This window comes from Cellulomonas sp. GbtcB1 (genome assembly GCF_019091725.1).
Taxonomy (GTDB): Bacteria; Actinomycetota; Actinomycetes; order Actinomycetales; family Cellulomonadaceae; genus Cellulomonas.
Genome location: NZ_JAGXJG010000027.1, coordinates 1 through 51,880, shown reverse-complemented (window position 1 = coordinate 51,880; position 51,880 = coordinate 1). Strand labels below are relative to the sequence as shown.

General features: G+C 74.8%; 43 protein-coding genes and 1 pseudogene. 10 read left to right on the top strand and 34 right to left on the bottom strand.

The genetic code is table 11. From position 1 onward, the window contains the following. Positions 1-1,267, bottom strand: a pseudogene (locus KVT14_RS11475) (hypothetical protein); the annotation flags it as partial. A 367-nt stretch (positions 1,268-1,634) separates the two neighbouring features. Between KVT14_RS11475 and KVT14_RS11470 the strand changes: the two are divergent. Further along, positions 1,635-2,069, top strand: a complete 435-nt coding sequence (locus tag KVT14_RS11470) for a DUF6325 family protein (protein ID WP_308161038.1) — start codon at positions 1,635-1,637, stop codon at positions 2,067-2,069. 60 nt (positions 2,070-2,129) lie between these two features. Further along, positions 2,130-2,465 (top strand): SHOCT domain-containing protein, encoded by a 336-nt coding sequence (locus KVT14_RS11465; protein ID WP_166938190.1) that lies wholly within the window; start codon positions 2,130-2,132, stop codon positions 2,463-2,465. Between the two features lie 83 nt (positions 2,466-2,548). Here the strand turns inward: KVT14_RS11465 and KVT14_RS11460 are convergent, their stop codons facing one another. Together KVT14_RS11460 and KVT14_RS11455 are read right to left on the bottom strand one after the other, a co-directional pair. Next, positions 2,549-4,048 carry an MFS transporter gene (locus KVT14_RS11460; RefSeq protein WP_217615786.1) on the bottom strand — a complete coding sequence of 500 codons (1,500 nt, stop codon included), beginning with the start codon at positions 4,046-4,048 and terminating at the stop codon, positions 2,549-2,551. 62 nt (positions 4,049-4,110) lie between these two features. Then, positions 4,111-6,864 carry a cation-translocating P-type ATPase gene (locus KVT14_RS11455; protein WP_217615779.1) on the bottom strand — a complete coding sequence of 918 codons (2,754 nt, stop codon included), beginning with the start codon at positions 6,862-6,864 and terminating at the stop codon, positions 4,111-4,113. Positions 6,865-7,069: 205 nt separating this feature from the next. Here KVT14_RS11455 and KVT14_RS11450 point away from each other — a divergent pair, with 205 nt between their 5' ends. Then, positions 7,070-7,450, top strand: a complete 381-nt coding sequence (locus KVT14_RS11450; RefSeq protein WP_308161037.1) for an SHOCT domain-containing protein — start codon at positions 7,070-7,072, stop codon at positions 7,448-7,450. Positions 7,451-7,472: 22 nt separating this feature from the next. On the opposite strand, the gene KVT14_RS11445 is transcribed toward KVT14_RS11450, so the two are convergent. Together KVT14_RS11445 and KVT14_RS11440 are read right to left on the bottom strand one after the other, a co-directional pair. After that, positions 7,473-7,601 carry a chromosome partitioning protein gene (locus KVT14_RS11445; protein WP_147793669.1) on the bottom strand — a complete coding sequence of 43 codons (129 nt, stop codon included), beginning with the start codon at positions 7,599-7,601 and terminating at the stop codon, positions 7,473-7,475. Positions 7,602-7,640: 39 nt separating this feature from the next. Then, positions 7,641-8,648, bottom strand: a complete 1,008-nt coding sequence (locus tag KVT14_RS11440; protein WP_217615778.1) for a hypothetical protein — start codon at positions 8,646-8,648, stop codon at positions 7,641-7,643. Positions 8,649-8,936: 288 nt separating this feature from the next. Here KVT14_RS11440 and KVT14_RS11435 point away from each other — a divergent pair, with 288 nt between their 5' ends. After that, positions 8,937-9,776, top strand: coding sequence for an alpha/beta hydrolase (locus tag KVT14_RS11435; RefSeq protein WP_217615777.1), 840 nt, complete (start codon positions 8,937-8,939; stop codon positions 9,774-9,776). 43 nt (positions 9,777-9,819) lie between these two features. Here KVT14_RS11435 and KVT14_RS11430 read toward each other — a convergent pair whose 3' ends face one another. From KVT14_RS11430 to KVT14_RS11325, 22 genes are all read right to left on the bottom strand, one after another. Further along, positions 9,820-10,473 carry a uridine kinase gene (locus KVT14_RS11430; protein WP_217615776.1) on the bottom strand — a complete coding sequence of 218 codons (654 nt, stop codon included), beginning with the start codon at positions 10,471-10,473 and terminating at the stop codon, positions 9,820-9,822. Between the two features lie 37 nt (positions 10,474-10,510). Further along, positions 10,511-11,020, bottom strand: a complete 510-nt coding sequence (locus KVT14_RS11425) for a DUF664 domain-containing protein (protein ID WP_210417337.1) — start codon at positions 11,018-11,020, stop codon at positions 10,511-10,513. 111 nt (positions 11,021-11,131) lie between these two features. Beyond that, positions 11,132-11,773 (bottom strand): SRPBCC family protein, encoded by a 642-nt coding sequence (locus tag KVT14_RS11420; RefSeq protein ID WP_217615775.1) that lies wholly within the window; start codon positions 11,771-11,773, stop codon positions 11,132-11,134. 220 nt (positions 11,774-11,993) lie between these two features. Then, positions 11,994-13,424 (bottom strand): pyruvate kinase, encoded by a 1,431-nt coding sequence (gene pyk / locus KVT14_RS11415; protein ID WP_217615774.1) that lies wholly within the window; start codon positions 13,422-13,424, stop codon positions 11,994-11,996. 86 nt (positions 13,425-13,510) lie between these two features. Further along, the gene (locus KVT14_RS11410) at positions 13,511-14,989 is read right to left on the bottom strand and encodes a glutamate synthase subunit beta (protein ID WP_217615773.1); all 1,479 of its coding nucleotides are present in this window, start codon (positions 14,987-14,989) and stop codon (positions 13,511-13,513) included. A gap of 121 nt (positions 14,990-15,110) precedes the next feature. Beyond that, on the bottom strand, positions 15,111-16,592 hold the full coding sequence (locus KVT14_RS11405) for a glutamate synthase subunit beta (RefSeq protein WP_217615772.1): 1,482 nt from the start codon (positions 16,590-16,592) through the stop codon (positions 15,111-15,113). Continuing rightward, the gene (gltB, locus tag KVT14_RS11400) at positions 16,585-21,153 is read right to left on the bottom strand and encodes a glutamate synthase large subunit (protein ID WP_217615771.1); all 4,569 of its coding nucleotides are present in this window, start codon (positions 21,151-21,153) and stop codon (positions 16,585-16,587) included. Before gltB ends, KVT14_RS11405 begins: the two co-directional genes overlap by 8 nt. Positions 21,154-21,315: 162 nt before the next feature. Continuing rightward, positions 21,316-22,188, bottom strand: a complete 873-nt coding sequence (gene lgt / locus KVT14_RS11395) for a prolipoprotein diacylglyceryl transferase (RefSeq protein ID WP_217615784.1) — start codon at positions 22,186-22,188, stop codon at positions 21,316-21,318. A 64-nt stretch (positions 22,189-22,252) separates the two neighbouring features. Next, positions 22,253-23,074 carry a tryptophan synthase subunit alpha gene (trpA, locus tag KVT14_RS11390; RefSeq protein ID WP_217615770.1) on the bottom strand — a complete coding sequence of 274 codons (822 nt, stop codon included), beginning with the start codon at positions 23,072-23,074 and terminating at the stop codon, positions 22,253-22,255. Next, positions 23,071-24,345 (bottom strand): tryptophan synthase subunit beta, encoded by a 1,275-nt coding sequence (gene trpB / locus KVT14_RS11385; RefSeq protein WP_217615783.1) that lies wholly within the window; start codon positions 24,343-24,345, stop codon positions 23,071-23,073. The genes trpA and trpB overlap by 4 nt, the downstream gene beginning before the upstream one ends. 114 nt (positions 24,346-24,459) lie before the next feature. Then, the gene (gene trpC, locus KVT14_RS11380; protein WP_147793678.1) at positions 24,460-25,275 is read right to left on the bottom strand and encodes an indole-3-glycerol phosphate synthase TrpC; all 816 of its coding nucleotides are present in this window, start codon (positions 25,273-25,275) and stop codon (positions 24,460-24,462) included. 302 nt (positions 25,276-25,577) lie between these two features. Continuing rightward, complete coding sequence (locus tag KVT14_RS11375) at positions 25,578-26,429, bottom strand: DUF4190 domain-containing protein (RefSeq protein WP_217615769.1); 852 nt, start codon at positions 26,427-26,429, stop codon at positions 25,578-25,580. Positions 26,430-26,547: 118 nt separating this feature from the next. Beyond that, positions 26,548-26,985 carry a DUF2752 domain-containing protein gene (locus tag KVT14_RS11370; RefSeq protein WP_308161036.1) on the bottom strand — a complete coding sequence of 146 codons (438 nt, stop codon included), beginning with the start codon at positions 26,983-26,985 and terminating at the stop codon, positions 26,548-26,550. Positions 26,986-26,993: 8 nt separating this feature from the next. Continuing rightward, entirely contained in the window at positions 26,994-27,560 is a 567-nt protein-coding gene (locus tag KVT14_RS11365) for a DUF4190 domain-containing protein (RefSeq protein WP_217615768.1), read from the bottom strand. Positions 27,561-27,688: 128 nt separating this feature from the next. Beyond that, on the bottom strand, positions 27,689-28,012 hold the full coding sequence (locus KVT14_RS11360) for an HGxxPAAW family protein (protein WP_246855121.1): 324 nt from the start codon (positions 28,010-28,012) through the stop codon (positions 27,689-27,691). Between the two features lie 97 nt (positions 28,013-28,109). Beyond that, positions 28,110-28,829, bottom strand: coding sequence for a Trp biosynthesis-associated membrane protein (locus KVT14_RS11355; RefSeq protein WP_217615767.1), 720 nt, complete (start codon positions 28,827-28,829; stop codon positions 28,110-28,112). Continuing rightward, the gene (locus KVT14_RS11350) at positions 28,826-30,409 is read right to left on the bottom strand and encodes an anthranilate synthase component I (RefSeq protein WP_217615766.1); all 1,584 of its coding nucleotides are present in this window, start codon (positions 30,407-30,409) and stop codon (positions 28,826-28,828) included. The genes KVT14_RS11355 and KVT14_RS11350 overlap by 4 nt, the downstream gene beginning before the upstream one ends. Next, positions 30,406-30,825, bottom strand: coding sequence for a phosphoribosyl-AMP cyclohydrolase (gene hisI, locus KVT14_RS11345; RefSeq protein ID WP_308161035.1), 420 nt, complete (start codon positions 30,823-30,825; stop codon positions 30,406-30,408). The genes KVT14_RS11350 and hisI overlap by 4 nt, the downstream gene beginning before the upstream one ends. A gap of 109 nt (positions 30,826-30,934) precedes the next feature. Beyond that, positions 30,935-32,764 (bottom strand): ABC transporter ATP-binding protein, encoded by a 1,830-nt coding sequence (locus KVT14_RS11340; RefSeq protein WP_217615765.1) that lies wholly within the window; start codon positions 32,762-32,764, stop codon positions 30,935-30,937. Beyond that, entirely contained in the window at positions 32,761-34,671 is a 1,911-nt protein-coding gene (locus KVT14_RS11335; RefSeq protein WP_217615780.1) for an ABC transporter ATP-binding protein, read from the bottom strand. The genes KVT14_RS11340 and KVT14_RS11335 overlap by 4 nt, the downstream gene beginning before the upstream one ends. 228 nt (positions 34,672-34,899) lie before the next feature. Beyond that, positions 34,900-36,396: a 30S ribosomal protein S1 gene (rpsA, locus tag KVT14_RS11330; RefSeq protein WP_217615764.1), complete on the bottom strand. Its 1,497-nt coding sequence runs from the start codon at positions 36,394-36,396 to the stop codon at positions 34,900-34,902. Positions 36,397-36,568: 172 nt separating this feature from the next. Next, positions 36,569-37,594: a 6-phosphofructokinase gene (locus KVT14_RS11325; protein ID WP_217615763.1), complete on the bottom strand. Its 1,026-nt coding sequence runs from the start codon at positions 37,592-37,594 to the stop codon at positions 36,569-36,571. Between the two features lie 128 nt (positions 37,595-37,722). On the opposite strand from KVT14_RS11325, the gene KVT14_RS11320 reads away from it, so the two are divergent. Beyond that, entirely contained in the window at positions 37,723-38,592 is an 870-nt protein-coding gene (locus tag KVT14_RS11320; RefSeq protein WP_147793686.1) for a class I SAM-dependent methyltransferase, read from the top strand. Between the two features lie 90 nt (positions 38,593-38,682). Here the strand turns inward: KVT14_RS11320 and polA are convergent, their stop codons facing one another. Beyond that, a complete protein-coding gene (polA, locus tag KVT14_RS11315; protein WP_217615762.1) occupies positions 38,683-41,385 on the bottom strand; it encodes a DNA polymerase I in 2,703 nt (900 codons plus the stop codon). A gap of 76 nt (positions 41,386-41,461) precedes the next feature. On the opposite strand from polA, the gene KVT14_RS11310 reads away from it, so the two are divergent. Then, positions 41,462-41,824, top strand: coding sequence for a PaaI family thioesterase (locus tag KVT14_RS11310; RefSeq protein WP_254630785.1), 363 nt, complete (start codon positions 41,462-41,464; stop codon positions 41,822-41,824). On the opposite strand, the gene KVT14_RS11305 is transcribed toward KVT14_RS11310, so the two are convergent. Further along, positions 41,737-42,420, bottom strand: a complete 684-nt coding sequence (locus KVT14_RS11305) for a GNAT family N-acetyltransferase (protein ID WP_308161034.1) — start codon at positions 42,418-42,420, stop codon at positions 41,737-41,739. The genes KVT14_RS11310 and KVT14_RS11305 overlap by 88 nt on opposite strands. 487 nt (positions 42,421-42,907) lie before the next feature. Here KVT14_RS11305 and KVT14_RS11300 point away from each other — a divergent pair, with 487 nt between their 5' ends. From KVT14_RS11300 to KVT14_RS11285, 4 genes are read left to right on the top strand one after another with little or no spacing between them, the layout of a single operon-like run. Next, positions 42,908-44,278, top strand: coding sequence for a branched-chain amino acid ABC transporter permease (locus tag KVT14_RS11300; RefSeq protein ID WP_308161033.1), 1,371 nt, complete (start codon positions 42,908-42,910; stop codon positions 44,276-44,278). A gap of 9 nt (positions 44,279-44,287) precedes the next feature. Then, positions 44,288-45,274, top strand: coding sequence for a branched-chain amino acid ABC transporter permease (locus KVT14_RS11295; protein ID WP_147793690.1), 987 nt, complete (start codon positions 44,288-44,290; stop codon positions 45,272-45,274). Then, the gene (locus KVT14_RS11290) at positions 45,264-46,268 is read left to right on the top strand and encodes an ABC transporter ATP-binding protein (protein ID WP_217615758.1); all 1,005 of its coding nucleotides are present in this window, start codon (positions 45,264-45,266) and stop codon (positions 46,266-46,268) included. The genes KVT14_RS11295 and KVT14_RS11290 overlap by 11 nt, the downstream gene beginning before the upstream one ends. After that, positions 46,265-47,131: an ABC transporter ATP-binding protein gene (locus KVT14_RS11285; protein WP_217615757.1), complete on the top strand. Its 867-nt coding sequence runs from the start codon at positions 46,265-46,267 to the stop codon at positions 47,129-47,131. Before KVT14_RS11290 ends, KVT14_RS11285 begins: the two co-directional genes overlap by 4 nt. A 150-nt stretch (positions 47,132-47,281) precedes the next feature. Here KVT14_RS11285 and KVT14_RS11280 read toward each other — a convergent pair whose 3' ends face one another. The 5 genes from KVT14_RS11280 to KVT14_RS11260 all read right to left on the bottom strand — a co-directional run. Beyond that, on the bottom strand, positions 47,282-47,674 hold the full coding sequence (locus KVT14_RS11280) for a DUF2277 domain-containing protein (RefSeq protein WP_217615756.1): 393 nt from the start codon (positions 47,672-47,674) through the stop codon (positions 47,282-47,284). 61 nt (positions 47,675-47,735) lie between these two features. Continuing rightward, positions 47,736-48,113, bottom strand: coding sequence for a VOC family protein (locus KVT14_RS11275; protein ID WP_217615755.1), 378 nt, complete (start codon positions 48,111-48,113; stop codon positions 47,736-47,738). 139 nt (positions 48,114-48,252) lie between these two features. Beyond that, a complete protein-coding gene (locus tag KVT14_RS11270; RefSeq protein WP_217615754.1) occupies positions 48,253-49,518 on the bottom strand; it encodes an ABC transporter substrate-binding protein in 1,266 nt (421 codons plus the stop codon). A gap of 302 nt (positions 49,519-49,820) precedes the next feature. Beyond that, the gene (locus KVT14_RS11265; RefSeq protein ID WP_246855308.1) at positions 49,821-50,447 is read right to left on the bottom strand and encodes an ANTAR domain-containing response regulator; all 627 of its coding nucleotides are present in this window, start codon (positions 50,445-50,447) and stop codon (positions 49,821-49,823) included. Between the two features lie 183 nt (positions 50,448-50,630). Beyond that, a partial coding sequence (locus KVT14_RS11260; protein WP_217615753.1) for a bifunctional diguanylate cyclase/phosphodiesterase occupies positions 50,631-51,880 on the bottom strand: 1,250 nt, incomplete at its 5' end.

Below are 51,880 nucleotides of genomic sequence, written 5' to 3'. Positions count from 1 at the left end.
GCCGGCCCGCGCGGGCGGCGTCGTGGGCGGCGAGCGTCCGCAGCCGGGCGACGTGCGCGCGGCACGCGGGGTACGCGCGGTCCACGTGCGCGAGCGCCGCGGCGCACAGCTCGGACCAGGCGGCGGGGGGCGCCTCGTCGTACGGCAGCCGGAGCAGCGCCTGGCGCACCGCCTCGCGGTTCGGGGTGACGAGCAGCGGGGCGGCGGCCTCGGCCAGCACGCGGCCGACGAGGTCGCCGTCCTCCGCCTCGGTGGCGTGGTCGAGCGCGGCCACCGGGTCGCCGTGCCGCAGCAGCCACCGGGCCGCGCAGGCGTGCGCGTCCTGGTGCCCCTCGGGGTCGCGGACCCGCAGCGTCGTGTGCAGGATCTCCCGGAGCAGCGGGTGGTAGCGCAGCGACGCCCCGGCGGGCGCGACCGGCCCGACGAAGTCGTGCGCCGCCGCGAGGGCGTCGTGCAGGCGGTCGGACGGTGCGCCCGGGCTCAGCGCGCGGGCGAGCTCCGGGCTGAACGTCGGGACGACGCTGGAGCGGAGCAGGAACGAGCGGACCGCGCCCGGCTGCCGGTCGACCACCTCGTCGACCAGGTAGTCGGCGACCGCCCGGTCGTCGGCGAGCGCCTCCTCGACGTCGTCCTCGGTGGGCGGCTCGCCGACCCCCTGCAGCCGGGCCAGCCGGCCCAGGGCGATCCGCACCCCCGTCGGCCAGCCCTCGGTGCGCTCCAGGACGAGCCGGGCCTGCTCGCGCGTCACGTCGACGCCCTCGACCTCGCCGAGGGCGCGCACGTCGGCGGCGGTGAACGCGAGGTCCTCCGCGGCGAGCAGGGTGGCACCGCGGCGTCCGACCGGCGGCTCCGAGCGGCTGAGGATCAGCAGCCGCAGCGGCACGTCCGCCGCGAGCAGGTCCCGGACGGTCTGCACCACCGTGTGGTGCCGCACGACGTCCAGGTCGTCGACGACCAGCGTCGACTCCTCCGGCAGCGACGCCAGGCCCCGCATCCACCGCGCCACGAACGCCGGCGTACTGGTGGGCGGCACCCGCAGCCGGGCGAGCGGGTGGTCGGCCGGAACGGCGCCGCTGGCCCGCAGGGCGTCCAGCACCCGGCTGGCGAGCGCCTGCGGCACCGTGTCGCGCGGCTCCAGCGACAGCCAGGCCACCGGGCCCGGCCGCGCCGCGGCCCAGGTCGCCACGGCGGTCGTCTTGCCCCAGCCCGCGCCGGCCGCGACGACGGTCAGCCGGCCGTCCCCGTCGGCGTCGAGCAGCTTGTCCACGGCGGGGCGCCGCACCGTGCGCGCGGCCGACGGCCGCAGGGTGCGCTGCTCCGGCGTCCGGACGTCGAGCCTCCGGGTCCCCCTGCCCGGCGGCTCGCGCAGTTCCCGTCCGGCGCCCCTCCCTGGGGAGCCCATGGCCGCAACGTATACCCGCCCGTCGCGGTGCCGGAAGGGGTGCCGGGGCGAGCCATCCCTGGCGGGTGAGGCCCGCCGGCGACCCCGTCCTGAGGCCGCCCGGGCGCCTCGCGGGGCGCTCCACCCGCGGCGGGTGATGCCCGCCCGACCAGCGCCGACGACCGTAGGACCCGGGCCCGCGGGGGCGGACCCGCCCGGGGCGACCGGGCGCCGCGGAGCGCAGGAGGCAGTCGTGGAGACCGCGATCGAGGACATGGGCCCGGTGGACTACCTGGTCGTCGAATTCCCGGAGAACCGCCTGGACGGAGAGGCGTTCCCGCTGCTGATGGACCTGGTCGACCGGGGCGTCGTCCGGGTGCTCGACCTGGCGTTCGTCGCCAAGGCCGACGACGGGACCGTGACGGGCATCGACCTGCGCGAGCTGGACGCGACCGGCGACTTCGACGTCACCGTGCTCGAGGGCGCGTCGTCGGGGCTGCTCGGGGACGACGACCTGGCCGAGGCGGCCGCGGCGCTCGCGCCGGGGGCGGCGGCCGGGGTGCTGGTGTACGAGAACGCGTGGGCGGCGCCGTTCGCCACGGCGCTGCGGCGCGGCGGCGGGCAGCTGGTCGCCAGCGGCCGGGTGCCGGTGCAGGCGCTGCTGGCGGCGCTCGACGCGACGGACTGACGCGGCGCCGTCGCGCCGCGGGACTGCTCGGGACGAGGACCAGGGACGAGGAGGGGGACCATGCCCGGACTGCTGCGAGGGGTGGCCAGGACGGCCGTGATCGCCGGGACCGCGAGCGCGGTGTCGGGCCGCGTGCAGCGGCGTCAGCAGGGGCGGTGGGCGGAGCAGGACGCGCGCGCCGCCCAGGCCCAGTACGCCACACCGGTGCCGGCCGGCTACGGCCCGCCGGGGTACAGCCAGGAGCCGCCGTACCCGGCGGTGCCGGCGGGGTCACCGGCGCAGGACGCCGCGGACGCGCGGATCGCGCAGCTGCGCGACCTGGCCCGGCTGCGGGACGAGGGCGTCCTGACGGCGGAGGAGTTCGCCGACCAGAAGGCGCGCATCCTCGCGACCTGACCGCACCTGCGACCGACCCACCCGCACCGCACCGGCGCGGGTGGGTCGCGTGCGTCCCGGGTGCCGGGTCGGACGGTCCGGCGTCAGGCGGTCCGGGCCGGCGTCGCGGCCGCGCGGCGCATGCGCAGCGCGTTGGCCGCGCCCAGGACGCCCGCGACCAGCGGCACCAGCAGCGCGGCCTGCAGGGCGCGCGGCCGCACCTCCTCGTTGATCCGCACGACCTCGGCGGCGGCGGCCGGCGGCTCGTCGGCGAGCAGGGCCGCCAGCTGGGTGGTGCTCATCAGCTCGGCGTCCTCCTCGAGCGCCGCGGCCACCCGCTCCTGGTCCGCCGGCGCGAGCACGTCGCTGGCGCGCGCCTGGGCGGTGAAGCCGGCCGACAGCGTGGCCAGCAGCACCGCGCCGGCGAGCGCGAGCCCGAACGACAGCCCGAACGACCCGCCGGCGGAGTTCACGCCGGCGGCCTCGCTGACCCGCTCCTCCGAGACCGGCGACAGCGTGTAGTCGTTCAGCTGCGAGACGAGCAGCCCCAGGCCGCACCCCGCGACGACCAGCGGCCCGGCGAGCGCCCACCCGGACGCGGCGCGCGGCACGACGGGGAGCAGCACCGCCACGCCGGCGACCAGCAGGCCGAACCCACCGAGCACGACCCGGTGCGCCGGCCACCGCCCGGCCCGCCGGCTCATCGTGAGCGCGACGACGAACATGCTGAGCGACAGCGGCGCCAGCGACAGGCCCGCGGCCATCGCGTCGTACTCCAGGACCATCTGCAGGAAGATCGGCAGCGCGATCATCGCCCCGCCGAGCGCGACCTGCTGCAGCAGCTGCTGCGAGACCCCGATCCGGAACCGCGGCGCCCGGAACAGCCCCGGGTCGATGAGCACCGCCCGCCCGCGGCGCGAGCGCCGCCGGAGCCACGCCGCCAGGCCGCCCAGCGCCAGCACGCCGACGGCGAGCAGCAGCCCGACGGACTCCGCACCCTCCTGCCAGGCGAGCACCCCGAGCACCAGCCCGCCCATGCCGGCGGCGGACAGCAGCGCCCCGACGACGTCGACCTCGCGCGACCCCGTGTACGGCACGTCCCGCACCAGCCGGATGCCGGACAGCACGACGACGATGACGACCAGCTCGAGCCCGAACGCGACCCGCCAGGACAGGTAGGTCGTGATGAACCCGCCGAGCAGCGGGCCCACCGCCGCGGCGATCGACGCCGCGGCGCCGACGAGCGCGTACACCTTCTTCTGCGCGGTGCCGGTGAAGTTGCCGTGCACCAGCGACTGCATCGCGGGCAGCAGCAGCGACGCGCCCAGCCCGCCGACGACCGCCCACAGCACGACCACCGCGGTCAGGCCCTGCGCGAAGGTCATCGCGGCCGCGCCGACCGCGTAGCCCAGCAGGCCGAGCACGTACGCCCGCCGCCGGCCGACGAGGTCGCCGACCTTGCTCCCCACCAGGATGAACGCCGCCGACACCAGCGCCTCGAGGGCGATCGCCGACTGCACCCCGCTCACCGTGGTCCCCAGGTCCCGCACGACCGCGGAGATGGACACGTTCATCAGCGAGGTGTCGACGACGAGCACGAACATCGCCAGCGCGAGCAGCACCGCCAGCCGGCGCTCCGTGCGGCCGAGCGCCTCGGCCGGCGCGGTCACCGGACCGGGGTGCGCGCCGGCGCGGCGACCGCGGCCCCGGCGGGGACCTCGGCCCCGCCGCGCCGCGCCGCCAGCCGCGCGACCCACCGCGCGACCTCGGCGACGACCAGGTACCCCAGCACCGCGAGCAGGCACACGCCCCACTGCTGCAGGCTCAGGTCCGTGGTGCCGAACAGCCGCTGCAGCAGCGGGATCGACGTCACCAGGACGGTGAGCCCGACCACCACCAGCACCAGCGTCACGAACCGGGCGTTCGCCACGGTCTCCGCGCGCAGCACGCTGCGGTACCGGTCGCGCCACTGGGCGGCGACGACGACGTGCACCAGCGAGGTCGCGGTGAGCCCCATCGTGGTCGCGACGAGCAGCCCGTACCGGGGCTCGGCCCAGGCGACCACGAGCAGCGCCGCGACCGCGACGAGCACCCCGTCGACGGCGAGCCGGGCGCCCAGCGCGCGGCCGAGCACGGGGGCGTCCGCGGCGCGCGGCAGCCGGCGCATGAGGTCGGAGGCGGGCGCGTCGAAGCCCAGGCCGATCGCGAGGACGACGTCGATCGCGAAGTTGACCCAGAGGATCTGCAGCGGGGACAGCGGCACGCCCCCGGCGATCGTGAACACCCCCGCACCCACGAACGTGAGGATGAACCCGATCAGCACGACCATCTGGAACCGGATGTACCGCATGAGGTTGTCGTAGAGCCCGCGCCCGCGCTCCACGGCCGTGACGATCGTGGCGAAGTTGTCGTCGGTCAGGATCATCTCGGCGGCGTCCTTGGTGACCTCCGTGCCGGTGATCCCCATCGCCACGCCGATGTCGGCCCGGGTCAGCGCGGGCGCGTCGTTCACGCCGTCGCCGGTCATCGCCACCACCTGGCCCCGGCGCTTGAGCACGTCGACCAGCCGGACCTTGTCCTGCGGGGCGACCCGCGCGACGACGCCGATGCTGTCGACCTCGGCCTCCAGCCGCTCGTCGGGCATCGCGGCGAACTCGGCCCCGGTCAGCGCGCGGCCCTCGATGCCGAGCTGCCCGGCGATGGCGGCGGCCGTGGTCACGTGGTCGCCGGTGATCATCCGGACCCGGATGCCGGCGTCCTTGCACGCGGCGATCGCGTCCCGGGCCTCCTTGCGTGGCGGGTCGACGATCCCGACCAGCGCGAGCAGCTCCAGGCCGTCGACCAGGTCGAGCAGCTCCCCCGCGAGGTCCGCCTGCCCCACGTCCTTCTGGGCCAGCGCGAGCACCCGCATCCCCTCGCCGGCCAGCGCGTCGTTCTCCACCTCGACCCGCTCCCGCAGGTCGCCGATCGGCCGGGTGCTGCCGTCGGCGTCGCGGTAGTGCGTCGCCCGCGCCAGCAGGACGTCCGGGGCGCCCTTGACGTAGCAGCGCACCGCCGCCACCCCGTCCACCTCGACGTCGTGGAACGTCGCCATCAGCTTGTACGCCGCGTCGAACGGCACCTCGGCGACCCGCGGGTAGGCCCGCCGGGTCTCCTCGACGTCCAGCCCGCCCTTGGCGGCGAGCACGACGAGCGCGCCCTCCGTCGGGTCGCCGACCAGGTCGCCGTCGCGGACGGTCGCGTCGCTCGCGAGCGCCATCGGCAGCAGGAACGGCTCCAGCCGGACCTCGGGGCCGCCGCCCGTGGCGAGGATCCGCCCGGTGGTCGCGTAGCCCTCGCCGTCGACCCCGTAGCGCCGGCCCGCGAGCACCAGGCGCCGCGCCGTCATCTGGTTGAGCGTGAGCGTGCCGGTCTTGTCCGAGCAGATCGCCGAGGTCGCCCCCAGGGTCTCGACCGAGCGCAGCCGCTTCACGATCGCGCCGGCGCCCGCGAGCTCCCGGGTGCCGAGCGACAGCAGCATGGTGACGACCGCGGGCAGGCCGGTGGGGATCGCCGCGACCGCCAGGCTGATGCCGACGAGGAACAGGGTGTCGAAGTCCTCGCCGCGGGCCAGGCCGAGCACGATCACGAGCACCAGGGCGACCGCGGCCATCAGCGTGATGATCACCGTCAGCCGGTTCAGCTGGCGGGTCAGCGGGGTCTCGTCGGTCTCGACCGCGCCGAGCATCCCGGAGATCCGGCCGACCTCGGTGGCCATGCCGGTCGCCGTCACGACCATCTCGCCGCGGCCGCGGGTGACCTGGGCGTTCATGTAGGCCATGTCGACGCGGTCGCCCAGGGGGACGGCGTCGCCGGTGACCGGGTCGACCGACTTCGGCACCGGGGTGCTCTCGCCGGTCAGACCGGCCTCCTCGATCTCGAGCGACGCGGCGACGACGAGCCGGCCGTCCGCGGGCACCTTGTCCCCCGCCTCGAACCGGACCACGTCGCCCGGCACCAGCTGCTCGGCCGGCACCTGCAGCACCTGGCCGTCCCGCAGCACCCGGGCCGTCATCACCAGCATGGTGCGCAGCGCCGCCACGCTCTCGGCCGCCTTGCCCTCCTGGTGCAGCCCCATGAGCGCGTTGACCACCGTGAGGCCCAGGATCACCAGCCCGGTGCCGAGGTCGCGCAGGGCGACCATGCTCACCACCGCGGCGCCGACCAGGACCAGCTGCATGAGGTCGGCGTACTGCCGGGCGAAGGCGCGCCACGTCGGCTCGGGCTTCTCCTCCGCCAGGGCGTTCGGCCCGTGCTCCCGCAGCCGGTCGGCGGCGTCGGCCGCCGTCAGCCCGCGCGCCGGGTCGACCCCGAACGCCGCGCACGTCTCCGCCACGGTCGCGGCGTGCCACTCCCGCGCCGGCACCTGGGTCGTCGTCATGTCCCCGCCCGTCGCCGCGTGGGCGCCCGGCGGCGCCCCCTCGACCACGGTCGTCGGGGCGACGACGGGTGGGCCTCACCCGAGGCGGGTAGTCGGGGTCCGGCTCACCCCTGACGGGTGTGACGCCGCAGGTCGCGGCCCGGCACCGTGGTCGTCGGGCCGGTCACGGACGCGGTCGGCCGCGGCTCGAGCGAGAGGTGGGACCGTGAACGACTTCTGGGACTGGTTCTGGCTGATGATCTGGTGGTTCCTGTTCGTCGCCTACCTCGTGCTGCTGTGGCAGATCTGCGGCGACCTGTTCCGCGACCGCGACCTGAGCGGCTGGTGGAAGGCGCTCTGGATCGTCGCGCTGGTCGTGGTGCCGTGGCTGTCCATGCTCGTCTACGTCATCGCACGCGGGCGGGGCATGGCGGAGCGGCACGCGGCGGCGATCGCGAGCGCGCGCCGGGAGACGGACGCGTACATCCGCCAGACGGCCGGCAGGTCGCCGGCCGACGAGATCGCGGACGCCAAGGCCCTGCTGGACCAGGGCGTCATCGACACCGAGGAGTTCGGCCGCCTGAAGGCGCGTGCCCTCGCGGTGTGACCGACCGACCCGCGGCGTGCCCTCAGTGCTCGGGCTCGTCGCGGGTCGGTGCCTCGCCGTCGTGGTCGTCGGGCAGCGGGTCCGGGTCGACGTCGAGCGTCGGCACGTCGGGCTGCTGCGGGTCGAAGCTGTCGGGGATGTCCTCGCTCATGCGACCACGCTGCCACCGCACCGCACGGAGCGCACGGCGTCAGCGCAGCAGGCCCGCCAGGACGCGCTCGGCGTCCGAGCCCGCCGGGACCGGCAGGTCCAGGGCCGCGTCGCCGGACCGCAGCGTCACGACCACGACGCCCGCGTAGACGGGGTGCGGCACGGCGCGCACGTCCGTGAGCCGCTCGAGCGGCAGCACCACCCGGGACTCGGAGTGCACCGGCGTGCGGCCGCGCGCGAGCCAGGTGCGCCGGCCGAAGACCTGCAGCTCGCGGCCGTCCGACGCGACGACGGCCGCCTGCACCGTCATCGGGTGCAGCAGGTGCACGACCCGGGACACCCCGCCGCGCAGCGGCACCACGGTCCGCCGGGGGTGCGCCGCGAGCGCGCGCAGCCCCGGCTCACGGTCCGCCACCTCGCGGTACGCCGACACCAGGCCGATCTCCTTCTCCCCGAGTGCCCGCCGGTCGAGCCGACCGAGCCCCGGAGCCCCGGCCGTGGGGTCGCGCGGGGCCGGGTCGCCGGACGTCGGCACGGGCCAGGCGAGCGTGCGCAGCGTGTCGACGAACCCCTCGACCACGTCGGCCGACGAGCCGCTGAACCGCACCGCGACCGACGGGCCGGCGAGCGCGTGCACCGTCAGCCGCCCGTCCAGCAGGTCGACGCTCGTCCCGACGGCGGCGACCTGGTCGTACGGCACCTCGACCACGTCGTACCCGCGGCCGCCCGCGGTCCGGGCGGCCGCGCGCCCCCGCGCTGCCGTGTCCCCACCGGTCCGCCGGCTCAGCGCGGTGAACCGGTCCGGGCCGAGTACCAGCAGGTGGTCGTAGAGGTCCATGTCGGGGGTGGCGTCCCGGCGGGCGATGTCGCGGGGCACTTTGAGCACCAGCCGGCTCCCCGCCAGGTCCACCGGGTGGTCCCGGTAGAGCGGCGGGACCTCCTCCGCCGTGCGCACCGGGTCCACCCACGGCCCGAACGCGTCGTACTCCGGGGTGCTCGGGGCGTCGCCCCCGCCCTGGCCCTGCCGCCGCACCGTCGCCGCGTTCATCGTCCGCCTCCTCGCGATCCCGGGCTGCTCGCCCTGCCACCAGCATCCTCCTCCGCGGCCCCGGACGCCGCCGAGACGGCACCTCTCGGCTGTGCGCAGCGCCCTTCTCGCAGCCGAGAGGTGCCGTCTCGGCAGACGCGGGGGCTTCCGCGGCGCACCCGGGACACGCCATGATGCCGCCGGGGAGCCCCGCTCCCCGGGTGCCACCGTGCGAGACCCCCGCGTCGGGCACGCCCAGCCGGGCTGCTCACCGTCAGTCCCACCACCCCACCACCCTGGGAGCACCTCATGACCGCACCGCTGCCCGCCGGCGCCCCGGACACGATCGTCCTGGTGCACGGCCTCTGGATGACCCCGCGCTCGTGGGAGCACTGGGTCCCGTACTACGAGGCGAAGGGCTACCGGGTGCTCGCGCCCGCGTACCCGGGCTTCGAGGTCGAGGTCGAGGCCCTGCGCGCGGACCCGTCCGTGATCGCCGCGCTCACCGTGCCCGACACCGTCGACCACCTCGCCGGGATCATCGAGGGCCTCGACGCGCCGCCCATCATCATCGGGCACTCGTTCGGCGGGACCCTGACCCAGCTGCTGCTCGCCCGCGGGCTCGGCGCCGCCGGGGTCGTCATCGACTCGGCGCCCACCGAGAACGTGTACGTGACGCCGCCGTCCCAGCTGCGGGCGCTGCTGCCGACGTTCACGCACCCGTCGACCCGGCACGAGGCCGTGTCGTTCACGCCCGAGCAGTTCCACTACGCGTTCGCCAACACGCTGAGCCGCGAGGACTCCGACGCCGCCTGGGAGCGGTACGCCATCGGGGCGCCGGGGTCCTGGCTGTGGGCGTACGGGCTGATCGCCAACTTCAAGCCGGGCCACCAGGAGACCTGGGTCGACTACGACGCGGACCGCGCGCCGCTGCTGTTCCTCGCCGGCGGGGAGGACCACATCATGCCGCCGTCGGTGAACCGCGGGAACGCGAAGAAGTACGGCAGGTCCCCCGCGGTCACCGAGTACGTCGAGATCCCGGGCCGGTCGCACTGGACCTGCGCCGAGCCGGGCTGGGAGTCCGTCGCGGACCGGGCGCTGGAGTGGGCCGTCGCCCACGCGGTCCGGCCGGCGGTCGAGGCGGGCTGACGACGCCGACCCGCGGCGCGCCCGGCGCCCGTGCCCGGCCGCCTCAGCGCTCGAGCACCCAGCCGGGTCGCCGCGGGTCGTCCACCCGGACGACCACGTCCGCGGTGTGCTCCGGCTCGGCCTCCGCGCGGTACCGCTCCTCGGCGGGCAGCCGCCACGCGTCGGCGGGCGGCGTGCGCCGCGCGAGGGTGTCGGGCCGAACCGCGAGGTGCACGGTCAGGTCCGCGGGCAGCCACCGTCCGAGCAGCAGGCCGCCGTCCAGCAGCAGCACCGTGCCGGGCGCGGTCGGCTCCCGGGTCGCGCGGGCCGAGCGTTCGCGCGCCGCGTCCCACAGCGCGGGCAGGTAGGTGCCGTCCCCGCCCGGCCCGAGCGGGTCCAGCACCTCGCGGATCAGCGCGCCGGAGTCCAGGGCGTCGTCGAGCAGGGCGTCCGGGTCGTGCCGCCCGTGCTCGAACCGCACGCCCGCCGGGCGCAGGAAGTCCCCCGCGCTCACCCGGACCGCGGCGTGCCCGCGGGCGCGCAGCGGCTCGACCAGCGCGTCCGCCAGCGCGCCCGGGGCCGTCGGCGGCGCCCCGTCGAGCAGCACCCGCCAGCGCCGGTCCGGGCCGTCCGCCGCGCGCGCCGCGGCCAGCCCGTCGACCACCCGCTCCACGAGCCGCTCGACCAGGACCTCGGGGCTGACGGGCTCGACGCGCACCGGGACAGTCTGCCGCGCGCGCCGAGCCGGGGCCCGGTCAGCTGCCGGAGCGCACCACGCCCTTGATGAACGCCGCCTGCCCCGCGTGCTCCAGCACGTCGCCGAGGACGCTCACCAGCCGCACGCCGACCGTGACCGGCGGGTCCCAGCGCTCGTCGACCACACGGCCCAGGTCCTCCTCGGACAGCCGGCCGAGGTAGGCGTCGGTCGCGGCGCGGGTCGCGTCCGCGTAGGCGCGCAGCAGGCCGCCCTCGACGCGCACCTGCGCCACCTCGTCCGGGCCCTGGCCGTAGCCGGTCGCGTCCGTGTCGAACGGCAGGCCGAACTGCTCGGCGAAGCCGTCGGCCGTCCACACCTGCTCCGTGCCGGCGACGTCGGCCACCTGCGCGTCCTCGACCCGGGCCAGGTGCCACACCAGCCAGGCGATCGTGTTCGCCTCGGGCCCGAGCCGGGCCGTGAGCTCGTCCTCCCCCAGCCCGTCGAGCACCCCGTGCACCAGGTCGCCGATCCGGCCGAACCCGTCCTGCAGCACCGCCACGCCGTCCACACGCACTCCCCTCGCCGGCCGCCGCGCGGGCGGCCCTCGTCGCCGGTCCTCACGACCGTATGCCGAGGTGGTGACACGTGCGCGCGGGGCGGCGCCCGGCCCGCGCCGGGCTCAGTCCCCGGCGGCCTCCGCGCGGTCCCGCACGCCGCGCAGCATCCGCTCGGTCATGAGCAGGCTGACCCAGGACACGCCCTCGACCATCCAGCGCGCCCACGGCTCCCGGTACCCGTACCGCTCGCGCACGACCAGGCGGCAGCTGCCCGGCATCGGCCCCGGCCGCAGCACGAACGCCCACGCGAAGTCGAACGGCGGCACGTCCTCGTCCGGCAGCGACGGGCCCGCCCCGTGCAGCACGAGCGCGTGCGGCGCGTCGAGCACCGCGACCGCCAGGCCGACCTGGGGGGCGAGCCGCACCTCGTCGCCGACCGCGAGCTCCTGCCAGCGCGGCTCGATCCGGTCGGCGCTCGTGATGCCGAGGCCGACCAGGCCCTCCAGCGCGTCGTAGCTGTAGAAGCCGCCGCGCCCCTGGCCCAGTTGCACCAGCCAGGGCCACACCCGCTCGGCCGGGGCGCGCACGGTGATCGCCCGGGTCGCGACCAGATCCGCGTCCGGGACCAGGTCGTCACCGGGCAGCCCCACCGAGCGCTCCACCTGGGACGCGCCCCAGTGCAGCGCCTTCCCGCGGGCGAGGGAGTAGCCGACGGCCGCCGTGGCCGCGATCGCGAGCGCGCGCACCGCGCGGTGGGAGGTCATGCGCTCCACGCAACACCGTCCCGGACCTGAACACCAGGGCCGTCGGTCCCACCCCGGCACGCGCCCGCCGCAGCGTCGAGTCTCCACATCACGCCTGCGACCGCGCCCTCGGGCAGAGGCCTGGAACGGAGACTCGGCGGCGCGGCGCGGCGCAGCACGCGCGAGGGGCCCCGCGGCGCGCGTGCGCTGCGGGGCCCCTCGACGTGCGGGACGCGGTACGTCAGGCCACGCGGCCCGAGGCGTCGTCGCCGATCTTGTGCACGATGATCGAGTTGGTCGACCCGACGACGCCGACCGGCGTGCCGGCCACGACGACGACGTAGTCGCCCACCTCGGCGAGGCCCTGCGCGCGCAGGGTGGACTCGACCTGCTGGACCATCGCGTCGGTGTGCTCGACCTGCGGCACCTCGTACGTCTGCGTGCCCCAGCTGAGCGACAGGGTGTTGCGGACCGAGGTCTGCGGGGTGAACGCCAGCAGCGGGATGGACGAGCGCAGGCGGGACATGCGGCGCGCGGAGTCGCCGGACTGCGTGAAGGTCACGAGGTACTTCACGCCGAGGGTCTCGCCGATCTCGGCCGCCGCGCGGGTGATCGCGCCACCGCGGGTGTGCGGGGTCGAGCCGAGCGGGGCGATGCGCTCCCGGCCGAGCTCCTCGGTCGCCTCGATGATCCGCGCCATGGTGCGCACGGTCTCGATCGGGTACTCGCCCACGGACGTCTCGCCGGACAGCATGACCGCGTCGGCGCCGTCGAGCACCGCGTTGGCGCAGTCGGAGGTCTCGGCGCGGGTCGGGCGCGGGTTGTTGGTCATCGACTCGAGCACCTGGGTGGCGACGATGACCGGCTTGGCGTTGCGCCGGGCCAGCTCGACCGCGCGCTTCTGCACCAGCGGCACCTGCTCCAGCGGGAGCTCGACGCCGAGGTCGCCGCGGGCGACCATGATGCCGTCGAACGCGTCGACGATCTCGGCCAGGGCCTCGACGGCCTGCGGCTTCTCGACCTTGGCGATGACCGGGACGACCCGGCCCTCCTCCTCCATGATCCGGCGGACGTCGTCGTAGTCGGCGGCGTTGCGGACGAAGGACAGGGCGATGATGTCGGCGCCGACGCGGAGGGCCCAGCGCAGGTCCTCCTCGTCCTTGTCGCTCATGGCGGGCACGGACACGGCCACGCCGGGCAGGTTGATGCCCTTGTTGTTGGAGACCGGGCCGGCCACCTCGACGCGGGTGACGACGCGCGGGCCCTCGACGGCGGTGACGCGCACGAGGACGCGGCCGTCGTCGATCAGCAGCGGGTCGCCCACGCGGGCGTCGCCGGCCAGGCCCTTGTGGGTGGTGGAGACGAGCTCCTTGGTGCCCGGCACGTCCTCGGTGGTGATGGTGAAGGTGTCACCCTCGTTGAGGTAGTGCTTGCCCTCGACGAACCGGCCGAGGCGGATCTTCGGGCCCTGGAGGTCGACCAGGACGGCCACGGAGCGGCCGGAGGCCTTCGCGGCGGCGCGCACGTTGTTGTACACGCGCTCGTGCACCTCGGTGTCGCCGTGGCTGCGGTTCAGCCGCGCCACGTCCATCCCGGCGTCGACAAGGGCCTGGATCTGCTCGGCGGACTCCGTGGCGGGGCCGATGGTGCAGACGATCTTCGCTCTACGCATGGGGGAAAGCCTAGGCCTTTCGTGACAGACGGTTCGGACCGAACGTCCTGGTGGGCCGGGCCCGCCGGACGTGCGCGGTTGATGGTCTACGGACGCATCGCCACGGTGCTCGCGGTGACCGGAGCAGGCAGGGCGGTGCTGCCAGACAGGTCAGAGTCTACGGCCGCCGCGGCGGCCCGACCCTCCGCCACGGCCCAGACCACGAGCGACTGGCCCCGGCCGGCGTCCCCCGCCACGTAGACACCCGGGACCTCGGTCCCGAAGTTCGCGTGACGTTCGACCGTTCGTCGCCCGCCGATCACCAGTCCGAGCTGCGTCAGGAGGGGCGAGGGCTCCGGCCCCGTGAACCCCAGGGCGAGCAGCACGAGCTGCGCCGGCAGCTCGCGGTCGGTGCCCGGCACCGGCTCGGGCCGGCCGTCCACCACCCGGACGTCGCGCACCCGCAGCGCCCGGACCCGGCCGTCGGCGTCGCCCAGCACCTCCTCGGTGGTGACCGCGTACGCGCGCTCGCCGCCCTCCTCGTGGGCCGAGGAGACGCGCAGCAGCAGCGGCCACACCGGCCACGGGTCCGCGTCCCGGCGGGCGGACGGCGGCTCGGGCATGATCTCCAGCTGCGTGACCGACCGCGCGCCCTGCCGCAGGGCCGTCCCGAGGCAGTCGGCCCCGGTGTCCCCGCCGCCGATCACGACGACGTCCAGCCCGGTCGCGAGCGGCTGGCCGGGCACCGGCTCCCCGCCCGCCGCGGCGGCGCGGTTGGCCGGGACCAGGTAGTCCATCGCCGGCAGCACGCCCGCGAGGTCCCGGCCCGGGACGGGCAGGTCGCGGGGCACGGTCGAGCCGACGCACACGAGCACGGCGTCGAACCGCGCCCGCAGCTCCTCCCCCGTGACGTCCACCCCGACGTCGACCCCGCACCGGAACCGCGTGCCCTCCGCGCGCAGCTGGTCCAGCCGGCGGTCCAGGACGCGCTTCTCCAGCTTGTACTCCGGGATGCCGTACCGCAGCAGCCCGCCCGGCGCGTCGGCGCGCTCGTGGACGACGACGGTGTGCCCGGCCCGGGTCAGCTGCTGCGCGGCCGCGAGCCCCGCCGGGCCGGACCCGATCACGGCGACGGTCTGCCCGGTGAGCCGCTGCGGCACCTGCGGCGCGACCAGCCCGCGGTCGAACGCCTCCTCCGCCACCGCGAGCTCCACTTCGCGGATCGTCACCGCCTCGTCGTGCAGGCCGAGGACGCAGGACGCCTCGCACAGCGCCGGGCAGACCCGGCCGGTGATCTCCGGGAACGCGTGCGTCGCGTGCAGCCGCTCGGCGGCGTCGGCCCACTGCCCGCGCCAGGCGAGGTCGTTCCACTCGGGCGCGAGCGCCCCGAGCGGGCAGGCGTGGTGGCAGAACGGCACCCCGCAGTCCATGCACCGGGACGCCTGGCGCTGGACGCGCGCCACGTCCTCGGGGTGCCCGGCGCGGTGGCCGTGCACCTCCCGCCAGTCCAGGAGCCGCACCGGCACGGGGCGGTTCGGCGGGGTCTCGCGCGCGCGGTGGGTGAGGAAGCCCTTGGGGTCGGCCATGCCCGGTGACGCTAGGCGCCGCGCCCGGCGACCGGGTGGGCCGGACGTCCCGCACGCACGACGCCCGCCGGCCCCGGGTGCGGGGCGGGCGGGCGTCGTGGCGGACCGGCGTGGCGCGGACTCAGGCCCGGAGCGCCACCGTCCCCGCCGTGACCGGCGCGGGCAGCTCGGTGCTGCCGCCCAGGTAGGTGTCCACCGCGGCGGCCGCGGCGCGGCCCTCGGCGATGGCCCACACGATGAGCGACTGGCCGCGGCCCGCGTCGCCGGCGACGAACACACCGGGGACGTTGGTGGCGAAGTCGTCCGACCGCGCCACGGTGCCGCGGGCCGTCAGGTCCACGCCGGCCTGGCCGACGAGCTCCTCGGTCTCCGGGCCGGTGAAGCCCATCGCGATGAGGATCAGGTCCGCCGGGATGTCCCGCTCGGTGCCGGCCGTCGGGACGCGGCGGCCGTCGGGCAGGTACTCGGTGGTCGCCAGCCGCAAGTGCGTGACCCGGCCGGACTCGTCGCCCAGGAACGCGACGGTCGACGCGAGGTAGTCGCGCCGGCCGCCCTCCTCGTGCGAGGACGAGACCTCGAACAGCACCGGGTCGGTCGGCCACGGCGCGTTCGCCGGCCGCTCGGTCGGCGGCTGCTTGCCGATGGCGAGCGTCGTGACGGACGCGGCGCCCTGGCGCAGCGCGGTGCCGACGCAGTCCGAGCCGGTGTCGCCGCCGCCGATGACGACGACGTGCTTGCCCGCCGCGTCGATGGCGTCCGGGACGTCCTGGCCCGCGACGAGCTTGTTCGACCGGGACAGGTACTCCATCGCCGGGTGGATGCCGGCCAGGTCGCGGCCGGGCAGCGGCAGCTCGCGCGGCACGGTCGAGCCGGTCGCGACCACGACGGCGTCGTACCGGGACCGGAGCTGCGCCCAGGTGATGTCCCGGCCGATCGCGACGTTCGGGCGGAACCGGGTGCCCTCGGCGGCCATCTGCTCGAGCCGGCGGTCGATGTGCCGCTTCTCGAGCTTGAAGTCCGGCACGCCGTACCGGAGCAGGCCGCCGATCGCGTCGTCCCGCTCGTACACCGCGACGGTGTGCCCGGCGCGGGTCAGCTGCTGGGCGGCCGCGAGCCCGGCGGGGCCCGAGCCGACCACGGCGACGGTGTGCCCGGACAGGCGCTGCGGCACCTGCGGGTGCACCAGGCCTCGGTCGAAGGCCTCGTCGATGATCGAGACCTCGATGTTCTTGATCGTCACCGCGGGCTGGTTGATCCCCAGCACGCAGGCCGACTCGCACGGGGCCGGGCAGATCCGGCCCGTGAACTCCGGGAAGTTGTTCGTGGCGTGCAGGCGCTCGATCGCGTCCGCCCACTGGCCCCGCCACACCAGGTCGTTCCACTCGGGGATGAGGTTCCCCAGCGGGCAGCCGTTGTGGCAGAACGGGACGCCGCAGTCCATGCAGCGGCCCGACTGCTGGTGCAGCAGGGTCGCCGACTGCGGGTCGTCGGCGGCGCTGCGGTGCTCGTGCACCTCACGCCAATCCATGAGCCGCAGCGGCACCGGACGGTTGGCGGGCAGCTCGCGCTCCCGCACCTTCATGAAGCCGCGGGGGTCAGCCACGAGCCACCTCCAGGATGCCCTCCCACACGCCGGGCGCGCTCGGGTCGAGGCCGTCGGCCTCCGCCTTCGCCAGCGCCGCGCGGACGCGGGAGTACTCGGTCGGCCGCACCCGGGTGAACCGGGCGCGGGTCGCCGCGGGGTCGGCGAGGAGCTCGGCCGCGACGCGCGACCCGGTCTCCTCCGCCTGCCGCCGCAGCAGGTCGGTCACCAGCGCCGCGTCCTCGTCGTCGAGCGGGTCGAGCCCCAGCTCGCCCGCCGCGACGGCCTGGACGTTGACGCGCTCGGGCTTGAGGTCGAGCACGTAGGCCGTGCCGCCCGACATGCCCGCCGCGAAGTTGCGGCCGGTCCGGCCGAGCACCAGGACGGTGCCGCCGGTCATGTACTCGCAGCCGTGGTCGCCCACGCCCTCGACGACCAGCGTCGCGCCGGAGTTCCGGACGCCGAACCGCTCGCCCACGACGCCGCGCAGGAACATCTCGCCCGACGTGGCGCCGTAGCCGATGACGTTGCCGGCGATGACGTTGTGCTCGCCGCTCAGCACCGCGTTGCGGTCGGGCCGCACGACGATCCGGCCGCCGGACAGGCCCTTGCCGACGTAGTCGTTCGCGTCGCCCTCGAGACGCAGCGTGATGCCGCGCGGTACGAACGCGCCGAACGACTGCCCGGCCGACCCGGTGAGCGCGACCTCGATCGTGCCGTCCGGCAGGCCCGCGCCGCCGTACCGGCGGGTGACCTCGTGGCCGAGCATCGTGCCGACGGTGCGGTTGACGTTGCGCACCGGCAGCTCGATGCGGACCGGGCGCGCGTCCTCCAGGGCGTCCGACGCCATCGCGATGAACTGGTTGTCCAGCGCGCGGTCGAGGCCGTGGTCCTGGTCCTGCACGTGGTGCAGGGCGGAGCCGGGCAGCGGCTCGGGGACGGCGAGCACCGGCGTCAGGTCGAGGCCCTGCGCCTTCCAGTGCTCGACGGCCTTGCGGGAGTCGAGCAGCTCGACGTGGCCGACGGCCTCCTCGATGCTGCGGAACCCGAGCTCCGCGAGCAGCTCGCGGACCTCCTGCGCGATGAACTCGAAGAACGTCACCACGAACTCCGGCTTCCCGGTGAACCGGGACCGCAGGTCGGGGTTCTGCGTCGCGACGCCCACGGGGCAGGTGTCGAGGTGGCAGACGCGCATCATGATGCAGCCCGACACGACCAGCGGCGCCGTCGCGAAGCCGAACTCCTCGGCGCCGAGCAGCGCGCCGATGATGACGTCGCGGCCGGTCTTGAGCTGGCCGTCGACCTGGACCACGACGCGGTCGCGCAGGTCGTTGAGCACGAGGGTCTGCTGGGTCTCGGCCAGGCCGATCTCCCACGGGGTGCCCGCGTGCTTGAGGCTGGTCAGCGGCGAGGCGCCGGTGCCGCCGTCGTGGCCCGAGATGAGCACGACGTCGGAGTGCGCCTTGGCCACGCCCGCCGCCACGGTGCCCACGCCGAACTCGCTGACGAGCTTGGTGTGGATCCGCGCCCGCGGGTTCGCGTTCTTGGCGTCGTGGATCAGCTGCGCCAGGTCCTCGATCGAGTAGATGTCGTGGTGCGGCGGCGGCGAGATCAGGCCGACGCCCGGCGTCGAGTGCCGGGTCTTCGCGACCCACGGGTACACCTTCGGGCCGGGCAGCTGGCCGCCCTCGCCCGGCTTGGCGCCCTGAGCCAGCTTGATCTGGATGTCGTCCGCGAACGTCAGGTACTCCGACGTCACGCCGAACCGGCCGGACGCGATCTGCTTGATCGCCGAGCGCCGCTCGGGATCGTGCAGGCGGTCCGGGTCCTCGCCGCCCTCGCCGGTGTTCGACTTGGCGCCGAGCCGGTTCATGGCGATCGCGAGCGTCTCGTGCGCCTCGGCCGAGATCGACCCGTAGGACATCGCGCCGGTGCTGAACCGCTTGACGATCTCGCTGACCGGCTCGACCTCGTCGACCGGCACGGGGGTCCGCTCGCCGGTCCTCAGCTCCAGCAGCCCGCGCAGCGTCATCAGGCGGGACGACTGCTCGTTCACCCGGTGCGTGTAGTCGCGGAACACGTCCATCTGCCGCGTGCGGGTGGAGTGCTGCAGCCGGAACACGGTCTCCGGGTCGAACAGGTGCTCCTCGCCGTCCCGGCGCCACTGGTACTCGCCGCCGGTCGCGAGGCGGCGGTGCGCCAGGCGGTTGCCGTTGGCCGGGTACGCGTCGTTGTGCCGCGCCGCGACCTCGGCCGCGATGACGTCCAGGCCGATGCCGCCGAGCCGGCTGGTGGTGCCGGTGAAGTACCGGTCCACGAGCGGCTGGGACAGGCCGATCGCCTCGAACACCTGGGCGCCGCGGTACGACGCGATGGTCGAGATGCCCATCTTGGACATGACCTTCAGGACGCCCTTGCCGAGCGCCTTGATGAGGTTCTTGACGGCCTGCTCCGGCGCGACGCCCGCGAGGTAGCCGTTGGCGGCCAGGTCCTCGACGGTCTCCATCGCGAGGTACGGGTTGACGGCTGCCGCGCCGTAGCCGATGAGCAGCGCGACGTGGTGCACCTCGCGCACGTCGCCGGCCTCGACGACCAGAGACACCTGCGTCCGGGTGTGCCGGCGCAGCAGGTGGTGGTGCACGGCCGAGAGCAGCAGCAGCGACGGGATCGGCGCGCGGTCCGCGTCGGAGTCGCGGTCGGACAGCACGAGGAAGCTCACGCCGTCGGCGATCGCCTGGTCGCACTCGGCGAAGATCTCCTCGAGCCGCTGCTCGAGGGCCTCGCCGCCGCCCGCCGCGCGGTACAGGCCGCGGACGATCGTCGACCGGAACACGCCCGCCATCGCGGGGTCCTTGTCGATCTTGACGATCTTCGCCAGGCCGTCGTTGTCGAGCACCGGGAACGGCAGCACGAGCTTGCGCGCGTGCAGCGGGGTGTCGTCCAGCAGGTTCGGCTCGGGGCCGATCGCGCCGCCGATGGACGTGACCAGCTCCTCGCGGATCGCGTCCAGCGGCGGATTGGTCACCTGCGCGAACATCTGCGTGAAGTAGTCGAACAGCAGTCGCGGCCGCTGGGACAGCACGGCGACGGGGGTGTCCGAGCCCATCGCGCCCAGCGGCTCCGCGCCGGAGGCGCCCATGGGCGTCAGGAGGATCTTCAGCTCCTCCTCGGTGTACCCGAAGGTCCGCTGCCGGCGGCGCACCGAGGCCGAGGAGTGCGCGATGTGCTCGCGCTCGGGCAGCTGCTCCAGGTAGACCGAGTTCTCCCGGACCCACTCGGCGTACGGCCGCTGCGCGGCGAGCTGCGCCTTGATCTCGTCGTCCTCGACGATCCGGCCCTGGTTCGTGTCGACCAGGAACATCTTGCCGGGCTCGAGGCGGCCCTTGCGGACGATCGTCGCCGGGTCGAGGTCGAGCACGCCCGCCTCGGAGCCCATGACGACGAGGCCGTCCTCCGTGACCCAGAACCGGCCGGGGCGCAGGCCGTTGCGGTCCTGCACCGAGCCGATGAGCGTGCCGTCGGTGAACGTCATCGCCGCCGGGCCGTCCCACGGCTCCATCAGCGACGCGTGGTACTCGTAGAACGCCCGCCGCGCCGGGTCCATCTGCGCGTGGTTCTCCCAGGCCTCCGGGATCATCATCATGATCGCGTGCGGCAGGGAGCGCCCCGCCAGGTGCAGCAGCTCGAGGACCTCGTCGAACGAGCCCGAGTCCGAGCCGCCCGGCGTGCACACCGGCAGCAGCGGGGCCAGGTCGCCCAGCAGGTCCGACTGCAGCGTGCCCTCGCGCGCCGCCACCCAGTTCCGGTTGCCGCGCACCGTGTTGATCTCGCCGTTGTGGGCGATCATCCGGAACGGCTGCGCGAGCGGCCACGACGGGAACGTGTTGGTGGAGAACCGCGAGTGCACCAGCGCGATCTCGGAGGCGTACCGCGGGTCCGACAGGTCCGCGAAGAACGGCTCCAGCTGACCCGTGGTGAGCATGCCCTTGTAGGACAGCGTGCGGGCCGACAGCGAGGCGAAGTAGACACCCAGCTCGCGCTCGGCGCGCTTGCGCAGCCGGAAGGCCAGGCGGTCCAACTCGATGCCGGCGAGCTCGCGCGACGGGTCCGCCACCACGAGCTGGCGGAACACCGGCATGGACGAGCGCGCGGTCGGGCCGACCAGGTCGGCCGTCACCTGCACGTCGCGCCACGCCAGCACGTCGAGCTTCTCCTCGGCCGCGATCGCCTCGACGGCGCGCACCGCGACGGCGCGCTCCTCGTCGTCCTGCGGCAGGAACGCCATGCCGATCGCGTACCGGCCGGCCGGGGGCAGCTCGGCGTCGACGACGTCCCGCAGGAACGCGTCCGGGATCTGCGTCAGGATGCCGGCCCCGTCGCCGCTGTTCTCCTCCGCACCGACCGCGCCGCGGTGGTCGAGGTTGAGCAGGGCGGTCAGACCGGCGTCGACGATGTCGCGGCCGGGGGTACCCCGCAGCGTCGCGACGAACGCGAAACCGCAGGCGTCGTGCTCGGCAGCCGGGTCGTACAGACCCTGCTGCTGCACGGGAGAAGCACCGGGACGCACAGGCGACGCGGGCATCAGCACCGTCCTCACGGACCCGGGGAGCGGGCCCAGGTAGAGCAATGGGGGGAGGCTGGGACGTCATCGGCCCGGGCTACAAGTGTGGCGACGATACCTGCCGGAAACACAGGCGCTCACATCGCGAGAAAGTGAGGTGGGTCACACGGGCGTTCGCCGCGGTCAGCGGGCCGTGCCGTGCTCCGCCACCTCGTCGTCCTGCGCCTCGGTCTCGCGCAGGAGAGGTGTGGTCTCGCGTCCAGGATGACGACGTCCGACGACCACGAACGCTACCAGCGCCCCGAGGAGCACGATGATCGACGTCCAGACGTTGAGCCGGAACGGGCCGATCATCTCCGCGGGGTCGATCCGGACCAGCTCGATCCACAGCCGGCCCGTCGTGTAGACGATCACGTACAGCCAGAACGCGCGGCCGTGGCCGAGCCGCAGCCGGCGGTCGAGGTAGACGATCAGCGCGGCACCGGCGAGGTTCCACACCAGCTCGTACAGGAACGTCGGGTGGAACAGCGTGCCCGACTCGTAGCCGGCCGGGAGGTGCGCGTCGTCGATCCGCAGGCCCCAGGGCAGGGTCGTCGGACCGCCGAACAGCTCCTGGTTGAACCAGTTGCCGAGCCGGCCGATCGCCTGGGCCACGAGCAGCCCGGGCGCCAGGGCGTCCGCGAACACCGGGAACGACACCCCGGCCCGGCGGCAGCCGATGTACGCCCCCACCGCCCCGAGCGCCACGGCGCCCCAGATGCCCAGGCCGCCCTCCCAGACGTACAGCGCGCGCACGGGGTCGCCGCCCGCGCCGAAGTACGCGTCCGGGCTGGTGATCACGTGGTAGAGCCGGCCGCCGACGATGCCGAACGGCACGGCCCAGAACACGATGTCGAGGACCTGCTCGGGGTCGCCCCCGCGCTCCTTCCAGCGGCGCTGGGTCATGATCACCGCGACCACGATCCCCGCGAGGATCGCGAGGGCGTAGGCGCGCAGCGGCACGGGGCCGAGGTACCAGACGGCCTGCGGCGGGCTCGGGATCGCGGCGGGGATCATCACACCGGCACTGTATGCGACCAGGGCGCGGGCCCGGGACGGGGGTCCCGGGCCCGGACGGGGCTCAGCGGGCGGTGCGGACGCCCTCGGCCAGCCCGGCGGCGACGGCCGCGACCGCCTCGAGCCCCGCCTCGCGCGTCTCCGCGCCGGCGAGCGCGCGCACGAACGCCGAGCCCACGATGACGCCGTCCGCGTACCGGCCGATGTCGCGCGCCTGCTCGGGCTTCGACACGCCCAGCCCGACGCACACGTGCTCCGCGCCGGCCGCGCGGGTGTCGGCGACCAGCTGCTCGGCGCGCGCGCCGACCGTGGTCCGCTCCCCCGTGACGCCCATCGTCGACGCCGCGTACACGAACCCGCGGGACGCCGCGGCGGTCATCGCCAGGCGCTCCGGGGTGGACGACGGCGCGACCAGGAACACCCGGTCCAGGTCGTGGGCCTCGGACGCGTCGAGCCAGTCCTGCCCCTCGTCGGGGATGAGGTCCGGCGTGATGAGGCCCGCGCCGCCCGCGGCGGCGAGGTCCCGCGCGAACGCGTCGACGCCGTACCGCAGCACCGGGTTCCAGTACGTCATGACCAGCACCGGCGCGCCGGTGGCGGCGATCCGCTCGACCGCGCCGAACGCGTCCCGCACCCGGGTGCCGCCGGACAGCGCGACGTCGACCGCGTGCTGGATGACCGGGCCGTCCATGACGGGGTCGGAGTACGGCAGGCCGAGCTCGATCACGTCGACGCCGGCCTCGACCATCGCGACGGCCGCGCGCACGGACCCCTCGACGTCGGGGAAGCCGAGCGGCAGGTAGCCCACCAGGGCGCCACGGCCCTCCGCCTTGAGGCGGTCGAGGGTGGCGCCGGTGCGGGACGTGGTCGCCTGGACGTCGCTCACAGCTGCTCCCCCTCGTCGGCCTGCACGACCGGCTTGTCCTCGATCAGGTCGAACCACGCCGCCGCGGTCGCCACGTCCTTGTCCCCGCGCCCGGAGAGGTTCACCAGGATCACCGGCTCGCGGCCGTCCGGGGTCTCCCAGGTCGCGACCTCGCGGCCGAGCTGGATCGCGCCGGCCAGGGCGTGCGCCGACTCGATGGCCGGGATGATGCCCTCGGTCTGGCACAGGACGCGGAACGCCTCCATGGCCTCGGCATCGGTGACCGGGCGGTACTCGGCGCGGCCGATGTCGTGCAGCCAGGCGTGCTCGGGGCCGACGCTCGGGTAGTCGAGGCCCGCGGACACCGAGTGGCTGGGCAGCGTCTGGCCGTCGTCGTCCTGCAGCAGGTACGACTTGGTGCCCTGCAGCACGCCCGGCGAGCCGCCGCTGAACCGCGACGCGTGCCGGCCGGACGCGATGCCCTCACCGCCGGCCTCGAAGCCGAACAGCCGCACCGACGGGTCGTCGAGGAACGCGTTGAAGATGCCCATCGCGTTCGAGCCGCCGCCCACGCACGCCGCGACGGCGTCGGGCAGCCGGCCGATCTCCTCCGCGAGCTGGGCCTTCGCCTCCTCGCCGATGATCTTGTGGAAGTCGCGCACCATCTCGGGGAACGGGTGCGGGCCCGTCACCGTGCCGAGCAGGTAGTGCGTGGTGTCGACGTTCGCGACCCAGTCGCGCAGCGCCTCGTTGATCGCGTCCTTCAGCGTGCGGGAGCCGATCGTCACCGGGACGACCGTCGCGCCGAGCAGCCGCATCCGGGCGACGTTGAGCGCCTGGCGCTGCGTGTCCTCCTCGCCCATGTAGACGACGCACTCGAGGTCCAGCAGCGCCGCCGCGGTCGCGGTGGCCACGCCGTGCTGGCCGGCGCCGGTCTCGGCGATGACGCGGGTCTTGCCCATCCGCTTCACCAGCAGGGCCTGCCCCAGCACGTTGTTGATCTTGTGCGAGCCCGTGTGGTTGAGGTCCTCGCGCTTGAGGAACACCCGGACACCGGGCGCGACGTGCTCCGCGAACCGCTTGACCTCGGTGAGCGGGCTCGGGCGGCCGGTGTAGGTGCGGTGCAGCCGCGCCAGCTCCGCCGCGAACGCGGGGTCGGCCGAGGCCTTGTGGAACTCGGTGTCGAGCTCGTCGAGGGCGGCGATCAGCGCCTCCGGGACGAACCGGCCGCCGAAGTCGCCGAAGTACGGCCCGGCGTGCGTGGCCAGCGGCCCGCCCGGGCTGCTCGTCACCTGCGGACCCGTGCGTCCCGTCGTCACCGTGGTGCTCCTCGTGGTTGGTGCTGCGGCGCCGCGCTGCTGAGCGGCCGCCCTCGGGTCGGTCCGGCCGCCGGGCCGGACCGGTGGCTACTGCCGGACCGCGCGCAGCGACGGGTGCGCGCCCGCCGCCACCAGGTCCGCGACCGACTGGCGCGGCGCGTCGTCCGTCACCAGCGCCTCGCCGACGAGCACGGCGTCCGCGCCGGCCCGGGCGTAGTCCATGACGTCGTGCGGCCCGCGCACGCCCGACTCGGCGACCTTGACGACGTCCGCCGGGATCGCCGGGGCCACCCGCGCGAACGTGCCGCGGTCGACCTCGAGCGTCTTGAGGTTGCGCGCGTTGACGCCGATCACCCGCGCGCCGGCGTCGACCGCCCGCACGACCTCCTCGGCGTCGTGCACCTCGACGAGGGCCGTCATGCCCAGGGAGTGCACCCGCTCGACGAGCGACGTCAGCACCGTCTGCTCCAGGGCGGCGACGATGAGCAGCACCAGGTCCGCCCCGTGCGCCCGCGCCTCCCACACCTGGTACGGCGTGACGACGAAGTCCTTGCGCAGGACCGGGATGTCCACGGCGGCGCGGACGCTGTCGAGGTCCGCGAGGCTGCCGTTGAACTTCCGCTGCTCGGTGAGCACCGAGATGACGGTCGCGCCGCCCTTCTCGTACTCCGCGGCGAGCGCGGCCGGGTCGGTGATGGTCGCGAGCGCGCCCTTGGAGGGGCTCGACCGCTTGACCTCGGCGATCACGGTCACCGCGTCCTCGACGCGCAGCCGCGACACGCAGTCGATGGCACCGGGGACGCGCGCCGCGCGCTCCTTGAGCTCGGCGAGGGGCGTGGCCGCCTCGCGCACCGCGAGGTCCTCGCGCACGCCAGCCACGATGTCGTCCAGCACGGTGCCCATCGGCGTCTCTTCTCCCCCGAGATCGGCGGCGGCGCGCCCCAGGGCACGGGAGCCGGCGGGGCTCCTCGGCGGGACCGGTCGCGGCTGACCACCGTGACGCGGGTCTCGTCCGACCACCTCGGCCATCGTACGGGCGCGGCGCACCACTCCCGACCACAGGCCAGCGGGTGGGACACGGGGGCGGGTGGGGGCCCCGCGCGGGCGCGCCGGGCGCGGCACCCGACGTCGGGTTCGGTGGCTGCGGCCGGGTTCGGTGGCTGCACGCACCGAACCCGGCGAGGAGCACCGAACTCGGCGAGAGGTCAGTAGCCGTAGTACGTGGTCGACGGGCTGCTGAACGAGCTCGCCAGACCGATCAGGAAGAAGACGATCCAGCCCGCGGAGATGATCGAGCCCAGGATGATGCCCGCGAGCGACAGGCCGGCGTTGTTCGCCTCGCCGCGCTGCGCCGCCCTGCGGCCGAGCACGCCGGTGATGATCGCCGGGATGCCCGCGAGCGGCCCGAAGCAGACGAAGCTCGCGATGCCGAGCGCGAGCGACCAGACGCCGAGGCTGTTCTTGGGGTAGCCGTACACCGGCACGTACGAGCCACCGGGGTACCCGCCGTACGGCGCCGCGGGGTAGCCGCCGGGGTAGCCCGGGCCGGCCGGGGGCTGGGCGGCGTAGGGGTCCTGGCCGTAGAGCTGCTGGCCGTAGCCGGGCTGCTCGCCGTAGCCGGGCGCCTGGCCGTAGGGCTGCTGGGCGGCGTACGGATCGGGTGCGCCGTACGGCTGCTGCTGGCCGTACGGCTGTTGCGCGGCGTACGTGTCCGGCGCACCGTACGGCTGCTGCTGGCCGTAGGTTTGCTGCTGCCCGTACGGGTCCTGCGCCGCGTACGGGTCGGGTGCGCCGTAGGGCTGCTGCGCCGCGTACGGGTCGGGAGCGCCGTAGGGCTGCTGCTGGCCGTGCGGCTGCTGCGCCGCGTACGGGTCCGCCGCGCCGTAGGACTGCTGCTGACCGTAGGGCTGCTGCGCGGGGTACGGGTCGACCCCGCCGTACCCGGCCGAGCCCGAGCCGCCGCCCGGCTGGTCCCAGGCGGGCCGGTCGCCGTCGCCCGAGCCGCCCGCGCCCGGCTGCTCGCGGTTCGGGTCCGTGGGCTGGTCGGGCGTGGTCACGGGCGGCCTCCTGGTTCGCGGGTCGGCGCACGGCGCGCCGGTCGGCATCCTAGGGACGACCCGGGACCGCGCCGGCAGCCGACCCGCCGGTTCACCCGCCCGCGGGGCATCCCCCGCGTCACGGCGCGAGGACGCCCGCCCAGGCCGGGACGTTGCGGGCGAGGCTGTAGACCACGACCACCGCCGCGGCACCCAGCGCCACCCAGGCCGACGGCGCCGCTGCACGGCGTCCGGTCCGCAGCGCCCGCGCGGTCCAGCGCGCCCACAGCCCGACGAGCACCGGCACGAGCAGCACCCACAGCGGGTTCATCGCCCACGCGCCGGCGAGGTCGCCGACGAGCAGGTCGTGCGTCGCCCGGAGGCCGCCGCAGCCGGCGCAGTACAGGCCGGTGAGCGCGTAGAGCGGGCACGCGCCCCACGAGCCGGGCTCGTGCGGGTCGACCAGCACGAGCCCGAGCGCGACGACGGCCACCCCGCCCGCGACCAGCAGCGGCGTCCGGGCGGCACGCAGCCGCGCGCGGGGCGCGAGGGTCTCGGGAGGGGCGGCCGTGGCCACGGGACGCGTCAGTACGTCGAGTTGTTGATGGTGTCGAGGTACGCCGCGAACCCGCCGGTCGCGACCGCGATGATCAGGAAGATGATCGCGATCACCTGCAGGCCCGTCACCACCCAGGACACGATGTAGCCGGCGTTCGCGAGGGAGCCGTTGTTGGCCTCGCCGCGGGCCACGGCCTGCTTCGCCTTCGAGCCGACGATGATGCCGGGGATGCTCGTGAGGATCGAGCAGACGAAGAACCCGACGAGGCCGAGCACCAGCGACCACACGGCGAGGTTGTTCTTCGGGTAGAAACCCGCGCCGTAGCCCTGGGCGCCGCCCGGGTACGCGGGCTGGCCGTAGCCGCCCTGGCCGTAGCCGCCGGACTGCGGGTAGCCGCCCTGACCCTGGTCGCCGCCCGCGTACGAGCCGTACTGCGGCACGCCGCCGGCCTGACCGCCCTGACCGGACTGCCCGTAGGGGTCACCCGCACCCGGGGTGCTGCCCGGGTACTGCGGCGTGGCGCCCGACTGGTCGCCGGAGCCCTGCCCGTCGGGGGCGGAGTACGGGTCCTGGGGCTGGTTCGGGGTCGACATGATCGGCTCCTCCATCGGGGGTTCTGGCGCGGCGTCCGCCCTGGTGGGCGGCCGTCCGACATGCCCACAGGTGTACCGGAGCGGACGCGCGGCGTCCACCGCGTCCCGGCCCGCGGCCGGGACGGACCTCAGTGTCCGCCGGTGCGGCGTGCCTTCTCGATGGTGTGCTTGCCGCCCTGGCCGTAGCCGAGCACCTGCATGACCTTGCCGACGACGACGCCGAGCAGGGCGACCGCCAGGCCGGCCCAGAACAGCCACATGAGCGCGAAGATGAGGCCGAGCGCGCCGGCCGTCGAGCCGACGAGGACGACGACGGTGGTCGTCCAGGCGGCGCTGGTGTGCCCGTGGTTGGTCGGCGGCGCCTTCGGCGGCAGCCGCAGCGTCTCCGTCCCCGGGACCTGCTGGGCACGCCCGGTCACGACGCCGGAAGAACTGAGCGACTGCTCGACCATCGTGGAACACCTTTCATGACTGTGTGTCGCAAACCCTAGCGGACCGCGGTGGCCTGCTCAGGTCGGGCGCGCGGCCACCGGGGCGGGCGCGCGGGGTTCAGGTCGGGTCGTCGCCGCGGGTCAGCGCGTCCCAGGTGCTGCGCTCGTCGGGCTCGGCGCCGCCGTCCGCGGGGGCGGCCCCCGGGCCTGACGCCGCGCCGCCCGCGGCCCCCGCCGACGCCGCGGACGCGGTGGTCCCGGCCGTCCCGGTGCCGGCACGCTCGTAGCGGTCGGTCGGCGCGACCCAGCGCGCGGACGCCCGGGCGAGCCCGACGGCCGCGGCCACGACGACCACGCCCAGCGCGGCGGCGAGCCACGGCCAGACGGCCACCTCGACCGCTCCGGTGAGGTTCGACACGCCCGTGGCGTCCGCCGCGGCGCGCTCGGCCGTGGCAGTGGCCCCCGGGCGGGCACCGAGCGCCGACGCCACCACCAGCGCGCCGGCGGCGGCCACCACGACCACCACGACCCAGCGCCCGACCCGGCCGACGAGCCCGAGCGCGCCCGCGGCGGCGAGCAGCACCAGCGCGGCGGCGACCAGGCCCGGCGCGGCGACCGTGCCGCGGACGGTGATCGCCACCGCGTCGCCGAGCGCGTTGGCGCCGGACGCGGTGATCCACACCGGCAGCGCGGTCAGCGCCACCAACCCGGAGAGCAGGAGCAGGACGAGCACCCAGCGACCCCGTCGGCCGCGCGCCCGCGGCTCCGCGGGTCCCGCGCCGCCGGTCGCCGCGCCGCCGGTCGCCGCCCCGCCGACCGGCCCCGATCCCCCGGTCACGGCGCCCCGACCGCCCGGAGCCGGGACGCGACCTGCACCGCGCGCACCGCGGCCGCGGCCTTGTCCCGGGACTCCTGGTACTCGGTCGCCGGCACGGAGTCGGCGACGATCCCGGCACCCGCCTGCACGCTCGCCCGGCCGTCCCGGATCAGCGCGGTGCGGATGGCGATGGCCATGTCCATGTCCCCCGCGAGGTCGAAGTAGCCGACCGTGCCGCCGTAGATGCCGCGGCGCGCGGGCTCGATCTCGTCGATCAGGGCGATGGCGCGCGGCTTCGGGGCACCGGAGAGCGTGCCGGCCGGGAACGTCGCGGTGAACGCCCCGAGCGCGGTCGCCCCGGCGCGCAGCCGGCCGACGACGGTCGAGCAGATGTGCATGATGTGGCTGAACCGCCGCACGGCCATGAACTCGACGACCTCGACGGTCGCGGGCTCGCAGACCTTGACCAGGTCGTTGCGGCTCAGGTCGACCAGCATGAGGTGCTCGGCCCGCTCCTTGGGGTCCGCGAGCAGCTCGTCGTGCAGCGCGCGGTCCTCCTCCGGGGTCGCGCCGCGCGGCCGGGAGCCCGCGATCGGGAACGTCGTGACGTGCCCCTCCGTGACCTTGACCAGCGTCTCCGGGCTCGACCCGACCACGGCGAAGTCCCGCCCGTCGGCGTCCTGCAGCTGCAGGTAGTACATGTACGGGCTCGGGTTGATCGTCCGGAGCACGCGGTAGACGTCGAGCGGTGCGGCCGGGCAGTCCAGGTCGAGGCGCTGCGACAGCACCACCTGGAACACCTCGCCGTCGACGATGGCCTCCTGGCCGCGCGCGACCGCGGCCTCGTACTCCGCCGCGGTCGACCGAAACTCCAGCTCCGGCGCGGGCGCGTCCACCAGGTGCGCGGCGGCGGGCGCGGCCGGGCGGAGCAGCGCCTCCTGCATCGCGTCGAGCCGCGCGACGGCGTCGGCGTGCGCCTCGTCCACGCGCGCGTCGGTGCCGTCGAAGTTGATCGCGTTCGCCACCAGCCACACGGAGCCGTCCCGGTGGTCGGTGACCGCGAGGTCGCTCGCCAGCAGCAGCGTCATCTCGGGCACGCCGAGCTCGTCGGGGGCCGCGGCGGGCAGGGTCGGCTCCCAGTGCCGCACGACGTCCCAGCCGAGCGCGCCGACCAGGCCGCCGGTGAGCGGCGGCAGCCCGGGGACCGCGGGCGTGCGCAGCACCTCGAGCGTCTCGCCGAGCACCGACAGCGGGTCGCCCTCCGTCGGGACCCCGGCGGGGACGTCGCCCGTCCACACCGCGCGGCCGTCGCGCACCGTCAGCGTCGCCCGGGACCGCACGCCGACGAACGACCACCGGGACCAGGACCCGTCCTGCTCGGCCGACTCGAGGACGAAGGTGCCCGGGCGGCCGGCCGCGAGCGTGCGGTACAGGCCGACGGGCGTGGTGTCGTCGGCGAGCAGCCGGCGCACGACCGGGATCACCCGGCGCGTGGCCGCGAGCTCGCGGAACTCGCCGAGCGCGGGCCAGGTGGCACCCCAGGGCACGTCGACCGGGGTCGTCGCGGGGGCGGCGGGCGCGCCCGGCGTCGCGGCGGTCATCCGTGCTGCTCCGTCGCGGCCGGGCGCTCGCCGACGACGGCGCCCAGCGAGCCGCCCGCCTCGAAGCAGGTGCGCGTCCCGGTGTGGCAGGCCGCGCCGACCTGGTCGACGCGGACGAGCAGCGCGTCGCCGTCGCAGTCGAGCGCGACGGACTTCACGTACTGCGCGTGCCCGGACGTGTCGCCCTTGCGCCAGTACTCCTGCCGCGACCGGCTCCAGAACACGACGCGACCGCCGGTGAGCGTGCGGTGCAGCGCCTCGTCGTCCATCCAGCCGAGCATGAGCACCTCGCCCGTGTCGTGCTGCTGCACGACCGCTGCGACCAGGCCGGACGCGTCGCGGCGCAGGCGCGCGGCGAGCTCCGGGTCGAGAGGGCTGGGAGTGCCCACGGGGGCGGGGGTCTGCGTCTCGCTCACGCCCCCGATCCTCCCACGCCGCGCGTCCCGACCCGCGATCCCGCACGACCCGCGCGAGCCCGCCGGCCGTCACGTGCGGGCCCGCGCCCGGAGCCGGCGCGGCGCGCGGTCAGCGGGTCTGGGCCACCCAGGCGCGGTGCATCGCCGCGTACACGCCGTCGTCCGCCACCAGGTCCTCGTGCGGGCCGAACTCGACCACGTGCCCGGCGTCGACCACCACGACCAGGTCCGCCGCCTCGGCCGTCGACAGCCGGTGCGCGATCGTCACGGTGCCGCGGCCGGTGGTGAGCGAGTCGAGCGCCCGCGCGATCCGCACCTCGGTGGCCGGGTCGACCGCGGAGGTCGCCTCGTCCAGCACCAGCAGGTCGGCGTCGGCGAGGTAGGCGCGGGTGAGCGCGACGAGCTGCCGCTCCCCCGCCGACAGCGCCTCGCCGCGCTGACCGACCGGCGTGTGCAGGCCGGACGGCAGCTCGGCGACCCAGTCGGTGAGCCCGAGCTCGGCGAGCGCGGCGCGCAGCCGGGGCTCCGCCTCTGCGGGCGTCGGCGCGGCGTGGTCGTCGCCGTCGCGCAGGCCGTAGACCAGGTTCTCCGCGAGCGTGGCGTCGAACAGGAAGCCCTCCTGCGGCACCATGACCACCCGGCGGCGCAGGTCCTCGGTGCGGACGCGGCGCAGGTCGGTGCCGTCGAGCAGCACGGCGCCCCGCGTCGGGTCCATCAGGCGCGTGACGAGCTTCGCGATCGTCGTCTTGCCCGAGCCGGTGGCGCCCACGACCGCGACGGAGCGGCCCGCGGGCAGGTGCAGGTCGACCTCGTGCAGCACCGGCGGGCCGTCCGGGTACGCGAAGCCGACGCCCTGCAGCTCGACCGCCGCCGGGCCGCGCGGGGACGGCACGCCGCGGGCGCCCGGGTCGGCGACCTGCACGGGCGTGTCGATGATGCCGAGCACCCGCCGCCAGCCGGCGACAGCGTTCTGCAGCTCGTTGAGCACCTCGGTGGCCTGCTGCACCGGCCCGGTGAACAGCTGCACGAGGAAGAGGAACGCGAGCAGCTTGCCCACGCTGAGGTCGCCGGCGACGCCGAGCGCGGTGCCGGCGACGACCACGACCGCCAGCACGAGGTTCGCGACCAGCACGCCGGAGGAGAACACCAGCGACACCGTGTTCTGCGCGCGGACCATCGCGTTCCGCGTCGCGCCGATCCGCTCGTCCACGTTCTTCTGCACGCGGCGCTGCACGCCGTACGCGCGGATGGTCTCGGCGCCGACGACGGCCTCGGACACCGCGCCCAGCATGGCGCCGACCCGCTCGCGGACGGTCGTGTAGGCCACGTTGACCCGCCGCTGGAGCGGGCGCAGCGCGAGCACCAGCGGCCCGAAGCACAGCCAGACCAGGATGGTCAGCTGCCAGGAGTAGACCGCCATCAGCACGGTCGCGACGAGCACCTGCAGCGTCGAGACGAGCAGCATGATGCCGCCCCACTGCACGAACATCGAGATGGTGTCGACGTCGGAGGTCACCCGGGACACCAGGGAGCCGCGCCGCTCGGTGTTCTGGGTCAGCACCGACAGGTCGTGCACGTGCCGGAACGCGCGCACCCGCAGCTGGGCCAGGCCCGCCTCGCTGGCGCGGAACAGCCGGACGTTGACCAGCGCGGAGCACAGCCCGCCCGCGACGAGCGCGAGGGTCGCGGCCAGCACCAGGGTCACGACCCGGCGCACGTCGGGGCCGCCGTCCGCGAGGATGCCGGTGTCCATCACCTGCTGCACCGCGATCGGCACGACGACCTTGCCCGCGGCGGCGAGCGTCGCGAGCAGGAACGTCACCCCGATGCCCTGCACCAGCTGCGGGGACACCTCGATGCCGCGGCGCAGCGTGCCCATGACCCCGCGGTGCGTGCCGCCGAGGCCGGCCTGGGCCTCGGCCTGCTGCTCGGCGCTCATCGGGCCCCCTCCGCGTCCAGCTCGTCCTCGTCCTCGTGCTCGAGGTCCGCGCGCTCCTCGGCGGCGGCCGCCTCGGCGTCCAGCGCCTCGGCCCGGCGCGCCGCGCGGCGCTCGGACTCCTGCTCGTAGGCCGTCGCCAGCTCGGCGTACCCGGGGTCCCGGGCGAGCAGCTCGGCGTGCGTGCCGTGGTCGACGACCCGGCCACCGGCCAGGTGCACCACCTCGTCCGCCAGCAGCACCGACGACATCCGGTACGCCACCAGCAGGACGGTGGGCCCGCTCGCGTCGCCGCCGGCGTGCGCCCGCAGGCCGGTCAGGATGTCCTGCTCCACCCGCGGGTCGACCGCGGAGGTCGCGTCGTCCAGCACCAGCAGCCGGGGCCGGCGCACCAGGGCGCGCGCGATCGCGAGCCGCTGGCGCTGCCCGCCGGACAGGTTGGAGCCGCGCTCGCCCAGCCGCGCGTCGAGGCCGCCGGGCAGGTCGCGCACCACGCCGTCGACCCGGGCGAGCCGCAGCGCGGCCCACACCTCGTCGTCCGAGGGCGCGCCGGGGTCGTCGGGGTCGCGCAGCGTGACGTTGCCCCGCACGGTGTCCTCGAACACGAAGGTCTGCTGGCCGACCAGCACGACCTGGTCGGTGAGGTCGCCGGGGACGAGGTCCCGCACGTCGGTGCCGTCGACCTCGACGGTCCCGGTGCTGGGGTCCGTGAGCCGGGGCACGAGCGACACGAGCGTGGTCTTGCCGGCACCGGTCGGGCCGACGACCGCGACGACGCGGCCGGGCGCGACGTCCAGGTCGACCCCGCCGAGCAGCTCCACCGGGCCCGCGGGCCCGGGGACCTGCACGCCGACGCCGGACAGCCGCAGCGCGGCACCCCCGCCCCCGCCGCGAGCCAACGGCCGTGCGCCGGCGACGAGCTCGCCCTCCGCGTCGACCACCCGGGCGACCCGCTCGTGCCCGACCAGGCCGCGCGGCAGCTCGCCGAGCACCCAGCCGAACGCGCGCACCGGCACGGCCATCAGCGTGAGCAGGTAGGCGGCCGAGACGATGTCGCCCGTGCCGACCGCGCCGGCCTGCACCCGCCAGACGCCGACCAGCAGCACGAGCAGCGTGCCGAGGTTGGGCAGCATGTCGATGACCGGGTCGAAGTACGCCCGGACCACGCCCACCCGCACGTTCGCGTCCCGGAGCTGCCCGGCGCGCTCGGCGAACCGGCGCTCCTCGCGCTCCTCGGTGCCGAGCGACTTGACCAGCAGCGCGGCCTCGAAGCTCTCGTGGGCGATGTCGGCGACCTCGGCGCGCAGCTGCTGCGCGCGGGTCGCGGCCGGGGACATCCGGCGCTGGAACACCAGGTTGGCCACCACGGCGGCGGGCAGCACGGCCATCGCGGCCACGGCCAGCCACACGTCGGTGCTGAACAGCGCGACGGCGGCGACGCCGATCATCACGACGACGCCCAGCGCGAACGGCAGCGGGTTGAACACGCCGGTGGCGGCCTCGACGTCGGCGGAGGCGTTGGACAGCAGCTGGCCCGTGGGGTGCGCGCGGTGCCACGTCATCGGGAGCCGCAGGTACTGCCGGGTGACCGCGCGGCGGTGCATCGCCTGCTGGTCGGCCACGCCCATGCCGGCGAAGATGCGGCGGCCCGCGACGGCCGCGGCCAGCGAGACCGCGACCAGGGCGAGCACGCCGCCCGCCACCCAGATCCGGCCGCGCGCCTCGGGGTCCCCGCCGAGCGCCGGGACCACCACGCTGTCGGTCGCCCAGCCCAGCACCCGGCTGATCGCCACGGTCAGCGCGCCGTACGCGGCCGAGGTGCCGATGGCCAGCACGTACGTCCGCGGCTGGGAGGCGATGCCGCGGCCGAGCAGCAGCAGGGAGCGCCGCAGCACCGACCCGGTGAGCATCGCCGGACGGGGCGTGGTGGAGCGCGCGGGCACAGCACGGCCTTTCACGAGAGGAGGTGGCGGCGCCGTCGATCCTCTCACGGGGCACCCACAGGTGAGACGGCGGGGCGGCGCCAGGCGAGACGACGGCCCGGTCCGGCGACCGGGCGCGGGAACGCCGACGGGCCGGCCACCCGCAGGTGGCCGGCCCGTCGGACCGGTGGCCGGGCACGAGGCCCGGCGGTCGGCTCAGTTGCCGGTGAGCTTCTCGCGGAGCGCGGCCAGGGCCTCGTCCGACGCGAGCGTGCCGGTCGCCTCCTGGGCCGGGGCCGAGGAGTACGAGGAGGACGAGCTCGAGGAGGAGGACGACGACGAGGAGCCGGCGTCGCCGCCACCCGCCGCGGCCTCCGCGTCGGCCTGGACGGCGTCCAGGACCTGCTTGCGGTGCGCCTCCCAGCGCTCGTGGGCCTGGGCGTACTGCGCCTCCCAGGTCTCGCGCTGGGACTCGTAGCCCTCGAGCCACTCGTTGGTGGTCGGGTCGAAGCCCTCGGGGTACTTGTAGTTCCCCTCCTCGTCGTACTCGGCCGCCATGCCGTACAGCGCGGGGTCGAAGTCCTCGGAGGTCGGGTCGAAGCCCTCGTTCGCCTGCTTGAGCGACAGCGAGATGCGGCGGCGCTCCAGGTCGATGTCGATGACCTTGACGAACACGTCGTCGCCGACCTGGACGACCTGCTCCGGGATCTCGACGTGGCGCACGGCCAGCTCCGAGATGTGCACGAGGCCCTCGATGCCGTCCTCGACGCGCACGAACGCACCGAACGGGACGAGCTTGGTGACCTTGCCGGGGACGACCTGGCCGATGGCGTGCGTCCGGGCGAAGGCCTGCCACGGGTCCTCCTGCGTCGCCTTCAGCGACAGGGAGACACGCTCGCGGTCGAAGTCGACGTCGAGGACCTCGACGGTGACCTCCTGGCCGACCTCGACGACCTCGGACGGGTGGTCGATGTGCTTCCAGGACAGCTCGGAGACGTGCACGAGCCCGTCCACGCCGCCCAGGTCGACGAACGCACCGAAGTTGACGATCGAGGACACGACACCGGGGCGCACCTGGCCCTTCTGCAGGGTCTGCAGGAAGGTGGAGCGGACCTCGGACTGCGTCTGCTCGAGCCACGCGCGGCGCGACAGGACCACGTTGTTGCGGTTCTTGTCGAGCTCGATGATCTTCGCCTCGATCTCCTTGCCGACGTACGGCTGGAGGTCGCGGACACGACGCATCTCCACGAGGGAGGCCGGGAGGAAGCCACGGAGGCCGATGTCGAGGATGAGGCCACCCTTGACCACCTCGATGACGGTGCCGGTGACGACGCCGTCCTCCTCCTTGATCTTCTCGATCGTGCCCCAGGCGCGCTCGTACTGGGCGCGCTTCTTGGACAGGATCAGACGACCCTCCTTGTCCTCCTTCTGGAGGACGAGGGCCTCGACCTCGTCACCGACCTTGACGACCTCGCCCGGGTCCACGTCGTGCTTGATGGAGAGCTCGCGGGACGGGATGACGCCCTCGGTCTTGTAACCGATGTCGAGCAGGACCTCGTCGCGGTCGACCTTGACGATGGTGCCCTCGACGATGTCGCCGTCGTTGAAGTACTTGATCGTGGCGTCGACGGCGGCGAGGAAGTCCTCGGCCGAGCCGATGTCGTTGACCGCGACCTGCGGGGTGCCGGGCTTGGCGGGGGTGGAGATGCTCATGTAGGGATGGGCTCCGATGCGGACATGAAGTAGTGGGAACGGGTTCGGCGGGGCGTCAGACGGCACGCCACACCGGCGAACACCTTACCGGTCCCGACGACAGCGGGTCAAAGCCGCCCGGGGCCGCGGTGACGGCTCCCGGGCGGCTCGGCCGCGGTCGGTCGGCGGCGGCTCAGGCCAGGGCCCGGACCACCTGCAGGAGCTCGCTCGGGACCCGCTTCACCTTGCCGGCGATCTCCTGCAGCGGCACCAGCACGACCTCGTCGCCGCGCAGCGCCGTCATCACGTCCGTCTCGCCGCGGCTGATCGCGTCGATCGCCGCCACGCCGAACCGGCTCCCGAGGATCCGGTCCGCGGGGACCGGGCTGCCGCCGCGCTGGACGTGGCCGAGCACGGTGACGCGGGTGTCGAACCCGGTGCGCTGCTCGATCTCCGCCTTGACCCGCGCGGTGATCGCGCCGGCCACGATCTCGCCGAACTGGCCGACCGGCGCCTCGTAGGACATCGAGGTGCCCTCGGCGGGCACGGCGCCCTCGGCGACGACCACGATCGAGAAGTTCGCGTGCGCGCGGTGCCGGTGCTTGAGGAACTTGATGACCTTGTCGATGTCGAACGGCTCCTCGGGGGCCAGCACGACCTCGGCGCCGCCGGCGATGCCCGCGGTCACCGCGATCCAGCCGGCGCTGCGGCCCATGACCTCGACGATCATCACGCGGTTGTGCGACTCCGCCGTGGTGTGCACCCGGTCGATCGCCTCGGTCGCGATCTCCACCGCGGTGTCGAAGCCGATGGACCGGTCGGTGCCCCACACGTCGTTGTCGATCGTCTTGGGGATCGCGACGATCTTCACGCCCGCCTCGGCGACCTTCGACGCCGCGTGCAGCGTGCCGTCGCCCCCGATGCAGATGAGCGCCTCGATCCGCTCGGCCTCGAGGGTGGCGAGCACCGCGTCCAGGCCGCCGTCGGCCGCGTGCGGGTGGAACCGCGCGGTACCGAGCAGGGTGCCGCCGACGGGCAGCACGTTGCGGATGTGGTTGCGGCTGAGCGGCACGATGTCGCCGTCGACGACGCCGCGCCACCCGTTGCGGAAGCCGATGATCGAGTGCCCGTACTCCCCCTCCCCGCGCTTGACGACGGCGCGGATGGCCGCGTTCAGACCGGGGACGTCGCCCCCGCCGGTGAGCAGTCCGACACGCACGCTGGAGTCTCCTTCGGAAGGTGGGTGGGCCGCGGCGCCCTCGCGCGGCCCGACCAGGCTATCCGGGCCCGACGTGCGCACCTGTGAGCCGGAGGTCCCGGGCGATTCGCCGGGCTACCGTCGTGCGGGTGACCGACAGCACCGACGACAGCACCGACCGGCTCGCCGCGGCCGGCTACCTCGACGTCCCCGCCGCCGCGACCGAGGGCGCCGGGCGGCGCTGGTGGGACGCGAACGCGGGCGACTACCTCGACGAGCACGGCGCGTTCCTCGGCGACGACGACTTCCTCTGGTGCCCGGAGGGCCTCCGCGAGTCCGAGGCGGGGCTGCTGGGCGACGTCGCGGGACGGCGGGTGCTCGAGGTCGGGGCCGGGGCGGCGCAGTGCTCGCGGTGGCTGGCCGCGCGCGGCGCGCAGGCGGTCGCGACCGACGTGTCGGGCGGCATGCTCGCCGCGGCGCGGGAGCTCGACCGCCGGCTGGCCCGGGACCCGGCGCGCGAGGCCGGCCCGGTGGCCGGGCGCGCGGCGACGGTGCCGCTGGTGCAGGCCGACGCCCGGGCGCTCCCGTTCCCGGACGCGTCGTTCGACGTGGTGTTCACCGCGTACGGCGCGATCCCGTTCGTGCCGGACGCCGGGCGGGTGCACGCCGAGGCGGCGCGGGTGCTGCGGCCGGGCGGGCGCTGGGTGTGCTCGGTGACGCACCCGGTGCGCTGGGCGTTCCCCGACGACCCCGGCGAGCGCGGGCTCACCGCCGACCGGTCCTACTTCGACCGGCGGCCGTACGTGGAGCGGGACGAGCGCGGGCGGGTGCTCTACGCGGAGTACCACCGGACGATCGGCGACCACGTGGCGGACGTGGTGGGCGCCGGGCTGGTGCTGGACGGGATCGTCGAGCCGTCCTGGCCGGAGGACAACGACCGGACCTGGGGCGGGTGGAGCCCCCTGCGCGGGCGGCACCTGCCGGGGACGGCGATCTTCGTGGCCCACCGCCCGGCGTAGCGGCTCCGCGTCCGCCGAGGTCGGCGGTTCCGTCCACCGGCCGGGGTGCGGAACCGACGACCTCGGGCGGAACCGACGACCTCGCGGACCTCAGTGCCCCGCGGCGTGCCAGCTCTCGCCGACGCCGACCGACACGTCCAGCGGCACCGACAGGTCGTAGGCCGCGCCCATCTGCGCCCGCACCAGGGTCTCCACCGCCTCGCGCTCCCCCGGGGCGACCTCGAGCACGAGCTCGTCGTGCACCTGGAGCAGCAGCCGGCTGCCGAGCCCCTGGGCGTCGAGCTCGCGCTGCACGCCGAGCATCGCCAGCTTGATGATGTCGGCGGCCGAGCCCTGGATCGGGGCGTTGAGCGCCATCCGCTCCGCGGCCTCGCGGCGGACCCGGTTGTCGCTCGTGAGGTCGGGCAGGTACCGCCGCCGGCCGAGGATGGTCGCGGTGTACCCGGTCGCCCGGGCCTCGTCCGCCACGCCGGTGAGGTAGTCGCGCACGCCGCCGAACCGGTGGAAGTAGTCCTGCATGAGCGCCGCGGCCTCGGACACGTCGATCTTCAGCTGCTGCGACAGGCCGTACGAGGACAGCCCGTACGCGAGGCCGTAGGACATCGCCTTGATCTTGGACCGCTGCGCGCTGGTGACCTCGTCCGTCGGCACGCCGAACACGCGCGAGCCGACGTAGGAGTGCAGGTCCTCCCCCGCGGTGAACGCCTCGATGAGGCCCTCGTCGCCGGACAGGTGCGCCATGATCCGCATCTCGATCTGCGAGTAGTCCGCGGTCAGCAGGGTCTCGTAGCCCTGGCCGACGACGAACGCCCGGCGGATCTGCCGGCCGGCCTCGGTGCGGATCGGGATGTTCTGCAGGTTCGGGTCGGTGGACGACAGCCGCCCGGTCGCCGCGATCGTCTGCTGGAACGTCGTGTGGATGCGGCCGTCGGGCGCCACCGAGCGGAGCAGGCCCTCGACGGTCTGGCGCAGCCGGATGGCGTCGCGGTGCGCGAGCAGGTGCTCGAGGAACGGGTGGCCGGTGCGGGCGAACAGGTCGGCCAGCGCGTTCGCGTCGGTCGTGTAGCCGGTCTTGGTGCGCTTGGTCTTCGGCATGTCGAGCTGGTCGAACAGCACCTCCTGGAGCTGCTTCGGCGAGCCGAGGTTCACCTCCCGCCCGATCGCGTCGTACGCCTCGCCGGCCGCGCGCTGCACCGCGGTGTCGTACTCCTTCTCCAGCGCGGACAGGTAGCCGGCGTCGGCCGCGATGCCGACGTGCTCCATGCGCTCGAGGACGCCCTCCAGCGGCAGCTCGACGTCGCGGAGCAGGTGGTCCGCGCCGCGGTCCACGAGCTGGCCGCCGAGCACGTCGACCAGGTCGAGCACCGCGGCCGCCCGGACGGCGCCGCGGGTGCCCTCCGAGGAGCCCTCCAGGTCCAGGTCGAGGGCGCCCTGGCCGGCCTCGTCCGCCACGGCGCCGAGCTCGCGGCGCAGGTAGCCGATCGCGAGGTCGGACAGGTCGTAGCCGCGGCGGTCGGGCTGCAGCAGGTACGCGCCGAGCTCGGTGTCGAACTCCACGCCCGCGAGGGTCAGGCCGCGCCCGGCGAGCGCGTGCCACGCCTCCTTGGCGGCGTGGAGCGCCTTGGGCTGGGCGGGGTCGGCGAGCCAGGCGGCCAGCGCCGCCTCGTCGGCCGGGGCGATCTGCGCGAGGTCGTAGGCCACGGCCTCGCCGCCGACGACGAGCGCGACCCCCCAGGCGTCGCCACCGGCCGGGGACGCCGAGCCCTGCACGTCCACCGCGGTGCGCGCGCCGGCGTGCCGCTCGAGCCACGCGGCCAGGCCGCCGTCGACCGGCGTCACGACGACCGGGCCCTCCGCCGGGCCGGCCACGTCGCCCGCGCCGTCGTCCTCGCCCGGGAGCATGGCGAACAGCCGGTCGCGCAGGGTGCGGAACTCGAGCTCGTCGAGGATGGTGTGCAGCGCCTCGCGGTCCCACGGGCGCGCGACCAGGTCCTCCGGGCCGAGCGGCAGCTCCAGGTCGTCGAGCAGCCGGTTGAGCTGGCGGTTGAGCAGCACCTGGTCGAGGTTCGCGCGCAGCGACTCCCCCGCCTTGCCCGTGATCCTGTCGACGTTCGCGACGATGCCCTGCAGGCCGTCGTAGGTGGCGATCCACTTGGCGGCCGTCTTGGGGCCGACGCCGGGGACGCCCGGGAGGTTGTCCGACGACTCGCCGACCAGCGCGGCGATGTCGGGGTACCGCGCGGGCGGGACGGCGTACTTGGCCTCGACCGCCTCCGGGGTCATCCGCGCGAGCTCGGAGACGCCCTTGACCGGGTACAGCACCGTGACGCGCTCGTTCACGAGCTGGAGGGAGTCGCGGTCGCCGGAGCAGATGAGCACGTCCATCCCCTCGGCGGCGCCCTGGCGGGCGAGGGTCGCGAGGATGTCGTCGGCCTCGAAGCCCGGCTTGTCGAGCGTCGGGATGTGCATGGTCGCGAGGACCTGCTTGATGACGTCGACCTGGCCGCGGAACGGCTCGGGCGACGCGGAGCGGTTGGCCTTGTACTCCTCGTACTGCTCGGTGCGGAACGTGGTCCGCCCGGCGTCGAACGCGACCGCCACGTGCGTCGGCGCCTCGTCCCGCAGCAGGTTCGCGAGCATCGACACGAACCCGAACACCGCGTTGGTGGGCTGGCCGGTGGAGGTGGCGAACTTGTCGACCGGGAGGGCGAAGAACGCCCGGTAGGCCATCGAGTGGCCGTCGACAAGGAGGAGTCGCGTCGCGTCAGTCACGGGTGCCAACCTATCGGGCATGGCTGACACCGACCTGCCGCCCGCCGCCGCCCCCGCCGACGCACCCCTCGGCTCCCACGTCCCGCCCGGCACGCTCATGGAGCGCATGGGCATCGAGATCCAGGAGGTCTCGGCCGAGCGCGCGGTCGGCACCATGCCGGTCGCCGGGAACGTGCAGCCGTACGGCCTGCTGCACGGCGGCGCCTCCGCGGTGCTCGCGGAGACGCTCGGCTCCTACGCCGCGAACGCGCACGCGGGCCCGGACCGGCGCGCGGTCGGGATCGAGCTGAGCTGCACGCACCACCGGTCGGCGACCGAGGGCGTGGTGACGGGGACCGCGACCGCGGTCCACCTGGGCGGCCGGGTCGCGACCTACGACGTGGTGGTCTCGGACCCGCGCGGCCGGCGGATCTGCTCCGCCCGGCTGACCTGCATGCTGATCGACGCCCGGCCGGCCTGAGCGGCCTCGGTCACCGTCGCGGCGCGTCCGGCCCGGGCGCGCCGGCGGCGGGCGATGAGGTCGTCCAGGCCCGAGCCGGCGCGTCGGCGGCCGGGCTGCGGCGCGTCCGCGGAGAGCTTGCGCTGCAGCACTTCGGTGCTGACCACGCGGTGGGCCGCCGCCGGGGCGAACCCGAGGCGCGCGAGGAACCGGTGCATGCCGCGGGCGCCGGGCAGCGGGACCGCGAGGACGTCGGAGGCGCCGACGCGCTGCGCCTCCTCCACCACGCCGCCGAGCAGCGCGTGCCCGACGCCGCGGCGCCGGGCGCCCTCCGCCACGTAGACCGCCTCGATGGACACCGTCACCTCGTCGGTGAACAGGCTCGGCCCGACGATGCGCGCGAGGACCAGGCCGCACAGCTCGTCGTCGAGCGTGCCCACCAGCCCGAGCGCGCCCGGCTCGGCGACCAGCGCGCCGATCTGGTGCCGCAGGCGGTCGGCGTCGTCGGTGCACAGCTGCGCGCCGACGAGCGACTCGGAGCGGGCCGCGAGGCTGAGGGAGACGAGGACGTCCAGGTCCTCGGGGCGAGCGGGTCGGACGGCGACGGGCGAGCGCACGGTACGACGACCTCCTGGACTACTCGGACGGCGCAGCGACTTCGGCGTCACCACGATCCTGCTGCGCCCCCCGCGGCATCGCCCGATCATGGCGCACGACCGGGGCCCCTGCCTAGTCGCGGGAGCGCTCCCGTCCGGCCGCCGCGCGCGGAGACGCAGGTCACCGCGCGGCACCGTGGCGCGTCTCACTCCACCGGGTGAACGCTGCTCCGTCCGGGCGGCGCCCTCGGCCGCACCGCCGCGCACCCCTCCCGGACGAATCGGACACACCGCACGGCGCGCCGACGTGACCTACGTCTCAAACGTGCCTGTAATCGCCCCGAAACGCAGCATCCCTACTGTCACGCCAACCCACTCGCGGCCTCCTGACCCTCCGCGAGCCCGCTGCCGACAGGTCGACACCGTCGACCACGACCGGACGGAGGACCAGGTGCGCCGAGTCGCGACCAGGGACCGTTCCACCGCCGGGGCGCCCGCCGCCCTCGGCGTGCTCCTCCTCGCAGTTCTCTTCCTCCTCGCCGTGCCGGGCACCGCCCGCGCGGCCGTGGCCGGGTGCGTCGCCGACGCCGCGACCGGCTGCATCAACGGCACCATCCGCACGGCGGACCAGCAACCCGCGGTCGGCGTCGTCCTCGACGTCGAGGGTCCGGGCGGGACCACGCAGGCCACCACGGACGCCGAGGGCCGCTGGACCGCCGCCGTCACCGAGGCCGGCGCGTACACGGTCACCCTCGACGAGGCCACGCTGCCCGCCGGCGAGACCCTGCGGGACCCCGCGCAGAACCCGCGCACCGTCACCGTCGCGCTCGGGTCGTCCGCCGGGGCGCTGTTCCCGCTGGGCGCGCCCGCGGGCAACGGCGGCGGCGACGGCTCCGACGAGGACCCCGACGCCGCGCCCGACCCGGAGAGCACCGCGCCCGCGGACAGCGCCGGCGAGGTCGGCGCCCCGGTGGGCAGCTCGGAGACCGGGTCGTTCTCCTGGGGCCGGCTGGCGCAGCAGGCCAGCAGCGGCCTCGTCTTCGGCGTGCTGCTCGCCCTCGCGTCGGTCGGCCTGTCGCTGATCTACGGCACCACGGGCCTGTCGAACTTCGCGCACGGCGAGCAGGTCACGCTCGGCGCGATCGTCGCCTACCTCGCGGTGCAGTCGTTCGGGCTGCCGCTGCTCGTCGCGGGCGTGGTCGCCGTGCTGGTCGGCGCCGCGTCCGGCTGGCTGCAGGACGCCGGGATCTGGCACCCGCTGCGCAAGCGCCGGGTGGGCACGACCCAGCAGATGATCGTCACGATCGGCCTGTCGATGGCGCTGCAGTACACGTACCAGTTCTTCTTCGGCGGCGGCGCGCTGCGCATCGTCACCACCACGCCGACGATGGTCACCCTCGGCCCGGTGCGGATCAGCGCCACCTCGCTGTGGTCGCTGCTCATCGCCGCAGTCGTGCTGGCGGGCGTCGCGTACTTCCTGCTCGGCACCCGCGTCGGCCGCGCCACCCGCGCGGTCTCGGACAACCCGGCGCTGGCCGCGGCCTCCGGCATCACGGTCGACCGGATCGTCCGGCTGGTCTGGGTGCTCGGCGCGGCGCTGGCGGCGCTGGGCGGCGTGCTCATGGGCCTCTACCTGAACGCGACCTCCTGGAACATGGGAGGCGCCCTGCTGCTCCTGATGTTCGCGGCGGTCACGCTCGGCGGCCTCGGGCAGGCGTTCGGCGCGCTGGCCGGGTCGATCGTCATCGGCCTGGTCGTCGAGATGTCGAACCTCGTCATCCCGAGCGACATGCGCTACGCCGGCGCCCTGCTCATCCTCATCCTCGTCCTGCTGCTGCGGCCCCAGGGCATCCTCGGCCGCGCCGAGCGGATCGGTTAAGGAGCCGACATGGACTGGTCCCGCATCCTCGTCAACGTCGCGGGCGAGATCTTCGCCCCGACGACCGCCGCCTACGCGCTCGCCGCCATCGGCCTCAACGTGCACTTCGGCCTCACGGGCCTGCTCAACTTCGGCCAGGCCGGGTTCATGCTGCTCGGCGCGTACGGCTTCGCGATCTCCACCATCGCCGGCTGGCCGCTGTGGGCCGCCGTGCTCGTCGCGATCGCCTGCGCCGCCGTGTTCGGCCTGCTGCTCGGCATCCCGACCCTCAAGCTCCGCGGCGACTACCTGGCGATCGTGACGATCGCCGCCGCGGAGATCGTCCGGCTCGTCGGCCGGTCGACCGCGCTCACCGAGCTGACCGGTGCCTCGTCGGGACTGCGCGGCAACTCCTACAAGGACTCGTTCCAGGACGCCTCGCCGTTCCCCGACGGGACGTTCGCCCTCGGGCCGTTCGAGTACGCGATGAACGCCTCGAACTCCTGGTGGGTGCGCATCGTCGGCTGGGCCGTCGTCGCGCTCGCCTGCCTGCTCGTCTGGCTGCTGATCCGCAGCCCGTGGGGCCGGGTGCTCAAGGGCATCCGGGAGGACGAGGACGCCGTGCGCTCGCTCGGCAAGAACGTCTACTCCTACAAGATGCAGGCACTGGTGCTCGGCGGCGTGATCGGCGCCGTCGCGGGCATCATCTACGTCCTACCACGCGCCGTGCAGCCCGACTCGATGGGACGCCCGATGACGTTCTTCATCTGGACGATCCTGCTGCTCGGCGGGGCCGCGACGGTGTTCGGGCCCGTCCTCGGGTCGATCATCTTCTGGGTGTCGCTCATGCTCATCAAGTCGGTCATGCGCGCCGGGGTGCCGGAGTCGATCATGCGCACCGAGCAGATCGAGCAGTTCGGCTGGATCATCGTCGGCGTCACGCTGATGCTCCTGGTGATCTTCCGGCCACAAGGCATCCTCGGCGACAAGAAGGAGCTGGCGATCGATGTCCGCTGACCTCCCCCGGGGCCACGTCCCCGCCGCCACGCCGCACGCCACCACCGCGTCCGGCCGGGACCGCGTCACCGCCGACCTGGCGCACGTCGCGCACACCCCCGGCGTGCCCAAGCCCGACGCGATCGTCGTCGCCGACCAGGTCACCCGGCACTTCGGCGGCATGACCGCCGTCGACGTCGGGCACCTCGAGGTGCAGCGCGGCGCGATCACCGCGCTCATCGGGCCGAACGGCGCCGGCAAGACGACGCTGTTCAACCTGCTCACCGGGTTCGACAAGCCGTCGACCGGCACCTGGTCCTTCGAGGGCCGGTCCCTGTCCGGGGTCTCGGCGGCGCGCGTCGCCCGGTCCGGCATGGTGCGCACGTTCCAGCTCACCAAGGCGCTGTCGCGGATGACGGTGATCGAGAACATGAAGCTGGGTGCCACCAAGCAGTCCGGCGAGAACCTGTTCACCGCGCTCGTCCCGCCGCTGTGGAAGGCGCGCGAGAAGGAGATCACCGAGCAGGCCGAGGAGCTGCTGGTCCGGTTCAAGCTCGACGCCAAGCGCGACGACTACGCCGGGTCGCTGTCCGGCGGCCAGCGCAAGCTGCTCGAGATGGCCCGTGCGCTGATGTCGAAGCCCACGATGGTCATGCTCGACGAGCCGATGGCGGGCGTGAACCCGGCGCTCACCCAGTCGCTGCTCGGGCACATCCAGGCCCTGCGCGAGGAGGGCACCACGGTGCTGTTCGTCGAGCACGACATGCACATGGTCCGGCACATCTCGGACTGGGTGGTCGTGATGGCCGAGGGCAGGATCGTCGCCGAGGGCCCGCCCGAGGACGTCATGGCCGACCAGGCCGTGATCGACGCCTACCTCGGCGCGCACCACGACACCGACCTGGGCGACGACGCGCTGCTGGACGACGGCAGCATCGAGCAGCTCGAGGCCGAGGAGCAGGCGAACCAGGCGGCGGCCGCGGCCGCCCCGACGACCGAGGAGGGCTCGCGATGAGCACCGCCGTGCAGGGGTCCGACCCCTCGACCGTCCACCGCGGCGCCCCCGCCGGGGAGCCGCTGCTCGCGGCGACCGACCTGGTGGCCGGCTACGTGCCGGGCGTGAACATCCTCAACGACTGCAACCTGGTCGTGCACCCCGGCGAGCTCGTCGGCATCATCGGCCCGAACGGCGCCGGGAAGTCGACGCTGCTCAAGGCGCTGTTCGGGCTCGTGACCATCCGGTCCGGCTCGGTCGTGCTCAAGGGCGAGGAGATCACCAACCACCGGGCCGACTCGCTGGTCCGGCGCGGCGTCGGGTTCGTGCCGCAGACGAACAACGTGTTCCCGTCGCTGTCCATCCAGGAGAACCTGGAGATGGGGCTGTTCCAGGCGCCGAAGCGGTTCACCGAGCGGTTCGACTTCATCGTCGACCTGTTCCCGGTGCTGGGCGAGCGGCGCAAGCAGCGCGCCGGGTCGCTGTCCGGCGGCGAGCGGCAGATGGTCGCCATGGCCCGCGCGCTGATGATGGACCCGTCGGTGCTGCTGCTCGACGAGCCGTCCGCCGGCCTGTCGCCGGTGCGCCAGGACGAGACGTTCCTGAGGACCCGGAAGATCAACAAGGCCGGGGTCTCGGTGGTCATCGTCGAGCAGAACGCCCGGCGCTGCCTGCAGATCTGCGACCGGGCGTACGTGCTGGACCAGGGGTCGAACGCGTACTCCGGGCCGGGGCGCGAGCTGATGCACGACCCGAAGGTGATCGAGCTGTACCTCGGCACGCTGGCGACGGACGTCGAGGCGGCAGCGGCGGACCGCCCGCCGACCGCACCCCCGGCGCCCCCGGCCACGCCTCCGGCGCCGTCGGCGCCGCCTGCCGGCTGAAGGCCGCCGCCCGTGGGCGGTTGATCGCGAGTGCACATCAGACACGTCGAGTGCCTATCCACTGGATAGGCACTCGACGTGTTTCGTAGGCACTCGCGGCGCCGGTGGGCGCGGCGCCGGTGGGCGCGGCGCCGGTGGGCCGGGGCGCCGTCAGGCGTGCACGTGCTCGTGCGGGTGCGCGTGACCGTCGTGGTCGTGCGCGTGGCCGCCGTGCTCGTGCACGTGGTCGTCGTGGTCGTGCTCGTGCGGGTGGTCGTGCTCGCCCTCGCCGTCGAACGGCGGCATGCCCAGGCGCGCGCGGACCTCCGGGCGCCGCAGCGGCGGGACCGTCGCCGGCGGCCGCCGCCGCTCGGGCAGCTCGTCGAGCAGCCGCGTCACGATGGCGGCGATCTCGTCGACCGCGCGGTCGAGCGGCTCGGCCGTCGCGGCGCTCACCGACTGCACGCCGGTGACCTTGCGGACGAACTGACGGGCCGCGGCCACGATCTCCTCGTCGGTCGCGGCGGGCTCGAGGCCCCGCAGCGTGGTGATGTTCCGGCACATGCCGCCCACGGTAGGTCGGCCCCCGCCTCCCGGGAAGACCCCGGCGGGACCGGCCCCCGCCTCAGCCGGCCGACGGGTACACGATCTGCTGCACGGCCCACCGGTTGCCGTCGGGGTCGGCGAAGAACAGGAACCGCCCCCACGGGAAGTCCTGCACCTCCCCCACGTCGAGGCCGCGGCCGGTGAGCTCGTCGCGCGCGGCGTCGATGTCCGCGACGACGAGCTGCAGCCCCTCGACGGAGCCGGGCGGCATCGTCGTCAGCCCGGTCCCGATCGCGATGGACGCGCCCGAGCCGGGCGGCGTCAGCTGCACGAACCGGATGCCGCCCCCGACCTCGTGGTCGTGGTCGAGCACGAAGCCGGCGCGCTGCGTGTAGAAGTCCTTGGCCCGGTCCACGTCGGAGACGGGCACCTGCACGAGCTCCAGTCGGTAGTCCATGCCCGGACGCTACGCCCGGCCACCGACACCGCCCTCGCCCGCCGGGGACGACCCAGGGCCCGGGACGCCGCACGCGTCCCGGGCCCTCGTCGCCCGGAGGCCGGTCCCCTGCTCCGGCCGGAGGCTCAGGCGTCCGTCGTCACTCGCCGACGGAGCCCTCGACCGCCTTCACCCAGACGTTCTTGTTGTCGGCGCCGTACTTGTACACGCCGATGAACGCGGACGACGGGTCGTTGTCCTCGTTGAACGGTCCGACGCCGGCCTGGCCGACGTACTGGATGTCCTCGCCCGAGTCGAGCAGCTCGACGCAGTCCGCGTACGAGGTGCACTCCTCGCCGCCGTCGGCGCCCGACACCGCGGCCATGTTGGCCTGGATGGTGGGGCCGTCGGTGCCGCCGCCCTTGACCGCCGCGAGGGCCGCCAGGATGGTCGCGTCGTACGACTCGGGGCCGTAGGCGTAGTCCGTCAGCGCCGGGTCGACCTCCTTGAGGCGAGCCTGGAAGTCGTCGCTCGGGAACGCGCCGGGGATGGTGCCCTGCGCGCCCTCGAGGGTGCCCGGGTCGAAGTCCGCGGAGTAGTCGGCGGTGTTGCCGTCGACCATGTAGATCGTGGCCGGGTCGACGCCCGCGGCGACGAGCTCCGGGATGATCTGCTTGGTCTGCTCGAACGCCAGGACCACGACGGCGTCGGGGCTGGTCGCCATGAGCGCGGTGACGTCGGTCGCGAAGCTGCTCGCGGCCGGGTCGAACTCCTCGCCCTCGTTGCCGTAGACGACCGTGGCGCCCGCGTCCTCCACGGTGGTCTTGACGACGTTGCGCAGCGAGGTGCCGTAGTCGTCGTTGAACACCAGGATGCCGATGTTCGCGTGGCCGTCGCCGGTGATGAGGTTGCCGAGCGCGGCGCCCTGGACGGTGTCCGGCGGCGCGGTGCGGAAGTAGAAGTCGGAGTAGCCCGACAGCGACGTGGCCGTATTCGCCGGGGAGATCTGCACGATCTCGGCGCCGGTGATGTCGTCGACGACGTTGAGCGTGACCGACGAGGACGCCGCACCGACGATGACCTGGACGTCCTGCGAGATGAGGTCGGTGACCGACTGGGTCGCGACCTCGGCGTGGTCGGCGTCGGACGAGTCCGCGTGGATGACCTCGACGTCCGAGCCGAGGACGCCGCCCGCCTCGTTGATCTCCTGGACCGCCAGGTCGACGCCCGCGATCTCCGGCGGGCCGAGGTACGCCAGCGTGCCGGTCTGGGGCAGCAGGGTGCCGATGATCAGCGGGCCGGCGTCGCCGTCCGCCGTCTCGTCGCCGCCCGACCCGCCGTCGTCGCCGCCGGCGCACGCGGTCAGCACGAGCGCGACGGCGCCGGCGAGAGCCGCCGCCTGGACGGCATGTGTCGTACGAATCATGCGTGGTACTCCTGTCGGTGAGTACTGCCTGCCGGGAGCCCCGGCCGGATGCCGGGGTGGTGCCACCGGCGGTGTGTGGCCGTGAAGGTATGCGCCCCATGTGTCCGCCGCGTGTCGTGCATGTCACACCGGATGACCGGTGCCGATTCGTGACCTTCCCGCGGGAAGACGCGGATCGTGGCACGACACGCCGCCCGACTGTGGCGTGGATCACATCGTGGACACGACAGGGTGCCCCGACAGCACGAGGCCCGGCCCACCGTGCGGTGGGCCGGGCCTCGGGGAGACTCAGGACGCGGGGATCAGGAGCCGCCGCCGACCTGGTCGATGACCGCGTCCGCGACCTCGCGCATCGTGAGGCGGCGGTCCATGGAGGTCTTCTGGATCCAGCGGAACGACTCCGGCTCCGTCAGGCCCATCTTGGTCATGAGCAGGCCCTTGGCGCGGTCGACGCGCTTGCGGGTCTCGAACCGCTCGGCGAGGTCGGCGACCTCGGACTCGAGCGCGGTGATCTGCGCGTAGCGGGAGATCGCGATCTCGACCGCCGGCAGCAGGTCGGCCGGGCTGAACGGCTTGACGACGTAGGCCATGGCGCCGGCGTCGCGGGCGCGCTCGACCAGCTCGGTCTGCGAGAACGCGGTGAGCAGCACGACCGGCGCGAGGTGCGCCTTGGCGATGCGCTCGGCCGCGGAGATGCCGTCGAGCACCGGCATCTTGACGTCCATGACGACGACGTCGGGCTTGAGCTCGGTCGCGAGGGCCACGGCCTGCTCGCCGTCACCCGCCTCGCCCACGACGTCGAAGCCCGCCTCGCGGAGCGTCTCGACGACGTCCATCCGGATCAGGGCCTCGTCCTCCGCGACGACCGCGCGGCGGGCCGGCTTGGCGGCCGCCTCGGGCGCCTGCTCGGCCGCGCGGGCCTGCGGGATGTCGAGGTCGAGGGTGGGGTCGGCGGCGTTCTCGTCGCCGCTCGGCGTCGCGTCCTGGGTGCTCACGAGGAGAGATTCTAGGACCTCGGGCGGTTCCGGCGCGTCCCCGCGCCTGTGAACCTGCGCACGCCGACCGGTCGGTAGCGAATGCGGCGCCCCGGCGGATCCGGGCGCGGCGACCGGTCAGGCCGCCCCGCCGACCACCGGCCGGGCGCCCGCCGCGTCGGTCGCGCCCGCCGGCCGCCCCCGCAGCCACCGCGCGAACGCGTCCGCGGGCATGGGCCGCGCGTGCAGGTACCCCTGCACCCGGTCGCAACCGAGCCCGTGCAGCAGCGCCTCGGTCTCGGGGTCCTCGACGCCCTCCGCGACCAGCCGGAGGCCCAGGTGGTGCGCGAGCTCGACGGTCCCGGCGACGATGGCGCGCGTCCGCGGGTCCGCGAGCGCCCGCGACGTGAACGACCGGTCGAGCTTCAGCTCCTCGGCCGGGAGGTCGTTCAGGTAGGCGAGCGAGGAGTCCCCCGTGCCGTAGTCGTCGATGCTCAGGCCGATCCCCCGGTTCGCCAGCCGGTGCGTGACCTCGACCGCGCGCTCCGGGTCGTGCATGAGGGTCGTCTCGGTGGTCTCCAGCACGAGCGCGCCCGCGGGCAGCCCCGACCGCGCGAGCGCCTCCTCGACCACGCCCACGAGGCCGGGCTCCCCCAGGCAGGAGGTGGAGAGGTTCACCGCGACGCGCAGGGGTCGCCCCTCCGCCGCCCAGCCGGCCGCGGCGCGGGTCGCCTGGTCGAGGACGTGCCAGGTGAGCCGGCCCATCAGGCCGTGCTCCTCCGCGAGGTCCAGGAACGCGGACGGCGGCAGGACCCCGCGCTCGGGGTGCTCCCAGCGCACCAGCGCCTCCGCGCCGACCACCCCGCCGTCGCCGGCGTCGACCTGCGGCTGGAAGTGCGTGGTGATCCGGCCGTGGCGCGGGTGCCCGTCCCCCTCGAGGGCGCGCCGCAGGGCGTCGACCCGCTCGCGCTCGTCGCGCGCCCGCGCGTCGGACTCGCGGTCGTAGAGCCGCACCCCGCCGCCGGCCGCCTTCGCGTCGTACATCGCGCCGTCCGCGCACCGCAGCAGCCCCGCCGCGCTGCGGGCGCCGACGGCGGTCGTCGCGACGCCGACGCTGGCCTCCAGCCGCACGACCCGGCCCTCGACGCCGATCGGCCGGGTGAGCTCGCGGCGCAGCTCGCGTCCCAGCGCCACGGCGGCGTCCGCGTCGGCGTCCTCGAGGGCGACGGCGAACTCGCCGCCGCCCAGCCGGGCCACCAGGCCGCGCCCGCCGACCGCCCCGTCGAGGCGCGCGGCGGCCGCCCGGATGACCCCGTCGCCGACCGCGTGCCCGAACCCGGCGTTCACCTCCTTGCACCGGTCCTGGTCAACGGCGGGGAGGGCGCCGC

Coding starts and splice junctions, on each gene's coding strand:
- pyk (WP_217615774.1), bottom strand. CDS start 13,424: ATGCGTAGAGCGAAGATCGTCTGCACCATCGGCCCCGCCACGGAGTCC.
- KVT14_RS11310 (WP_254630785.1), top strand. CDS start 41,462: ATGGAGCGCATGGGCATCGAGATCCAGGAGGTCTCGGCCGAGCGCGCG.
- KVT14_RS11350 (WP_217615766.1), bottom strand. CDS start 30,409: ATGACCGCCGCGACGCCGGGCGCGCCCGCCGCCCCCGCGACGACCCCG.
- KVT14_RS11420 (WP_217615775.1), bottom strand. CDS start 11,773: ATGACCTCCCACCGCGCGGTGCGCGCGCTCGCGATCGCGGCCACGGCG.
- KVT14_RS11435 (WP_217615777.1), top strand. CDS start 8,937: ATGACCGCACCGCTGCCCGCCGGCGCCCCGGACACGATCGTCCTGGTG.
- gltB (WP_217615771.1), bottom strand. CDS start 21,153: ATGCCCGCGTCGCCTGTGCGTCCCGGTGCTTCTCCCGTGCAGCAGCAG.
- KVT14_RS11465 (WP_166938190.1), top strand. CDS start 2,130: ATGCCCGGACTGCTGCGAGGGGTGGCCAGGACGGCCGTGATCGCCGGG.
- KVT14_RS11455 (WP_217615779.1), bottom strand. CDS start 6,864: ATGACGACGACCCAGGTGCCGGCGCGGGAGTGGCACGCCGCGACCGTG.
- KVT14_RS11285 (WP_217615757.1), top strand. CDS start 46,265: ATGAGCACCGCCGTGCAGGGGTCCGACCCCTCGACCGTCCACCGCGGC.
- KVT14_RS11340 (WP_217615765.1), bottom strand. CDS start 32,764: ATGAGCGCCGAGCAGCAGGCCGAGGCCCAGGCCGGCCTCGGCGGCACG.
- KVT14_RS11270 (WP_217615754.1), bottom strand. CDS start 49,518: ATGATTCGTACGACACATGCCGTCCAGGCGGCGGCTCTCGCCGGCGCC.
- KVT14_RS11410 (WP_217615773.1), bottom strand. CDS start 14,989: ATGGCCGACCCCAAGGGCTTCCTCACCCACCGCGCGCGCGAGACCCCG.
- KVT14_RS11440 (WP_217615778.1), bottom strand. CDS start 8,648: ATGAACGCGGCGACGGTGCGGCGGCAGGGCCAGGGCGGGGGCGACGCC.
- KVT14_RS11290 (WP_217615758.1), top strand. CDS start 45,264: ATGTCCGCTGACCTCCCCCGGGGCCACGTCCCCGCCGCCACGCCGCAC.
- KVT14_RS11365 (WP_217615768.1), bottom strand. CDS start 27,560: ATGTCGACCCCGAACCAGCCCCAGGACCCGTACTCCGCCCCCGACGGG.
- KVT14_RS11360 (WP_246855121.1), bottom strand. CDS start 28,012: ATGGTCGAGCAGTCGCTCAGTTCTTCCGGCGTCGTGACCGGGCGTGCC.
- rpsA (WP_217615764.1), bottom strand. CDS start 36,396: ATGAGCATCTCCACCCCCGCCAAGCCCGGCACCCCGCAGGTCGCGGTC.
- trpC (WP_147793678.1), bottom strand. CDS start 25,275: ATGGGCACCGTGCTGGACGACATCGTGGCTGGCGTGCGCGAGGACCTC.
- KVT14_RS11275 (WP_217615755.1), bottom strand. CDS start 48,113: ATGGACTACCGACTGGAGCTCGTGCAGGTGCCCGTCTCCGACGTGGAC.
- KVT14_RS11295 (WP_147793690.1), top strand. CDS start 44,288: ATGGACTGGTCCCGCATCCTCGTCAACGTCGCGGGCGAGATCTTCGCC.
- KVT14_RS11445 (WP_147793669.1), bottom strand. CDS start 7,601: ATGAGCGAGGACATCCCCGACAGCTTCGACCCGCAGCAGCCCGACGTG.
- polA (WP_217615762.1), bottom strand. CDS start 41,385: ATGCCCGATAGGTTGGCACCCGTGACTGACGCGACGCGACTCCTCCTT.
- lgt (WP_217615784.1), bottom strand. CDS start 22,188: ATGATCCCCGCCGCGATCCCGAGCCCGCCGCAGGCCGTCTGGTACCTC.
- KVT14_RS11280 (WP_217615756.1), bottom strand. CDS start 47,674: ATGTGCCGGAACATCACCACGCTGCGGGGCCTCGAGCCCGCCGCGACC.
- KVT14_RS11335 (WP_217615780.1), bottom strand. CDS start 34,671: ATGCTCACCGGGTCGGTGCTGCGGCGCTCCCTGCTGCTGCTCGGCCGC.
- KVT14_RS11460 (WP_217615786.1), bottom strand. CDS start 4,048: ATGTTCGTGCTCGTCGTCGACACCTCGCTGATGAACGTGTCCATCTCC.